At 52.3% G+C, this 57,671-nt stretch carries 52 protein-coding genes, 1 tRNA gene and 1 rRNA gene (1 of these 54 running past the window's edge); 35 read left to right on the forward strand and 19 right to left on the reverse strand.

Annotation, left to right across the window (positions count from 1 at the left end; genetic code table 11):
- From rrf to D6M16_RS21495, 5 genes are all read left to right on the forward strand, one after another.
- Positions 1-111, forward strand: a 5S ribosomal RNA gene (gene rrf / locus D6M16_RS21475); the annotation flags it as partial.
- Between the two features lie 41 nt (positions 112-152).
- Positions 153-229: transfer RNA gene (locus tag D6M16_RS21480), tRNA-Asp, on the forward strand.
- Between the two features lie 220 nt (positions 230-449).
- Positions 450-767 carry a hypothetical protein gene (locus D6M16_RS21485; RefSeq protein ID WP_120513897.1) on the forward strand — a complete coding sequence of 106 codons (318 nt, stop codon included), beginning with the start codon at positions 450-452 and terminating at the stop codon, positions 765-767.
- 140 nt (positions 768-907) lie between these two features.
- Positions 908-2,104: a multidrug effflux MFS transporter gene (locus D6M16_RS21490; protein WP_120513898.1), complete on the forward strand. Its 1,197-nt coding sequence runs from the start codon at positions 908-910 to the stop codon at positions 2,102-2,104.
- 96 nt (positions 2,105-2,200) lie between these two features.
- Positions 2,201-2,527: a DUF2799 domain-containing protein gene (locus D6M16_RS21495; RefSeq protein WP_120513899.1), complete on the forward strand. Its 327-nt coding sequence runs from the start codon at positions 2,201-2,203 to the stop codon at positions 2,525-2,527.
- 60 nt (positions 2,528-2,587) lie between these two features.
- Here D6M16_RS21495 and dapD read toward each other — a convergent pair whose 3' ends face one another.
- Together dapD and D6M16_RS21505 are read right to left on the reverse strand one after the other, a co-directional pair.
- Positions 2,588-3,619, reverse strand: coding sequence for a 2,3,4,5-tetrahydropyridine-2,6-dicarboxylate N-succinyltransferase (gene dapD / locus D6M16_RS21500; protein ID WP_120513900.1), 1,032 nt, complete (start codon positions 3,617-3,619; stop codon positions 2,588-2,590).
- Positions 3,620-3,876: 257 nt separating this feature from the next.
- Positions 3,877-4,179, reverse strand: coding sequence for a YebG family protein (locus D6M16_RS21505; protein ID WP_120513901.1), 303 nt, complete (start codon positions 4,177-4,179; stop codon positions 3,877-3,879).
- Between the two features lie 96 nt (positions 4,180-4,275).
- Between D6M16_RS21505 and D6M16_RS21510 the strand changes: the two genes are divergently transcribed.
- On the forward strand, positions 4,276-4,959 hold the full coding sequence (locus tag D6M16_RS21510) for a DNA-3-methyladenine glycosylase I (RefSeq protein WP_120513902.1): 684 nt from the start codon (positions 4,276-4,278) through the stop codon (positions 4,957-4,959).
- Here D6M16_RS21510 and D6M16_RS21515 read toward each other — a convergent pair.
- Positions 4,906-5,844 (reverse strand): LysR substrate-binding domain-containing protein, encoded by a 939-nt coding sequence (locus D6M16_RS21515; RefSeq protein ID WP_120513903.1) that lies wholly within the window; start codon positions 5,842-5,844, stop codon positions 4,906-4,908. The genes D6M16_RS21510 and D6M16_RS21515 overlap by 54 nt on opposite strands.
- 137 nt (positions 5,845-5,981) lie before the next feature.
- Here D6M16_RS21515 and D6M16_RS21520 point away from each other — a divergent pair, with 137 nt between their 5' ends.
- The 4 genes from D6M16_RS21520 to recD all read left to right on the forward strand — a co-directional run bounded on the left by D6M16_RS21520 (position 5,982) and on the right by recD (position 16,620).
- Positions 5,982-6,953, forward strand: a complete 972-nt coding sequence (locus D6M16_RS21520; protein WP_120513904.1) for a TDT family transporter — start codon at positions 5,982-5,984, stop codon at positions 6,951-6,953.
- 104 nt (positions 6,954-7,057) lie between these two features.
- Complete coding sequence (recC, locus tag D6M16_RS21525) at positions 7,058-10,501, forward strand: exodeoxyribonuclease V subunit gamma (RefSeq protein WP_120513905.1); 3,444 nt, start codon at positions 7,058-7,060, stop codon at positions 10,499-10,501.
- A gap of 336 nt (positions 10,502-10,837) precedes the next feature.
- Positions 10,838-14,482: an exodeoxyribonuclease V subunit beta gene (gene recB / locus D6M16_RS21530; protein WP_205576954.1), complete on the forward strand. Its 3,645-nt coding sequence runs from the start codon at positions 10,838-10,840 to the stop codon at positions 14,480-14,482.
- A complete protein-coding gene (recD, locus tag D6M16_RS21535; RefSeq protein WP_240435677.1) occupies positions 14,482-16,620 on the forward strand; it encodes an exodeoxyribonuclease V subunit alpha in 2,139 nt (712 codons plus the stop codon). Before recB ends, recD begins: the two co-directional genes overlap by 1 nt.
- A gap of 39 nt (positions 16,621-16,659) precedes the next feature.
- Here the strand turns inward: recD and argA are convergent, their stop codons facing one another.
- Positions 16,660-17,985 (reverse strand): amino-acid N-acetyltransferase, encoded by a 1,326-nt coding sequence (gene argA / locus D6M16_RS21540; RefSeq protein WP_120513906.1) that lies wholly within the window; start codon positions 17,983-17,985, stop codon positions 16,660-16,662.
- Positions 17,986-18,202: 217 nt separating this feature from the next.
- On the opposite strand from argA, the gene D6M16_RS21545 reads away from it, so the two are divergent.
- On the forward strand, positions 18,203-18,586 hold the full coding sequence (locus D6M16_RS21545) for a DUF2850 domain-containing protein (protein ID WP_120513907.1): 384 nt from the start codon (positions 18,203-18,205) through the stop codon (positions 18,584-18,586).
- 23 nt (positions 18,587-18,609) lie between these two features.
- Here the strand turns inward: D6M16_RS21545 and D6M16_RS21550 are convergent, their stop codons facing one another.
- Positions 18,610-18,837 (reverse strand): hypothetical protein, encoded by a 228-nt coding sequence (locus tag D6M16_RS21550; protein ID WP_120513908.1) that lies wholly within the window; start codon positions 18,835-18,837, stop codon positions 18,610-18,612.
- 335 nt (positions 18,838-19,172) lie between these two features.
- Between D6M16_RS21550 and mltA the strand changes: the two genes are divergently transcribed.
- Both mltA and tcdA read left to right on the forward strand, forming a co-directional pair.
- The gene (mltA, locus tag D6M16_RS21555) at positions 19,173-20,369 is read left to right on the forward strand and encodes a murein transglycosylase A (RefSeq protein ID WP_120513961.1); all 1,197 of its coding nucleotides are present in this window, start codon (positions 19,173-19,175) and stop codon (positions 20,367-20,369) included.
- Between the two features lie 54 nt (positions 20,370-20,423).
- Positions 20,424-21,230 (forward strand): tRNA cyclic N6-threonylcarbamoyladenosine(37) synthase TcdA, encoded by an 807-nt coding sequence (gene tcdA / locus D6M16_RS21560; RefSeq protein WP_120513909.1) that lies wholly within the window; start codon positions 20,424-20,426, stop codon positions 21,228-21,230.
- 24 nt (positions 21,231-21,254) lie between these two features.
- Here the strand turns inward: tcdA and csdE are convergent, their stop codons facing one another.
- Both csdE and csdA read right to left on the reverse strand, forming a co-directional pair.
- Entirely contained in the window at positions 21,255-21,695 is a 441-nt protein-coding gene (csdE, locus tag D6M16_RS21565; RefSeq protein ID WP_120513910.1) for a cysteine desulfurase sulfur acceptor subunit CsdE, read from the reverse strand.
- A 15-nt stretch (positions 21,696-21,710) separates the two neighbouring features.
- On the reverse strand, positions 21,711-22,928 hold the full coding sequence (gene csdA, locus D6M16_RS21570) for a cysteine desulfurase CsdA (protein ID WP_120513911.1): 1,218 nt from the start codon (positions 22,926-22,928) through the stop codon (positions 21,711-21,713).
- A gap of 385 nt (positions 22,929-23,313) precedes the next feature.
- On the opposite strand from csdA, the gene D6M16_RS21575 reads away from it, so the two are divergent.
- The 4 genes from D6M16_RS21575 (at position 23,314) to rlmM (ending at position 26,531) form a co-directional block, all read left to right on the forward strand.
- Positions 23,314-24,252 carry a transcriptional regulator GcvA gene (locus D6M16_RS21575; protein WP_120513962.1) on the forward strand — a complete coding sequence of 313 codons (939 nt, stop codon included), beginning with the start codon at positions 23,314-23,316 and terminating at the stop codon, positions 24,250-24,252.
- A gap of 109 nt (positions 24,253-24,361) precedes the next feature.
- Entirely contained in the window at positions 24,362-25,027 is a 666-nt protein-coding gene (locus D6M16_RS21580) for an alpha/beta fold hydrolase (RefSeq protein WP_420812269.1), read from the forward strand.
- Positions 25,028-25,064: 37 nt separating this feature from the next.
- On the forward strand, positions 25,065-25,439 hold the full coding sequence (locus tag D6M16_RS21585) for a DUF423 domain-containing protein (RefSeq protein WP_120513912.1): 375 nt from the start codon (positions 25,065-25,067) through the stop codon (positions 25,437-25,439).
- A gap of 9 nt (positions 25,440-25,448) precedes the next feature.
- Positions 25,449-26,531 carry a 23S rRNA (cytidine(2498)-2'-O)-methyltransferase RlmM gene (gene rlmM, locus D6M16_RS21590; protein WP_120513964.1) on the forward strand — a complete coding sequence of 361 codons (1,083 nt, stop codon included), beginning with the start codon at positions 25,449-25,451 and terminating at the stop codon, positions 26,529-26,531.
- A gap of 23 nt (positions 26,532-26,554) precedes the next feature.
- Here rlmM and xni read toward each other — a convergent pair whose 3' ends face one another.
- From xni to queF, 5 genes are all read right to left on the reverse strand, one after another.
- Positions 26,555-27,328: a flap endonuclease Xni gene (xni, locus tag D6M16_RS21595; protein ID WP_120513913.1), complete on the reverse strand. Its 774-nt coding sequence runs from the start codon at positions 27,326-27,328 to the stop codon at positions 26,555-26,557.
- Between the two features lie 59 nt (positions 27,329-27,387).
- Positions 27,388-28,761 (reverse strand): nucleotide 5'-monophosphate nucleosidase PpnN, encoded by a 1,374-nt coding sequence (gene ppnN / locus D6M16_RS21600; protein WP_120513914.1) that lies wholly within the window; start codon positions 28,759-28,761, stop codon positions 27,388-27,390.
- A gap of 228 nt (positions 28,762-28,989) precedes the next feature.
- Positions 28,990-30,516 carry a GGDEF domain-containing protein gene (locus tag D6M16_RS21605; protein WP_240435678.1) on the reverse strand — a complete coding sequence of 509 codons (1,527 nt, stop codon included), beginning with the start codon at positions 30,514-30,516 and terminating at the stop codon, positions 28,990-28,992.
- Between the two features lie 229 nt (positions 30,517-30,745).
- Positions 30,746-33,010 carry a tetratricopeptide repeat protein gene (locus tag D6M16_RS21610; RefSeq protein WP_120513916.1) on the reverse strand — a complete coding sequence of 755 codons (2,265 nt, stop codon included), beginning with the start codon at positions 33,008-33,010 and terminating at the stop codon, positions 30,746-30,748.
- Between the two features lie 107 nt (positions 33,011-33,117).
- Entirely contained in the window at positions 33,118-33,963 is an 846-nt protein-coding gene (queF, locus tag D6M16_RS21615) for an NADPH-dependent 7-cyano-7-deazaguanine reductase QueF (RefSeq protein WP_120513917.1), read from the reverse strand.
- Between the two features lie 67 nt (positions 33,964-34,030).
- On the opposite strand from queF, the gene syd reads away from it, so the two are divergent.
- Positions 34,031-34,585 (forward strand): SecY-interacting protein, encoded by a 555-nt coding sequence (gene syd, locus D6M16_RS21620; protein ID WP_120513918.1) that lies wholly within the window; start codon positions 34,031-34,033, stop codon positions 34,583-34,585.
- A 3-nt stretch (positions 34,586-34,588) separates the two neighbouring features.
- Positions 34,589-35,359, forward strand: a complete 771-nt coding sequence (locus tag D6M16_RS21625) for a Zn-ribbon-containing protein (protein WP_120513919.1) — start codon at positions 34,589-34,591, stop codon at positions 35,357-35,359.
- Between the two features lie 64 nt (positions 35,360-35,423).
- Here the strand turns inward: D6M16_RS21625 and D6M16_RS21630 are convergent, their stop codons facing one another.
- From D6M16_RS21630 to D6M16_RS21645, 4 genes are all read right to left on the reverse strand, one after another.
- Positions 35,424-35,711 (reverse strand): hypothetical protein, encoded by a 288-nt coding sequence (locus D6M16_RS21630; RefSeq protein ID WP_120513920.1) that lies wholly within the window; start codon positions 35,709-35,711, stop codon positions 35,424-35,426.
- 31 nt (positions 35,712-35,742) lie between these two features.
- A complete protein-coding gene (locus D6M16_RS21635; protein WP_120513921.1) occupies positions 35,743-35,973 on the reverse strand; it encodes a DUF2789 domain-containing protein in 231 nt (76 codons plus the stop codon).
- Between the two features lie 1,372 nt (positions 35,974-37,345).
- The gene (locus tag D6M16_RS21640) at positions 37,346-37,648 is read right to left on the reverse strand and encodes a DUF3301 domain-containing protein (protein WP_120513922.1); all 303 of its coding nucleotides are present in this window, start codon (positions 37,646-37,648) and stop codon (positions 37,346-37,348) included.
- Positions 37,649-37,683: 35 nt separating this feature from the next.
- Positions 37,684-38,730: a DUF3549 family protein gene (locus tag D6M16_RS21645; RefSeq protein ID WP_120513923.1), complete on the reverse strand. Its 1,047-nt coding sequence runs from the start codon at positions 38,728-38,730 to the stop codon at positions 37,684-37,686.
- 142 nt (positions 38,731-38,872) lie between these two features.
- Between D6M16_RS21645 and D6M16_RS21650 the strand changes: the two genes are divergently transcribed.
- The 3 genes from D6M16_RS21650 (at position 38,873) to D6M16_RS21660 (ending at position 40,524) form a co-directional block, all read left to right on the forward strand.
- Entirely contained in the window at positions 38,873-39,199 is a 327-nt protein-coding gene (locus tag D6M16_RS21650; RefSeq protein ID WP_120513924.1) for a YqcC family protein, read from the forward strand.
- Complete coding sequence (truC, locus tag D6M16_RS21655; RefSeq protein ID WP_120513925.1) at positions 39,196-39,948, forward strand: tRNA pseudouridine(65) synthase TruC; 753 nt, start codon at positions 39,196-39,198, stop codon at positions 39,946-39,948. Before D6M16_RS21650 ends, truC begins: the two co-directional genes overlap by 4 nt.
- 120 nt (positions 39,949-40,068) lie before the next feature.
- Positions 40,069-40,524: a flavodoxin gene (locus D6M16_RS21660; RefSeq protein WP_120513965.1), complete on the forward strand. Its 456-nt coding sequence runs from the start codon at positions 40,069-40,071 to the stop codon at positions 40,522-40,524.
- A gap of 71 nt (positions 40,525-40,595) precedes the next feature.
- Here the strand turns inward: D6M16_RS21660 and D6M16_RS21665 are convergent, their stop codons facing one another.
- The 3 genes from D6M16_RS21665 to map all read right to left on the reverse strand — a co-directional run bounded on the left by D6M16_RS21665 (position 40,596) and on the right by map (position 44,785).
- A complete protein-coding gene (locus D6M16_RS21665; protein WP_120513926.1) occupies positions 40,596-40,976 on the reverse strand; it encodes a DUF3461 family protein in 381 nt (126 codons plus the stop codon).
- 204 nt (positions 40,977-41,180) lie between these two features.
- On the reverse strand, positions 41,181-43,811 hold the full coding sequence (gene glnD / locus D6M16_RS21670; protein ID WP_120513927.1) for a bifunctional uridylyltransferase/uridylyl-removing protein GlnD: 2,631 nt from the start codon (positions 43,809-43,811) through the stop codon (positions 41,181-41,183).
- Between the two features lie 176 nt (positions 43,812-43,987).
- The gene (map, locus tag D6M16_RS21675; protein ID WP_120513928.1) at positions 43,988-44,785 is read right to left on the reverse strand and encodes a type I methionyl aminopeptidase; all 798 of its coding nucleotides are present in this window, start codon (positions 44,783-44,785) and stop codon (positions 43,988-43,990) included.
- A gap of 327 nt (positions 44,786-45,112) precedes the next feature.
- Between map and rpsB the strand changes: the two genes are divergently transcribed.
- From rpsB to lpxA, 13 genes are all read left to right on the forward strand, one after another.
- A complete protein-coding gene (gene rpsB, locus D6M16_RS21680) occupies positions 45,113-45,841 on the forward strand; it encodes a 30S ribosomal protein S2 (RefSeq protein ID WP_027251663.1) in 729 nt (242 codons plus the stop codon).
- 114 nt (positions 45,842-45,955) lie between these two features.
- Positions 45,956-46,801 (forward strand): translation elongation factor Ts, encoded by an 846-nt coding sequence (tsf, locus tag D6M16_RS21685; RefSeq protein ID WP_120513929.1) that lies wholly within the window; start codon positions 45,956-45,958, stop codon positions 46,799-46,801.
- Between the two features lie 91 nt (positions 46,802-46,892).
- A complete protein-coding gene (gene pyrH / locus D6M16_RS21690) occupies positions 46,893-47,624 on the forward strand; it encodes a UMP kinase (protein WP_027251665.1) in 732 nt (243 codons plus the stop codon).
- A gap of 67 nt (positions 47,625-47,691) precedes the next feature.
- Positions 47,692-48,249 carry a ribosome recycling factor gene (gene frr, locus D6M16_RS21695; RefSeq protein ID WP_120513930.1) on the forward strand — a complete coding sequence of 186 codons (558 nt, stop codon included), beginning with the start codon at positions 47,692-47,694 and terminating at the stop codon, positions 48,247-48,249.
- 87 nt (positions 48,250-48,336) lie between these two features.
- Positions 48,337-49,104: an isoprenyl transferase gene (locus D6M16_RS21700; protein WP_120513931.1), complete on the forward strand. Its 768-nt coding sequence runs from the start codon at positions 48,337-48,339 to the stop codon at positions 49,102-49,104.
- A gap of 130 nt (positions 49,105-49,234) precedes the next feature.
- On the forward strand, positions 49,235-50,083 hold the full coding sequence (locus tag D6M16_RS21705) for a phosphatidate cytidylyltransferase (protein ID WP_120513932.1): 849 nt from the start codon (positions 49,235-49,237) through the stop codon (positions 50,081-50,083).
- 149 nt (positions 50,084-50,232) lie between these two features.
- On the forward strand, positions 50,233-51,429 hold the full coding sequence (gene ispC, locus D6M16_RS21710; protein WP_120513933.1) for a 1-deoxy-D-xylulose-5-phosphate reductoisomerase: 1,197 nt from the start codon (positions 50,233-50,235) through the stop codon (positions 51,427-51,429).
- The gene (rseP, locus tag D6M16_RS21715; protein WP_120513934.1) at positions 51,426-52,781 is read left to right on the forward strand and encodes a sigma E protease regulator RseP; all 1,356 of its coding nucleotides are present in this window, start codon (positions 51,426-51,428) and stop codon (positions 52,779-52,781) included. Before ispC ends, rseP begins: the two co-directional genes overlap by 4 nt.
- 36 nt (positions 52,782-52,817) lie before the next feature.
- A complete protein-coding gene (gene bamA, locus D6M16_RS21720) occupies positions 52,818-55,235 on the forward strand; it encodes an outer membrane protein assembly factor BamA (protein ID WP_120513935.1) in 2,418 nt (805 codons plus the stop codon).
- A gap of 19 nt (positions 55,236-55,254) precedes the next feature.
- Positions 55,255-55,764, forward strand: a complete 510-nt coding sequence (locus D6M16_RS21725) for an OmpH family outer membrane protein (RefSeq protein WP_046222032.1) — start codon at positions 55,255-55,257, stop codon at positions 55,762-55,764.
- Between the two features lie 209 nt (positions 55,765-55,973).
- Positions 55,974-57,002 carry a UDP-3-O-(3-hydroxymyristoyl)glucosamine N-acyltransferase gene (gene lpxD / locus D6M16_RS21730; protein WP_120513936.1) on the forward strand — a complete coding sequence of 343 codons (1,029 nt, stop codon included), beginning with the start codon at positions 55,974-55,976 and terminating at the stop codon, positions 57,000-57,002.
- A gap of 104 nt (positions 57,003-57,106) precedes the next feature.
- Positions 57,107-57,562: a 3-hydroxyacyl-ACP dehydratase FabZ gene (gene fabZ, locus D6M16_RS21735; protein WP_027251674.1), complete on the forward strand. Its 456-nt coding sequence runs from the start codon at positions 57,107-57,109 to the stop codon at positions 57,560-57,562.
- Positions 57,559-57,671: the start of an acyl-ACP--UDP-N-acetylglucosamine O-acyltransferase gene (gene lpxA / locus D6M16_RS21740; RefSeq protein WP_120513937.1), read on the forward strand. The gene runs 676 nt beyond the window's last position; 113 of the gene's 789 nt are visible here — the first part of the coding sequence; its start codon is at positions 57,559-57,561; its stop codon lies beyond the right edge, outside the window. Before fabZ ends, lpxA begins: the two co-directional genes overlap by 4 nt.

Below are 57,671 nucleotides of genomic sequence, written 5' to 3' on the forward strand. Positions count from 1 at the left end.
CGACCATAGCGTTGCGGACCCACCTGATCCCATGCCGAACTCAGACGTGAAACGCAGCAGCGCCGATGGTAGTGTGGGGTCTCCCCATGTGAGAGTAGGACATCGCCAGGCTCCCTATTCAGAAAGCAGACCCAGTCTGGTTTCGACCGTGTGGAGCGGTAGTTCAGTTGGTTAGAATACCGGCCTGTCACGCCGGGGGTCGCGGGTTCGAGTCCCGTCCGCTCCGCCACTTATCAGAGAAACCCAGTCAGTAATGGCTGGGTTTTTTGCTGTCTGGCGATTGCAGTGTCGCCGGTTTTTCCTTGCTTATTGAAACCCCATGATCTGTCTTTGAACTCGCTATAGCAGGTAGAAACTGGTTACAATTTGGTTGGTTAAGCGCTTGCCTTAGGTATAAGGCTGTGAGAGGGTTAGAGCAATTTTTCTGGGATGATAAAAGACAATTCGCCATGAGTTTATTCTATGAGCGGCAAGAAACCGCTGATTCTGTCACTATTACATTGAAACCGCATTCCCTGTACCTGATGCTGGTTATGCTCGCGGTCTGGTTAGGTAATGATTTCTTATTAAAATCAGCGTCCATGGCGCAAATCATCATGCCGATATTTATTGTGTTTATGGTGATACGTTTCTTTTCGTTAGTCAGAATACAGCGCGAAGTGCTGGTTGCAATGAAGCAGGGGCGGGTTACCACTCAGGGCAGCAAGTTCTCCTTCACTAATCCGTTTCGTTATGTGATTCAAAAAGCACAGAGTTCCGACTCCTAAACCTTTCATTTCATTGAATAGCCGTAAAACAGTGCGGCTATTCTTTCCTGTCAGGACATAGCTCCTGTTGCCAATGATGGCTTATTCCAGGCCAGTATGCAGGCATAATATCTTGTGTTGTTATCGATATAGAGAAAGGTATGCCAGCATTCAATTGGAAACCCCTGTTATTTGCCTGCTTAATCGTCAGTATTGGTCAACTGAGTCTTGGGCTGGTGTTTCCCTTATTGCCCTGGATTGGGCATGATCTGGCGATTTCATCTGATCAGACGCAGTTGCTGGTTGCTATTTATCTACTTGGGTTTGGCCCCTCTCAACTTGTCTATGGCCCCCTCTCCGACGTCTTTGGCCGCAGGCCGGTCTTGCTGACTGGTGTATTAATTGCGCTCCTTGGGGTTAGCGTTGTCCTTTTTCTGTCTGACTCTTTTTCCGGGTTACTGATTGGCCGTTTTATTCAGGGCTGTGGTGCGGGCAGTGTTTCCGTGCTGGCCAGAGCGACCATTCGTGACAGCTACCAAAAACAAAATCTGGCGAAGGCGATGACCTGGTTGGCGATTGTAGCCGCTTTCACCCCGATTATGGCCCCTGTGATCGGCGGGATGATCAATCATTATCTGGGCTGGCTATCGGCTTTCATCGGACTGGTTGTTTATATCGCACTGATTTGGCTGCTGCTTGTGTTCAGTTTTCGGGAAACCCTGACCAAATCTGTTCAGGCGCCATCGGTGAAAACACTCGCTGGAAACTATCTGTCTTTATTTCGTGAACGTCATTTCATGACCTTTGCAGGGATTGGCTGGATTAACTTTGCCATGGTGATTCTGGCTATTTCTCTGATGCCCTACATTATGCAGGTTCAGATTGGACTGAGTTCGGATCAGTATGCACTCTGGGCAATGGTGCCCGCATGTGGCCTGCTTTTTGGCGGCTTATTGTGTCAGCGGCTCAGGCCTAAACTCGGGACGGCAAGAATGCTGCAACTGGCCCCGTGCATGCAGTTGATATCGGCGGCTTTATACGTACTGGCGCCGGTTGATCCAGTCTGGATGTCGGCCGCGCATTTTATGCTGGCTGTCACCAACGGCATTGCTTTTCCTTGCGCACAGTCGATGTTGCTGATCCCATACAGTGAAAAAGCCGGTACTGTTTCAGCGTTGTCCGGTGCCTGCCAGATGGTTGTCGCATCAGTGATCAGCCATTTTCTGCTGCAATTGGGAATTGATCAGCCCTGGCAACTGGGTGCTGTTTTATTGGGGGCTTCTGTTTTGGGTATGGTGCTCGTTAATCTTGGGGTTCGGAGCGAGTCTGGCCGCCAGGCTGCTCTGGAGCTGAGCTAGATGCCCGGACGTAAAATCCCTTGAATGAGAAACTCTCTCAGGAATCAGAGAATCTTCCATACTTAAGACACAGATTAAGTTGGCTGAGGAGGTCGTATGCGTCAGCTATTCTGTTTAACGGCTGTTCTGATGATCACAGCCTGTGTCAGTCAGTATGAAACGCAGCTATCCCGGCAAGGGGAATGGCAGGAGCTGGGGGCTTATCACGGAGAATATGGTTATCAGGAGTGGGAAAAAAAACGCCTGGACCGGCTGGGTGTGATGTCTGAATCTGATTATGAAAAATACCGGGCAGGCTATTTGCAGGGGCGATATGAGTACTGCACGGGCAAGAAAACAGTGACGACGGCCCTTAACCCTGGTTACCCGGATGAATGCAGGCAAGATGCCAGTCAGTTCGGACTGGCGGAAAGAGGCTACTGATACAGATAAGAAAGGCTGCCGATGGCAGCCTTTTGGGATTTTTTACTCAGCGATTGAGGATCAGTTGTTGCTGTGCAGTTCGCTGTTCAACTCAACCGCTGTTTTATTGGTCAGACACTCGATTGCGCCACTGACTGAATTACGGCGGAACAGCAGATCAGATTTGCCCGCCAGGTCGCGTGCTTTGACGGTTTCAACGACATTGCCATCTGCATCGAGCATAGTCACTTTGGTGCCTGCGGTGACATACAAGCCAGACTCAATGGTACAACGATCGCCAAGCGGGAAACCAAGGCCGGCATTGGCACCCAGCAGGCTGTTTTCACCAATCGAAATCACCACTTTACCGCCGCCACTCAGGGTACCCATGATAGAAGCCCCGCCGCCGATATCGGAACCGTCACCGACCACAACACCGGCAGAAATACGGCCTTCAACCATGCTCACACCTGTGGTACCGGCATTGAAGTTGATAAAGCCTTCGTGCATAACTGTGGTGCCTTCACCGACGTGAGCACCGAGGCGAACACGGGAGGTATCGGCAATACGCACGCCAGCCGGCACAATGTAGTCGACCATTTTCGGGAATTTATCAACACAGTCTACAGTCAGCACTTCGCCCTTCAGGCGAGCTTCAATCTGGCGCTCTGCCAGTTCAGGCAGATCAATCGGGCCCTGATTGGTCCAGGCAATGTTGTGCAGCAAACCGAAGATACCGTCCAGTACCAGGCCATGAGGCTTCACCAGTCGCTGAGAGATCAATTGCAGTTTCAGGAAGCCTTCAGCCACAGAGGCCGGGGCCGTATCAGCAGCCAGAATGACCACTACTAGCGGCTGGCTGGATTGAGCGGCTTTTTCAGCAAAACCTGCACTGGCTTGCTCACCATTAGCGGCAAAAGCGCCGGCGAGTTCAGTCGCCTGAACCGGGGTAATCTCAATCGCTTGATTGCCTTCCTGATAATCAACGACTTTTGCGATGGCATCAACCAGAGGCTGAGCCGGGTTGAGCAGCGGAGTCGGGAAGAAAGCTTCAATGATTTTGCCGTCGCGGTTTTTGGTCGCGGTACCCAGGGCTAGAGAAAATGTCGCCATGATGAAATGGTCTCCATGTCAAAAGGGATATCGACTGCATGTTTGGGCAGTCTGTCTGATATTGAAAAAGTTAGATGTGCCCATCATAAAGAGACTGAGCAGGATATTGAAGGGGAAATCTGCCATTCATGGCAAAATGACTGAGAAATGACGAAAATCCGCACTTAACCACATATAAAGTCAGTCTTTGTGAATAAACCCGGAAATAAAAAAAACCTCCCAGCGGAGGTTTATGATTTATCGTAAAGGGGGCTGACTCAGGCGGCTTCGCTGTCAGTATCGTCTTGCACGGCTTCGGGTTTTACCGCTTTCTTTTTCGCGGCCGGTTTGGCTTTTTTAGCCCCCAGAGCGACAAGGACTTTTTCACGCTCTTGTGCCAGGAATAGTGCTAATTCTTCCTGTTTGGCTTCGTCTTCAAGCAGTTTGCTTTCACTCAGAACAGCAAACAGCTCATCAGCCATATCCAACATTTTATCGTAGGCATCAGCTTCAGATTTAGAGGTAAAAGTCATCTTCTCTTCTCCGTTGCGCTCTACTACATATTTGACGATAACAGCCATGGTCACCCTCTCCAGATATTGATTAACTGGTTTTTTATACAGTAGGATAAGCGCATAGTCCAGTGCTGAGTTCTGAGAGAAGGTGTTCTTGTGAGCATGAGAGAAAAATTTGAACAAATTTATACCCGGGCCGCTGATCGTAAAGGAGGAGAAGTGGCGTTGGAAAGCTTGTTGTCGACCCCGCTGAGCAAAGAGGTCTTGACCAGCATTACCGATGATCGCTGGCTGGCCGCCTTTACGCAGAAAGTGTTCCAGTCAGGTATGAGCTGGAAAGTGGTCAGGCAAAAGTGGGACGGCTTTGAGTCAGTCTTTTTTGGTTTTGATATTGAAAAGTTGCTGCTGGTGCCGAACGAAATGTGGGAGCGCAAAGCAACAGATCCAGCCATTATCCGTCATCTCGGCAAAGTCATGACGATTCCGGACAATGCGTACATGATCCACAGAGCCGCGAAAGAGCACGGCTCGTTTGCCGCTATGGTCGCAGCGTGGCCATCGGATGACATTATTGGCTTATGGCGCTATCTGAAAAGCAAAGGTAAGCGTTTGGGTGGAAATACCGGCCCCTATACGTTACGGGTGATGGGTAAAGATACTTTTATCCTCAGCCAGGATGTTGAAGCCTACCTGCGCAGTACCGGAATCATTGATGGCGGTCGGGACACCCAGCGCTCCCTGTCGGCGGCACAGGCCGCGTTTAACGACTGGCAGCAGGAGTCGGGCCGGCCGTTATGTCAGATCAGCCAGATCATTGCCTTCAGTGGTGGCGATAACCGGATCTGACCCCGGTTGCCATTGCTGGCAGAAGGCAATAAACGCGGATAACAGCGGGCTGGTGTATTTATCTTTGTGATACAGCAGCCAGTATTGTCTTTGCTTGCTTAGCGTGATGGGCAATTCTGCCACGCGTTTTTCCTGCACCGCATGATGAACGGCGCGCCGTGATAAGCAGGTCAGGCCCAGCCCGGCGGCGACACTGTTGATGATGGCTTCAGTGGTGTTGAGCTCGAAAGCCAGTTGCCAGTCATTGATATCGGGTGCGAGATGATGCAGGAAATAATCACGGGTGCCGGATCCGGCTTCCCTGAGTACCCATTCCGAGTGTTCAAGATCCGCCACAGACAGCCTGTTTTGCTTCAGCAATGGGTGCAGAGGATGGCAGATAATCACCATTTCATCCTGAAGCCATGGTCGGCTTATCAAGTATTTTTCTGTGACCCGGCCTTCGACCAGGCCGATATCCAGTTCAAAATCACATAATTTTTTCACGATTGCCGCGGTATTGCCGATCAGAAGAGACTGGTCAGTATGGGCTGTCTGTGCTCTGAAATCCCTCAGCAGAAAAGGCGTGAGCTGATTGCCCACAGTATCGCTGGAACCTACGGCCAAGCTGCCGGACAACGCACCGGTTTGTGCGAAGAGTTGCTCAATGCTTTGGGTGCGCTCGAGCAGTTCATCGGCCAAAGGTAACAGGCGTTTACCTTCACTGTTCAGGGTCAGTCGGTTGTTATGGCGATCGAACAGGGGCTGGCTGAGTTGTTTTTCCAGCTCGGCCAGCGCCATGCTGACCGCTGGCTTGGTCAGAAACAGGCGCTCTGCGGCAGCGGTGATGGTTTTTTCCTGTGCCACGGCCACAAAGACTCTCAGTTGTTTCAGCGCAATGTTCATCGTTACTCTTATGTGGTTAAGATTGGTTTAACGCTTGGTTAAATTTATTCAATTATTCTAAACCATGCGAGAGAAGTACACTGCCTCTATCGATAAAAAGAACAAAAAAATGCATCGGATATGATGGAGAGCTAATCATGAATCAAGTCTTGAAAAACCGGTTTGCCTTGATGCCGACGCCAATGGCCGGGCTGGCATTGGCGATTGCCAGTCTGGGCTGGTGCTGGGAAAACGCGGCGCCATTGCACGGTATGGCACAAAGCGGCAGCGCTATGATTGCCGCTGTGATGCTGCTGGGGCTGGCAGTGAAGTTTGTCTTACATCCTCAGTTACTGTGGCAGGATTTGAAGCACCCTGTGGTCGGCAGTGTCGTGCCTACTTTTTCGATGGCACTGATGGTGGTTTCCTCTGCGCTGGCGCGATACCTGCCGCATGCCGGGTGGGTACTATGGCTGGTCGCCGTGGTTTTGCATCTGGTGTTTTTAGCCTGCTTCGTTTTTCATCGTTTGAGCCGGTTTGAGTTGCACCATATGGTGCCTAGCTGGTTTGTGCCGCCTGTGGGGATCATAGTGGCTGATGTTACTTTTCCAGGCGGTGTGCTGGCACCGTTAGCACAGGCTCTGCTGATGTTTGGCCTGAGTGCTTACGCCCTGATGCTGCCTGTGATGTTATACCGCCTGATTTTCTGTCACCAGGTCCCGGATGCCGCTAAGCCAACCATTGCGATTTTGGCGGCGCCAGCCAGTTTGTCACTGGCAGGTTATCTGACAGTGACGGCGCAGCCTTCGGTGCTGATGGTGGCACTGCTGGCGAGTATCGGATTGCTGATGACTCTGGTGATTTATCTGGCCTTCTTCAGACTCCTGCAATTACCTTTCAGTCCGGCTTATGCTGCGTTTACTTTCCCTGTGGTGATTGGGGCGACTGCCTTGTACAAAACGGCCCATTGGATGAGCACTCAGCCACTGCTGGCCGACTACGCGCACCAGGTTCAGGGGCTGGCTCTGGCTGAATTACTGGTCGCTACTGTGGTGGTCAGTTATGTCATAGTGCGCTATCTGGCCCACTATTGCACAGCTGAGATAGGCTATCGCAGAGCGGCGATGTAACGCGTTGAACCGAAAGGACGGCGGTCATCACAGGCACTGCTGTTTACACCCTGCGTGCCTTGGTAGACAATCATTGCATTATTTTCTGCCAGCGAGCCTGATGCGTGTTTACTGTTTACCATTCCAACCAACTGGACCTGCTGAAGTCTTTACTGGTTGAGCTGATCCGCCGGGATCCGCTTTCAGACCCCTTTGTCCCTGAGCAGATTCTGGTGCAGAGTCCGGGCATGTCACAATGGCTCAAACTCGAACTGGCACAGTCGCTGGGCGTGGCCGCAAATATTACTTTTCCGTTGCCAGCGACCTTCATCTGGGACATGTTCACCAAAGTACTGCAGGATGTGCCGGCACGCAGTGCCTTTAATAAAGATGCCATGACCTGGTCGCTGATGCAGGTGCTGCCCGGGTTGCTGGATCAGCCCGAATTTGCACCACTGGCGCGTTACCTGGAAGAGGATGCCCATCAGCAGCGTCGATTTCAGCTGGCCGGAAAAATTGCCGACATCTTTGACCAGTATCTGGTGTACCGGCCGGAGTGGATACAGGAATGGGAGGCGGGGCGCATTGACCCTGAACTGGCGGGCGATCACCCCTGGCAGCCGGTATTATGGCAGGCGCTGTATGACCACATTCTGGCGCAGGGGCAGTCGCCTTATCACCGCGCTAATTTGTATCAACAGTTTATTGAAACACTGACGCAGTACGCGCAGTCCGGGACGGAGCTGCCGGAGGGATTACCCAAGCGTCTGTTTGTTTTTGGTATTTCAGCACTGCCACCACGCTATATGGACGCCCTGGCGGCATTGGGGCAGCACATCGATGTGCATCTGATGTTTACCAATCCTTGCCGCCACTACTGGGGAGATGTCAGAGATCGCAAATATCTGGCCCGGCTGGCAGCGCAGCAGCGTCAGCAGGTGATCTGGCGGGATGAACACAGCGAGCAGGCCGGTGCCGTGGGCATACTCAAAGGCTCGCTGGAAGATAACCTGATTGACGACACGCATCAGGATGCTGCGGTTGGCAATACACTGTTAGCGTCACTGGGTAAGCTGGGGCGGGACAACCTGTATCTGCTGTCGGAATTACAGGCTTTTGAAGTCGACGCTTTTGTTGATATTCAGCCCGACAGTCTGCTGCACTGCATTCAGTCGGACATACTGAATCTGGAAGACAAAGTGAATGACCAGTTGCTGGCCGACAGCCAGCACAAACAGCCGGTTGAACCGCACGACAACTCTCTGTCGGTCCATGTCTGCCATTCCCCGATGCGGGAAGTGGAAGTTCTCTACGATAATTTGCTGGCAATGCTGGATGCCGATCCCGGCCTGTCGCCACGTGATATTGTCGTCATGGTTGCCGATATCAATGCCTACAGCCCTTATATTCAGGCTGTTTTCGGTAATGCGCCGTCTGAGCGCTACCTGCCATTTTCCATTTCTGACCGCAGTGCCGATCAGGAAAACCCCGTATTACTGGCCTGCCTGCGCTTGCTGGATTTACCCAATAGCCGTTGCCATGCCTCTGAGCTGACGGAGTTGCTGGAAGTGCCGGCTATCATGAAGCGGTTTAATCTTGACAGCGATCGCTTCATTCAGGTGAAGGGCTGGATTGAGGAAGCCGGCATTCGCTGGGGACTGGATGCCGGCACAGCGCGCGAATTTTCACTGCCGGTGCAGCAGCAAAATACCTGGCTGTTCGGGCTGCAGCGTATGTTGCTTGGTTATGCGATGCCAGCGCAGGCAGGTCTGTATCAGGGGATACTTGCCTATGATGAAGTGCAGGGCATGGATGCCGAGCTGGCAGGTCAGCTCAGTGTCTTTGTGGAGCAGTTAATCCATTACCGCCGGGTACTCAATCAGCCGCATTCGGCGCGTGAGTGGTTCAGTGTGCTGAACCAGTTGCTGGATGATTTTTTCAGCGTGGATACCGAGGGTGAACTGGTACTGCGTCTGATCCGGGAAAAGCTGCAGCAACTGGAGCAACAACTGGATGATGCCGGTTATCAGCAAGCGCTGACGCCAGCGATCATGCGCGATTACCTCAATGACAAACTGAGTGGCGAGCGTGTGAGTCAGCGCTTTCTGGCCGGTCAGATAAACTTCTGTACCCTGATGCCAATGCGTTCTATCCCGTTTAAAGTCGTCTGCCTGCTGGGAATGAATGATGGTGTCTATCCCCGAACAATTGCCCCTGAAGGGTTTGATCTTATGGTGGGTCGCCAGCGTGCCGGTGACCGCTCCCGTCGTGACGATGACAGATACCTGTTTCTGGAAGCGCTCTTGTCTGCTCAGCAGCAGTTGTACATCAGTTATGTCGGGCGTTCGATTCAGGATAACAGCGAAAAAATGCCGTCTGTTTTGCTCAGTGAGTTACTGGATTACTGCCAGCAGGGATTCTGTCTGCAAGGGGACAGTACGCTGTCTCCGGAGGATTCGGCGGAACGTCTGACCCAATGGCTGATCCACCACCATCCATTGACGCCATTCAGCCCGCAGGCCTTTTTGGGAAGCTCGCCCAGTTATGCGGCAGAATGGCTGCCCGCGGCACGACGAATCACTGTGGATAAGGTGGATTTCCTGTCGCAATCGCTGTCACCGTTTGTTCTGACGGATCTGGCGGAGTCATCCGCCTCACTGCCTGTGATTGAAATGGCAGAGTTGCAGCGCTTCTGGCGCCTGCCGGTGCAGTACTTTTTTAACCGGCGTCTCAAGGTCTATTTTGACGCCGCCGCAGGGGCGATGGTGGACGAAGAACCCTTTGCACTTGATGGCCTGCAGAGTTATCAACTGCGGGCAGATTTACTGACGACTCTGCTTGAAGCGCAGACCCGGCCCGACGCCATGAGCCGTTTTCAGGCGATGCAGCAGGCCGCTGGTACTTTACCGATAGCGGCATTTGGTGAGCTGACTCTGGAGCAGGAAAAACAGCAGATAGCCCCGCTGGCTGAGCGGGTTGCCGCTTTGCTTGCCTCGCCGCTCGAGGATCCTGAAATTGATCTGCTGATGACGATCCCTTCAGGTCAGTGCCGATTGCAGGGGTGGATCCGCCATTACACCGCATCCGGGGTGATTCACTTCAGGCCCGGCAAAGTGCGGACGCAAGATCTGATTCATGCCTGGCTGGAGCATCTGGCGATGTCGGTACAGGGGATAACCGCCGACACCCATGTGCTGGGCATTGATAAGCATGTCCGCCTCCGGCCGGTAGAAAAAGAGTATGCCGCGGAGCAACTGAGTATGCTGACAGAAGGCTATCTGGCCGGGCAGTCATCCCCATTACCTTATTTCCCGCGCACAGCGCAGGCCGGCCTGGAGGCGCTACGGGACAAAAGCGGCAACTGGCTGACGGATGAAGAGAGTCTGGAAAAAGCCTTTACCAAAATGGCCGGGGTGTTTAACGACAGTTATCTGTTCAGCGGTGAAGGCAGTAATGCCTATATCGCCCGAGTCTGGCCGAACTGGCAGGACGATCTTGCCACTGAGGCAATGGATTGGGCACGGCGAGTGCTGCAGCCTGTGTTGATGCATCTTGAAGAGATAGAGTAGAGAAGGGTGCGAGGTGGCCGCCGGCAAAATCGTTATAAGGTGTAGGGTGTTCACCGGTCGGCCACAAGGTCCAGAGGTAGACCAAATTTCTTGGCAGCGATACTACCGAAAGCCCGACACCGAAAATGTGAAACGTATCCCATAGTGATAGATGAATCAGAATAAAATACGCTGGCTGAGAGCCAATCAGTCAGAGATCACACAGTGCTTTGAAACCAGAGGCAGCTTTCCATCATTTATGCTGCCTGAAACCAAAATTATTGTCGCTGCGGCTTATGGATTGAGTGCATGAGCCGCAGCGAGCCTGACAACAAGAAGCGGTTGACGACCATGACTTTGACCCCATCAACAGAGGTATCTGCCATCTTGCCGCAAACACTGGAGCCTATGGTGTTTCCGCTGCACGGCACGCGACTGATAGAAGCATCAGCAGGGACAGGGAAAACCTTTACCATAGCGACCTTGTACCTGCGTTTGCTGCTGGGACACGGTGATGCCAATACTGGATACCCGCAGCCACTGACGGTGGATAAAATACTGGTGGTGACGTTCACCGAAGCGGCAACCGCTGAACTGCGTGACCGTATCCGTCGCCGCATTCATGACGCCAGGATCGCTTTCAGCCGCGGTACCAGCGATGATCCCGTGCTGGCCGCCCTGCTGCATGATCTGCCGGATCATGGCCGATCGGCCGCCTTGCTGCTGCAGGCAGAAAGACAAATCGATGAAGCGGCGATTTTTACCATTCATGGTTTCTGCCAGCGTATGCTGACGCAAAACGCGTTCGAATCTGGCAGCCTGTTTTCCAATGAATTCATTACCGAAGAAAGCCAACTGCGGGCACAGGTGGCGGCGGATTACTGGCGCCGGTATTTTTATCCTCTGCCTCGCGAACTGGCGAACGAAATCCGCCGCTGCTGGCCAGCGCCGGCAGCGTTGCTCAAAGACATCAATGCGTTTTTGTCCGGCGCACCGGTCGCCCTGAAGTCGCCATCGCTGTCGGGCGATCTGATACAGTTACATCAGCAGAACCTGCAGCGGATTGAGACGGTAAAGCAGGGCTGGCGCGAGCATGCGGCAGATTTTTTAGCGCTGATCAGTGACTCAGGGGTGAATAAGCGCAGCTATACCAAAACCAGTCTGCCCAAAGCCCTCGATGAAGTCGGACTGTGGTCCACCCAGCCAACGCTGGATTACAGCTTGCCCAAGGCGCTGGAAAAATTTGATCAGACGGTGCTGGAGGAGAAAACCGCCAAGGGCGCCGTGCCGCGGCATCCGGTGTTTGCTGCCATTCATGACTTGCTGGCCGCCAGACCCAGCGTCAGAGAGCCGGTTCTGGCCCATGCTATTCAGGCCTGCCGGGAACTGCTGGCCGAGGCCAAGTTACGTAAAGGCTGGTTGTCGTTTGATGATCTGCTGACCCAGTTGGCGGCGGCGTTACTGACAGATAAAGACACGGGTGAAGGCGCACTGGCTGCCCGGATCCGTCATTTGTATCCCGTTGCCATGATCGATGAGTTTCAGGATACCGATCCGCTTCAGTATCAGATCTTCAGCACGGTTTATATGCCCGACGAACAGACCGGACCCGATGATATCGCTAAGGTATCGGGATTGTTTATGATCGGCGATCCCAAACAGGCGATTTATGCTTTTCGCGGTGCAGATATTTTTACTTACATCCGGGCAAGGCGACAGGTCAGCGCTCACTATACGCTGGGCACTAACTGGCGTTCGACTGCCAGCATGGTGGCAGCGGCGAACCGGGTGTTTGAACTGCCCGACAGCCCGTTTATTTATGACAGCGATATCCAGTTTTTGCCCGTTCAGCCCAGCCCGAATGCCCAGAGCAAGCACTGGCAACTCAACGGTGAACGTCAGCCGGCGTTGTGTTTCTGGCAGATGGACGCTGAGGCCCCGGTCAGTAAAGGGGAATATCAACAGGCGATGGCGGAAGCGACGGCCGCGCAGATTCAAGCCATTCTGACCCAGGCTCAGGATAACCAGGCGTTATTGGTGAAAGGCAGCGAGCAGCGGCCGGTGTCAGCCGGCGATATCGCTGTGCTGGTGCGCACCGGATCAGAGGCGGCGCTGGTGCGTCAGGCGATGGCAGCTCAGGGCATACCCAGTGTGTACCTGTCTAACCGCGACAGTGTTTTTGCCAGTCAGGAAGCGGCAGATTTGCTGCGCTTGCTGGTGGCCGTGCTGCATCCGGAACAGGACACCAGCTTGCGGGCCGCCCTGGCCACCAGTTTGTTTGCGCTCAGCGCTTTTCAGCTCGACAGGCTGAATAACGAGGAAGACGAGTGGGAGCGCTGGATTGCGGAGTTTCGTGACTATCGCAGTCTGTGGCTGCGCCGCGGAGTGCTCCCTATGATCCGCCATGTGTTAACACGCCGCCAGATTGCCGAACGTCTGCTGGGTGAAAACGGCGGCGAGCGCAGGCTGACGGATTTACTGCATCTGGGCGAGTTGCTGCAGCAGGCCAGCCAGACGCTGGACAGTGATCAGGCCTTGATCCGCTGGCTGGCTGAACATATGGCCTCGCCAAACGGTAACAGCGACGAACAGCAACTGCGGCTGGAGTCTGACAGCAACCTGGTGCAAATCGTTACTATCCACAAATCCAAAGGCCTGGAATACGAGCTGGTATTTCTGCCGTTTGTCTGCAGCTACCGCAGCACGGAAACCGCCTTGTTTCATGATCCGCACTCTCAACAGGCCGTGCTGGATGTCAGTGGCGAAGAGAGCAGTCTGGCTCTGGCCGAGCAAGAGCGACTGGCTGAAGATCTGCGTCTGATTTATGTGGCGCTGACCCGGGCTGTCTATGGCTGTTATGTCGGTATGGCTCCGCTGCGCAATGGACGAAGCACCAAAGAACCTACCGGACTTCACCTGTCTGCGATGGGGTATCTGATTCAGAACGGCAAAGAAGGCGGGCTTGCCGAACTGGCTGAGGCGCTCAATACGCTGGCGCAAAGTGAAGATATCTGTGTAGAAACACCGCCTTCGCGGCCTGAATCGCTCTGGCAGCCAGCGTTAACCGAGCAGCCAGTGCCGGAGGTAGCCCGTTTTTTACATCCCATTGAGCATAACTGGTGGATCACCAGTTATTCCGCTTTGGTAAAACAGGGGCACTCTGTGCTGGATGCCAGCAGCGAATTGCCCGGCTTTGATACCGATTCATCACAAGACAGCCTGCTGGAGGATCCGGACCATGAGGTGGCCATTGCCGCGCCTGAGCGCTCGGTATTCACCTTTCCGAAGGGCGCCCGGCCGGGCACATTCCTGCACAGCCTGTTCGAGAATATTGAATTTACTGATGCGGCCGATAGCGCAGCCACCACACAAGTGATCACTGATTTATTGCGACAGGAAAATTACGATCCTGAATGGCTGCCGGTACTGCAGCAATTGCTGAACCAGGTACTTAACTGTGCGCTGGATGGCCGGGATTTACGTCTGGGTGCCCTTCAGCCGCCGCAGCGTCTGGTCGAGATGGAATTCATGCTGCCGATTCATCTGCTGTCATCGGCCTTGCTGAACAAAACGCTGGCCCGGCATGATGCTTTGTCGGCAAAAGCGGGGGAACTGGGGTTCTCCACGGTCAGCGGGATGCTGAAAGGGTTTATCGATCTGGTGTTTGAGTATCAGGGGAAATATTACGTGCTGGACTGGAAATCGAACTGGCTGGGTGACACCCATGAGGCTTACCGTGGTGAGGCTCTGGATACGGCGATGAGCGAACACCGTTATGATCTGCAGTATCAGTTATATGCCCTGGCGTTACACCGCTTTCTGAAAAGCAGAAAAGCCGATTACGATTATGAACAACATTTTGGCGGTGTGTATTACCTGTTTTTACGGGGCGTGCGGGCAGAAGATAACAGTGGTATTTTTCATGCCCGGCCAAGCCATGCATTGCTGAGCGAGCTGGAGCAACTGATTGACGGACAGATAAGCCAGGGAGAGCCTGCCTGATGACGATGTTAGACCACGCAAGAGATACCGGGCCTGCTGCTGTCATCGCTCAGCTTGATCGACTGACCCGTCAGGGCATATTACGGCCGCTGGATAGTCAGTTTGCCAAGTTCATTTGTCAGTCGGTTAACGGACAGGATGATGAAGCGTCGCAACAGGTGCTGGCTCTGGCGGCTGCCTGGCTCAGTCAGGAACTGGGGCGCGGCCATGTTTGCCTGCCGCTGGCTGGTGCAAACAGTCTGCCTTTGGGGCTGCCAAGAGAAATGGCCGAATCGCTGTTGGCGGCATTGCCGGCTGCCTGGCGCTTGCCAGCCAGCTGGTCATCGGTACTGAACCAGTCCGCTGCCGTGTCTGATGGCTCTCAGTCCACGCCCCTGGTGTTGATTGACAACCGGCTGTATCTGCATCGTTACTGGCAATATGAACAGACTGTCGCGCAGCGGTTGCTGACATCAGCCGGGCAGGGAAATGTCCGGGGAGCGCGTCAGGCCAGTATGCTGGATACCCTGTTTTCACGCAATTATCGCTATGTTTATGACGCCCTGGCCGACTTACGGCGCAGCGGCAATGACAGCGCGGATCAGCGCCGGATGCTGGTGTGCGATAAGCTGGATGTGGTGGAGCCGGATCCCCTTAACTGGGAGGAGATAGACAGCGTGTTGTGTCAGGCACAGCGCTTTTCCGATTTGGCGCCGCTTGATCGGCTGATCCCAGACGCCGCTTGTCTTAACTGGCAGAAAGTCGCGGCCGCGACCGCCCTCAGCCGGCAGTTTGCCGTGATCTCCGGCGGGCCGGGGACAGGGAAAACCACCACAGTGGCCAAGTTGCTGGCGGCACTGGTGATGCAGGAGCAGCCCGATACAGACACGCTTGATTCAGCCAGTGTACCCCATATTGTTCTGGTGGCGCCGACAGGCAAGGCGGCCGCACGCCTGACCGAGTCGATCGGCAAGGCGGTTCAGTCCTTGCCTGTGCCGCCGGCGGTTCAGTCGGCGATTCCAACCCAGGCCAGCACCCTGCACCGTTTGCTCGGAGCCATTCCGGGCCGGGCCTCTTTCCGGCATCATGCCGCGAATCCACTGCACGCCGATGTGCTGGTGGTGGATGAAGCTTCTATGGTTGATTTGCCTATGATGGCCCGCCTGCTGGAAGCACTGCCTGTTCATTGCAAGCTGATTCTGCTGGGAGACAAAGACCAGCTGGCTTCGGTGGAGGCGGGCGCTGTACTGGGTGATATCTGCGCGTTTTCCAGTCAGGGTTACAGTGCCGGGCAAGCCAGGCAACTCAGTGAAATGACGGGCTTTGTGCTGCCGGCCGGGCCATCAGGCGGGCAAAGTCCGGTCGCTGATTGCCTGTGTGTTCTGCAAAAAAGCTACCGTTTTCATGCATTGTCAGGCATAGGGCAATTGGCGAAAGCCATCAACAGCGGCCAGCCCGACAGACTGGCCACTGTGTGGCAACAGCATTTTGCCGATATACATCAGTACCCGCTCAGTGCCGAGCATTACCAGCGTCTGATCAGGCAGATGGCCGTTTTCTACCGCCGCTATCTTGAGGCGATTGCTGAGGGAAAAGCACCCGGTGAGGTCTTGCTGGCGTTTGCCAGCGTCAGGCTGCTGTGTGCACTCAGGGAAGGGGATTTTGGCGTTAAAGGACTCAATACACGCATTGAACGGCAACTGGCTAAAGAGGGACTGATCGCCCCCGGTGAGGAAACCTGGTATGTCGGACGGCCGGTGATGATCACCCGCAACGATCATGGTCTGGGGTTATACAACGGGGATATAGGTATTGCGATGCCAGACCCTGATGGCCGGACCGACAGCAAAGGCCGCCTGGCACTTCGCGTGTATTTCGACATGCCGGACGGCAGCATTCGCAGCTTCCTGCCCAGCCGCCTGCCGGAGCATGAGCTGGTGTATGCGATGACAATCCATAAGTCACAAGGCTCGGAATTTGCTGATACCCTGATGATACTGCCGCCGGATTTCAGCCCGATCCTGACCCGTGAACTGGTGTATACCGGCGTTACCCGGGCGAAGGAAAGGCTGTATCTGTACGCTCAGCCGGAGGTGCTGCAGCGCAGTATTCAGCGCTGTATTGAGCGAGCCAGCGGGTTGGAAGCCAGCTTAGGCTAATGACAGGTTATCCGCCAGTCAGTGACTGGCGGTAGTGGCTTACAGTGCCAGGGTCAGAATTTTCGAGCGGCGTTGCAGGTTATAAAGTGCCTGTTTCGCCATAGGCAAATCAGACACATCGATTTCGACAAAACCGTGCTCCCTGAACCAGTGCAGGCTGCGGGTGGTCAGCACAAAGAGTTGTTTCAGCCCCTGAGTGCGCGCCTGATGGCGAATGCGGTTGAGCAGTAAGGAGCCGCGGTCACCGTCACGATAGTCAGGATGAACGGCCACACAGGCCATCTCGCCCATTTGCTCTTCCATAAAGGAATACAGAGCCGCACAGCCGATGATCAGGCCGTCACGTTCGATCACAGTAAACTGTTTGATTTCCTGCTCCAGTTGTTCGCGGGAGCGACGAACCAGAATGCCATCCTGCTCCAGCGGGCGGATCAGCGCCAGAATACCGCCGATATCATCTATGTTCGCGCCCCGGACTTTTTCTGCACTGGCCATGACGATTTGCGTGCCTATCCCGTCGAAAGAGAATAGCTCCTGGATCAGTGCACCGTCTTCTTTGTAGCTGATCAGGTGGCTGCGCGGCACACCGGCCCGACAGGCGATCATCGCGCCACGCAGGAAACGCGCGGTACCTGAATCGGCTTTGTTTTGTTCTGTCAGCCGCTGCAGTGCGGCTTCGGCTTCAGCGGGCAGCATTTCCGAAACGATTTGACCATTTTCATCGCGAACGCCCTGATGAGAGCAAAAGCCAATCAGCTTATCGGCTTCCAGCCGGATCGCCACCTGAGTCGCCACTTCTTCCGAGGTCAGATTGAAACACTCACCGGTGACCGAGCTGGCAATCGGGCCAAGCAGAACAATGCTGTTCTGATCCAGCTGGCGCCGGATCCCGTCGACATCGATGCGGCGGATACGGCCGCTGTGGCAATAGTCGATACCGTCATCGATACCTAGTGGCTGGGCGATGACGAAGTTGCCGCTCACCACATTGATCTGCGAGCCCGCCATAGGCGTATTGTTCAGACCCATGGAGAAGCGGGCTGTGATATCTAAATGGAGCTGACCTGCAGCCTGCTTGGCAATTTCCAGCGAACGCTCATCAGTAACCCGGACGCTTTTATGGTACGGGGTGCTGTAGCCGTGCACATCGAGCAGGTGGGAGATCTGCGGACGGGCACCATAAACCAGTACGATCCGCAGTCCGAGACAGTTAAGCAGGGCGATATCATTAACAATATTGCGAAAGTTGTTATCGGCGATGGCTTCACCACCCAGCATAATCACCAGCGTTTTGCCGCGGTGGGCATTTACATATGGCGCTGATTGGCGAAAGCCTTTCACCAGCGCAGTGCTTCTGAGCTTCACTCTGTCTTCCGTTACAAAAATTAATAGGGATCAAGCATGCCTGCATGTTGCCTGTTTCTCTTCTGCTCAGCAAGCATGAAAATCACTCAGGACGTGCAGCACCGGGAGGAAAATATTGAGTCGAGATCCCATTCTGACATTAGGTACTTATTCGGTGAGTCGAAGCGACGCCAGATAAGCGTATAGTTCTAGAACGTGCGGGTAACTGGCAATGTTAATGGCATTTAATAATTACACCCGGTGGCAGGCAGCCACAGTACTGTTTATTTTGGTAAGCGGCCTTGCTTTAAGTGGCTTTATTGCAGTGGGGGCAGCCAAAGGAGATTGGTTTACCCCTGCGCCTGAGCCAAGCATTTATGGCACCTGGATAGAGCAGGACGTGGCGCCATATGCCGCGGATCAGTTCGAACTTCGAGCCAATGGTGTCTATGTGTCAGGCCGTCTGGTCAGTACTACCTATGAATGGGATGGCAGTCAGTTACGCTATCGCATGGGGGATGAGACTTACCGTTATACTTTCGAAGAAGGCCAGTTCATCCGTCAGCAGCCAGCGCATTATGTGTCTTCGTTTGCACGCCAGGGGACAAAACAGGGATCGTAATTCCTCTGTAGTGCACGTCTGATTTATTCTTCTTCCTTAAGCCGGGAAAACAACTGATGAACCGGTAATTTATTCAACGCCACTTTGCGCAGCGTGTCTGCTGTCTGGGCATTACCTCCCAGACAGCGCTGGATTACCGTGTTGATTTGTTGCGGAGAATTACCATCACTGGCCAGATTGCGAATCCACTGATATTCGATGGCGTTTGGATCAAGTAAGGTTTCTTTGCCAACTTTAAACTGATTGTTCATGCCAGTCCTTCCTGAAATGTCATGTTCTGGGGCTTTAAACCCGTAAAGGTGCTCGCATTGCTGTTTGTCGTTTTGTTGCCCATCTGACAGTGTCTGCCAGCTGGGCAATGATGTCGTTTGTGTGACGTTTTTATTAAACCGTTATATTGTGACACTTATATGACAACTAATGCGTATTATTAATCTTTCGTGACAATCAAAACAAGACTTTGACATTGGTTATGATAAAACAGCCTAACATTGTGGCTTTATATAGACATGGTATGTCTGATGAGACCTGCCATACGTTAACCTGTCGATATTACTAAGGCATTTCTGTGTTCCAACAATTTTCCCTGCTAAGAAAACTGACCATTGTTTCCTGTGTGTTCGGACTGGCGGCGTGTGCCAGGCCGGTTGACCGCGGACAGCAATACCTTGATGGCGAGTTTGATCATCTGCTGAACCCGGTCACCAATGTGGTATCGGATAAACCCCGCGATTACAGCCGCTTCGAAGCACAAGCAGAGCAAGTGCTCACCCGCTCTCCGTCTATGATGCTGCGTTATCAGAATTTGTATCAGCAGGTGAAAGACTGGGCGGCGAACAGCGGCGACCCGACATCTTTCTCTCAGTACGGTTTGACGACTGAGCAGATGGGCGGCGGTGACGGTTACGGCAATGTGATGTTCACCGGCTATTTCTCGCCGGTGATCGAATTGCGTCACCAACAGGACGACAGGTTCAGATACCCGGTATACGCGATGCCAGAATGTAACGGAAAATGTCCGACCCGTGCTGAGATTTACAACGGTGCACTGGAAGGACAGGGCTTGGAGCTGGGGTATTCCGCCTCCAAGCTGGATGTGTTCATGATGGAAGTGCAGGGCAGTGGTTTTGTCCATTTCGAGGACAATGATGAGCTGCAGTACTTTGCTTATGGCGGTAAGAACGGCCATCCTTATGTCAGTATCGGTAAAGTGCTGATTGAGCGCGGTGAGGTGCCAAGGGAGAAAATGTCTCTCAAAGCGATCGCGGAGTGGGTCAGCCAGCATGATGATGCCACTGTGCGTGAACTGCTGGAGCAGAATCCTTCTTATGTCTTCTTCCGCCCGCGTGACGAACTGGATGTTCTGGGCACTGCGGGTATTCCGCTGTTACCTATGGCGTCGGTGGCGGCTGACCGGGAGTTTTTACCTATGGGCAGTGTGCTGCTGGCGGAAGTCCCCCAGCTGGATGCGGACGGCAACTGGAATGGCCAGCATGTGTTAACTTTGCTGATGGCGCTCGATACCGGTGGTGCAGTCAAGCGAAATCATCTTGATCTCTATCATGGTATGGGCGCTCAGGCCGGAGTCGATGCCGGGCATTACAAGCATTTTGGCCGGGTATGGAAGCTGGGGCTGACGCCAGACACCGACGCTGAGCTGACGGAACAGAGAATAGAAGCCAGTCAGAAAGCGGTTGTCTCGCCGGTGGATACCACGCTGACGTTCAATGAAGAAGCTGTTGTGGCTCAGCCGGCTCAACCGTCGCAGGGACTGGACAACTGACAACAGAGCGCGTATAAAAACGCGCTCATTCTCAACACACTCTGACAGGCCGTTATGCAGTACTCCGACACTCCAGCATCAGACAATTATAACCAGCGTTTTGGTGGCACCCGCAGACTGTACGGGCATCAGGAAGTTGAGATACTGAGAGCGGCGCATGTGTGCGTAATCGGTATTGGCGGAGTGGGTTCCTGGGCAGCCGAAGCGCTGGCGCGCTCTGGTATCGGTCAGCTGACGCTGATTGACATGGATGATGTGTGTGTCACGAATATTAACCGTCAGATTCATGCCATGTCGGGGACGGTAGGCCGCAGTAAAATTGAGGTGATGGCAGAGCGGATTGCGTTAATCAATCCGGACTGCAAAGTGAACCTGATTGACGATTTTATTACCCCGGAAAATATCCCGGAGTACATAGGCAGTCAGTTTGATTACGTGCTGGATGCGATTGACAGTGTGAAGCCCAAAGCGGCTTTGCTGGCGTTCTGCAAGCGAAATAAAATCAAGGTGATTACCACAGGCGGTGCGGGCGGCCAGATTGACCCGACCCAGATCCAGATCGCGGATCTGGCCAAAACCATTCAGGATCCGCTGGCGGCGAAAATCCGCAATATGCTGCGCCGATTTTATAATTTTAGCAAAAATCCGGCGCGCAAATTTGGTATAGACTGTGTGTTCTCAACCGAACAGCTTAAATATCCTCAGGCGGACGGCAGTGTCTGCGAGGCCAAATCGACCGCGGAAGGCCCGAAACGTATGGATTGTGCGACCGGGTTTGGCGCGGCAACTATGGTCACCGCGACCTTTGGCTTTGTGGCGGTTTCCCGCATTGTGCAAAAACTGATCGAAAAACACCGCTGACAAAAGCGCAGCGTGAGCCGTGTCTCAGCGGCTCACGTTAGTGATAATGGCATCGACTATGGCTTTCAGGCCGTTACTGCGAGATGGGCTCAGGTGCGCCAGTAATCCCAGCTGTTCGAAATACCCATCGATGTCAAACGCCAGAATGTGCTCGGCGGTTTTTCCCTCATAGGCGGCCAGCACCAGGCAAATCAGCCCTTTGACAATTCTGGCATCGGAATCGGCGGCGAAATGGTAATGACCGTTTTCAACGCGCTGAACCAGCCACACCCGGCTTTCACAGCCACTGATTTTCACGTCCTCGCTTTTCAGTGTTTCCGGCAGCGCGGGTAGTTGCTTGCCAAACTGAATTACATGGCGGTATCTGTCTTCCCAGCCACTGCTCGCCTGCATCTTGGCCAGAATGTCGTCAGGGGTAATGATGGTGCCGAACGGATGGCTCGGTAAATCGGTGAATACTGTCATGGACACTCTCTCTGGTTACAGCATGTCACAGGCTTTATGCAAAGCTGCGACAAAGCAGGCGACGTCTTCTTCGGTATTATAGAGGGCAAAAGAGACACGCAAAGTCCCCGTCAATCCCAGTGCATCCAGCATAGGGTGCGCACAGTGGTTGCCGGCACGCAGCGTCACCCCTTGCTGGTCGAGCAGGGTGGCAATATCCTGATGGTGAATACCGTCAACAACAAATGAAAACAGACTGGTGTCGGGCTGGAGGCCGATAATCCGCAGGCCTTCAATGTCTTTAATGCCCCTGATGGCCAGCTGGCACAGGTGCCGGATATGCGCTTCCGCGCCCTGTCGGTCAATACTGCTCAGCCAGTGCAGGGTGGCTGCGAAGGCGATGACCCCGGAAATATTGGGGGTGCCGGCTTCAAATTTACCCGGCAGACCGGTGAATTGTGTGCCGTCGAACGACACCTTCTCCACCATTTTTCCTCCCCCATGCCAGGGCGGCATGGCTTCAAGCAGTGCCTGTTTGCCGTACAGCACGCCAAGACCCGAAGGGCCGAACAGTTTGTGGCCTGAGAAAACGTAGAAATCGGCATCCATCGCCTGAACGTCTACCTCCTCATGCACTATGCCCTGCGCACCGTCGACCACCACGATGGCGCCTTTCGCGTGGGCCGCTTTGATTATGGTTTCTACCGGGTTTCGCGTGCCGGACACATTGGTGACATGAGCGACTGCCACGATCCGGGTTCTGGCCGTCAGGCGCTGATGAAAGGCCGCCATATCCAATGTGCAGTCAGGCAGCATAGGCAGTTTGACGACTTTTGCTCCTGTCTGCTGAGCGACAATTTGCCAGGGCACTATGTTGGCATGGTGTTCAAGTTCGCTGACCAGTATCTCATCGCCCGGTTGCAGTGTACTGCGTGCGAAGGTCTGCGCGATCAGGTTTAGGGCTTCCGTTGCCCCGCGCGTCCAGATGATTTCTTTCGGGCTGCTGGCGTGGATGAACTGGCGCACCGTTTCTCGCGCTTGTTCAAAACGTTGTGTCAGGCTGGCGGTCAGCTGGTGGCTGCCACGATGAACATTCGCGTTCTGGTAGCGGTAGTAATTATCCAGTGTCTGGATCATCTCCAGCGGTTTCTGCGCGGTTGCCGCACTGTCCAGATAGACAATGGGATGGTCTGAATCCTGCTGAACGGCAGGAAACTGGGCGCGGATAGTCTGAATGTCAAATGGCGCAGTCATGCTTAAACTCATTGGTAGCCGATAAAGCGGATCATCCTCATTATTGGCCACTGAGGCAAGGGAAGCTGAACCGATCGCATAAAAAAATGGCACCGCGTTGGGGCGCAGTGCCATAAAGAAGTTTTGACAGACAGGTCAAAAAAACAGGAAGTAAATCGGTAGCACTCCGGCTACCCGCCCAGAAGAGACCGGGCAATATGCAAACACAACATTGCAATCTGAGGGGTAACAGAATCTGATAAACAATTCTGCGATTAAGCAAAATTACAGCGTTTTACCCTTGAGATTGCGGCGCCAATCTTAGGGTTTCTGTGGTACTTGAACAATCGACAATTTATAATGACCTGGATAAAAAAAACTAATGCAACCAGTATGGCAGGACATTATGTCAAGACGACTCCCACCACTTAATTCGCTGAAAGTATTTGAGGCTGCCGCCCGGCACCTGAGTTTTACCCGGGCGGCGGAGGAGCTGTTTGTTACTCAGGCCGCAGTCAGTCACCAGATTAAAGCATTGGAGGAATTTCTTGGCCTGAAGCTGTTTCGTCGGCGTAACCGTTCCTTACTGCTGACCGAAGAGGGGCAAGGGTATTTTCTAGATCTGAAAGATATCTTCAGTGCCATTTCCGATGCCACTGACAAAGTGTTGGAACGGGGTTCAAAAGGGGCGCTGACCATTAGTTTATCTCCCAGTTTTGCCATCCAGTGGCTGGTGCCCAGGCTGAGTGACTTTAATCAGCAGCATCCTGATGTCGATGTCAGAATCAAAGCGGTGGATCTGGATGAAGGCTCGCTGACCGATGATGTGGATGTGGCCATTTATTATGGCCGCGGAAACTGGCCCGGGCTGCGTTGCGACAGGCTGTATCAGGAATTTCTGGTGCCCGTCTGCTCCCCTATGCTGCTCAGTGGCCCAAAACCACTGGACTCTCTGGCTGATCTGCAAAAACACACCTTGTTACATGACGGTTCACGCAAGGAATGGAAAAACTACATGCGTGAGTTCGATATTCCGGGCGCCAATGTTAATCAGGGGCCGATTTTCAGTCACTCGACTATGGTGTTGCAGGCTGCGATTCACAGCCAGGGCATTGCACTGGCCAATAATGTGCTGGCGCAGCCGGAACTGGAAGCCGGCCGCTTGGTCTGCCCGTTTGATGAGGCGTTGCTGAGTAAAAATGCTTTCTATCTGGTGTGTCAGGAAAAGCAGGCCGAGACCGGCCGGATTCAGATCTTCCGTGATTGGGTGCTGGAGAAAGCCCGCAAAGAGCAGGAAGAGGGGCCGCTTCCACAACCAGAAACGCCTGTTGTAGCTATGGCATGATCGTCTGTATTTGTTTGTTTTGCCGGTTTTGTACCGGTCATGAGTAATTAAAATCAGGGTGGGCCAGTAATACTGCCTCAGCCTGGAAATAGAGTATGAGAGGAAATCAGTGGAGTATCTGATCACTACACCGGAAAACGGCCAGTTTGCTGCCACCTTCCTGTTTGCCCACGGCGCTGGCGCCGGGATGGATCATGCGTTTATGACGACGATTGCCCAGGGATTGGCCGCTAAAGGGGTTCGCGTGGTGCGTTTTGATTTTCCATATATGGTGAAACGGCGAGATGACGGTAAAAAGCGCCCACCGGACCGACAGCCGAAGCTGCTGGCGGATTTTCAGCGTCATATTGACCATTTTAGCCAGGAGGGGCCGCTGGTGATCGGCGGTAAATCAATGGGCGGCCGTATGGCCAGCCTGATGGTGACAGAGGTAGCCGAAGCGACACCGGATGTGGACAACTGTCAGGACAAAGTCTGCGGCGTTGCTTGTCTGGGATTTCCGTTTCATCCGCCGGGTAAACCGGAGAATTTTCGCGGCGATCATCTGAAAACAATCGCTGTCCCGACCCTGATCCTGCAGGGCGAGCGCGATACCTTTGGTACCCGCCCTGAGGTGGAAGGCTGGGCCTATGCCGACACAGTGACGCTGTCTTTTCTGACAGACGGTGACCACAGTTTCAAACCACGCAAAGCCTCGGGCTTTAGTGAGGCTGACAATCTGGCGCAGGCTGTCGATGTACTGGCCCGTTTTATTCGTCAGTGTGCGCTTGGTTGAGATCATTTCATTAGTAATATTAAAAAGGACAGAGTAGATGCACAGCCGAAGTATGATTGTTTTCGCCGCAATTAGCGGTGCGATTGGAGTGGTTCTGGGTGCCTTTGCTGCCCATGGATTGAAAGGGCACCTGAGTCCGAATTTGCTAGATGTTTTCAGGACGGGCGTGGATTACCAGCTCTGGCACAGTCTGGCTTTATTTGGCTGTGGTATTTGGGCACGCAATTTTTCTGCAAAAGCGCTATCATACGCGGCCCTGTTATTTGCAGTGGGGATCTGTCTGTTCAGTGGCAGCCTTTATCTGCTGGCATTGACGGGGATGAAGTGGCTTGGTCCCGTAACACCACTGGGGGGACTGTGTTTTATTCTAGCCTGGTTGTCACTTGCTGTGGCGGCCTGGCGTTCTGCGTGAGGACTCGTGGTGAATCAGGTTCTGTTGTACTGCCGTCAGGGATTTGAAAACGAATGTGCCGGAGAGGTACAGGATAAAGCCAATAAACTCGAATTGTTTGGCTTTCCGCGTGCGAAGAAAAATACCGGTTATGTATTGTTTGAATTTTATCAGGCAGGGGATGCTGATAAGTTCGTACAACTACAACCGTTTTCTGAGCTGATTTTTGCCCGTCAGATGCTGGTAGTGACAGCACGTCTGGAAGATTTACCCACAGATGATCGTATCAGCCCTATTCTGGCTGAGGCGGAAGCCTTACCGCGTTGTGGCGATCTGCGGGTAGAAACCCCGGACACCAACGAAGCTAAAGAACTGCTGAAGTTCTGCCGCAAGTTTACTGTGCCATTGCGTCAGGCATTTCGTAAGCAAGGGGCTTTGTACGCGAAAGATAACCCGAAAAAGCCGGTGTTGCACTTGTGCTTTACTGAGCCAGGCTGTTGTTTTATCGGCTATTCCTACACCAATAACAACTCGCCGTTTTTCATGGGGATCCCACGGCTGAAATTCCCGGCGGATGCACCTAGCCGTTCTACCCTCAAGCTGGAAGAGGCATTTCATGTCTTTATTCCGCGCGAAGAGTGGGATGAGCGACTGGCATCTGGTATGTGGGGGGTGGATCTCGGGGCGTGCCCGGGTGGCTGGACCTATCAGCTGGTTAAACGTTCCATGTTTGTTCATGCTATCGATAACGGACAGATGGCCCAGAGTCTGATGGATACGGGGCAGGTGAAGCATCATATGGTGGATGGCTTTAAGTTTGAGCCACCACGTAAGAATGTGACCTGGCTGGTGTGTGACATGGTTGAAAAACCAGCCCGTGTTGCGCACTTGATGGGACAGTGGCTGATTAAGGGCTGGGCCAAAGAAACCATCTTTAACCTGAAACTGCCCATGAAAGGTCGATATGAAGAAGTGTTGCAGGATATTGAAAACCTGAAAATATTTCTGATTCAGAATGGCTTGAAATTCCGCCTGCAGGCCAAGCATTTGTATCATGACCGTGAAGAAATCACTGTTCATATCCAGAGCCTGGATAACCGTAGTCCTCACTAGCCGATCATGTAGCGGCGGGCAGTTCAGCCCGCCGTCTGAAATCGGATATCCTGCAAATTAAAGCCAAGCTCTAAATCGGTTTTCAGCCTGGCTACCGCTTTACTGGCTCTGGCGCTGTCTTTGTTGGGTTCAATTTTCTTGCGCCATTTCTCCGGGAGATTGTCGGCGGACAAAATACTGTCGAGATCCGGGTACTGCTGCAACAATTCACACGCCGCCTTGGGGCCGATTCCCGGTACACCCGGAATTTTGCTAGAGCTGATCCCCGCCAGTCCCCAGTAATCGGGCAGTTGCTCGGGACGAACCCCGAATTCTTTTGCGATGAAGGGGCTGTCCAGCCAGCGCTGCTGGAAGTAATCACGGATCATCACAGTGGGGCGCAGTAGCTGGCAGTAGCCTTTGTCGGTTGACACTATGGTGACCTGACCGCCATGGTCTGCCACTTTGAGCGCCAGGGTGGCAATCAGATCATCGGCTTCATCACCATCAGACAACAGTGAATCGACGCCCAGCGCCATGAAATCATCCTGTATCTGATCCATCCCTGCCTGCAGTTCCGACGGCATAGGTTTGCGCCCTTCTTTGTAATTGGGCAGCAGTTCAGCCCGCCAGCCTCTGTCATCGCCATGGTGGTCAAACACCGCCACGATATGGGTTGGCTGGCTGATGGCAATAATTTTACTCAGCGCCTGACAGCACACTTTACTGGTGCTGGCGATATCGGGCTCGCCCGGCTGGGCGGCATGCACACGGCGGATCAGGTTGAGGGCATCAATGACGACTAAGTGTATGGACATATATATCAACAATAGTAAAACAGGGCCTGCAGGCCCTGTATTCTACGTGGCATGGCAAATTATTTCACCATGTCGGGGTGAGTGAGGATCCGGTAGCAGGGAATATATTCACTGCCCGGCAGTTTCATGCGTTGCTGAGCGACGAAATTTTTGAGCAGCTTATCCATGCGCTTCATCAGGGATGGATCGCCGTTGATCAGGAAGGGGCCCCGGCGTTCAATTTCTTTGATCCCTTCTTCTTTGACGTTGCCTGCGACAATACCGGAAAAAGCACGGCGTAAATTCGCGGCAAGATGTTCCGGCCGCTGGTTGAAGTGCAGATCCAGACTGCTCATGGCATCATGGTTAGGTTCAAAGGGCAGCTGAAATTCCGGTGGGATTTTCAACGACCAGTTGTAACAATACGCATCCCCGGTTTCCTGACGGTATTCTTTGATTTGCGGCATGGCCGCTTTCATGATGCGGGCCACTTTCGCCGGGTCATCAATGACTATCTGATAATGTTTGGTTGCTTCTTCACCTAAGGTATCGCGCACAAAGCTGTCCAGAGTACGGAAATACGGCTCGCTGCTTTTCGGACCGGTGAGCACCACAGGCAAAGGTTGATCCTGATTTTCCGGGTGCATCAGAATACCTATGATGTAAAGCAACTCCTCGGCGGTTCCGGCTCCCCCGGGAAAGATAATGATACCGTGTCCAACACGGACAAAGGCTTCCAGACGTTTTTCAATGTCTGGCATGATCACCAGTTCATTGACGATAGGGTTAGGTGGTTCGGCGGCAATGATGGACGGTTCGGTCAGGCCGATAAATCGACTTTTTCCGTATCTTTGCTGGGCATGGCCGATGGCGGCCCCTTTCATTGGCCCTTCCATGGCACCGGGCCCGCAGCCGGTGCAGATATTCATCTCACGCAGCCCTAACTGGTGGCCGACATCCCGGGTGTATTGATACTCTTCCGGGTTAATGGAGTGGCCTCCCCAGCAGACCACAATATTGGGGTCTTCCCGTGAGCGGACGGTCTGAGCGTTACGCAGAATACTGAAGATGAAATTGGTGATGTGCGGTGCACTGGTCAGGTTTAAATCGTTGCGCTGGTTAACGTGTACGTTGACGTAAATGATGTCCCTCAGCACGGCAAACAGGTGCTCCTGGATACCGCGAATGATTTTACCGTCGACAAAAGCGTGCTCGGGTGGATCTTTGAGTTCGAGTTTTATCCCGCGTTCTCTTCTGAGAACATTGATATCAAATGACTTATTGAGTTCCAGCAGTGCGTTTGAATCGTCACTGTTACTGCCTGAATTAAGCACAGCCAGTGAGCAGTTGCGGTACAGGCGATACAGGTCGCTGGCCGCTGTGGCCTTCAGACTGTCAACTTCGAGCTGCGACAGCAGTGTCATCGCACCAACCGGGCTGATGTGTGTAATCATGCTTACCTCCCTGGAGACGAATACAGACGCTGATGCTTCTGTATGTAAGCGATTTTCCTGGCGGATATAAGATCGACCGCGGATGGAAATACCGGGCATGTTTCCTGACCCGTATTATTGAACATACACAGGCTTATCAGGTTTGCCTAGGGTTGGGCGAAAAAAAAGAGGTTGTGTAGCAGTGAGTTAGAGCTTGGGATAGCAGGTGACTGAGTGAGTAATCAGTAATTAAGCGATCCAGATCAGGTGGTTGCGGCCAGCGTGTTTGGCGCTGGACAGGGCCTTTTGCCCCCGTTCGATGACTCTGGCCGGCGTGTCTGTGTCATCGAACAGCGTCGCGCCGATAGAGGCCGAAATAGTGACGTTCTTTTCCCTGAACCGGAAAGGGAGTTGCACAATGGCTTCACGTATACCGGACAAACGGCGATGACGTTCATCTTCGGCAATATCAGGCAGGATCAGCATGAACTCGTCATTGCTGACCCGGGCGATAAAATCAGTCTCTCTGAGATGCTGGTGCAGGGTACGGGCGATAATCTTCAGGACTTTGTCGCCAGCCTGGAACCCATAGTTGTCATTGAGATCCCCGAAGTGATCAAGATTGATAATGGCCAGGCACAGCGGGTGCTGATAGCGAATCCAGCGGCGGTATTCGTGTTCCAGCCGGTCATGAAAAGCGGCCCGGTTGTAAACGCGGGTCAGCGGGTCAAGGAATATCCGGCGTTGCAGATCTTCAATCTGACGATGCTGGTTCTGCGTTTGCTGATACAGGTGCTCTGCTCGGTTCTGGTGATAATGCAGTTGCTCCAGCAGCGCCTGTTCGCGGTTTTCCAGCGAGCGCTGGCGCTCGACCAGTTGTCTGAGTGAGGTATCGAGGGTGTGTGCGGCGCCGCGCCAGCTTTCCAGGTTAGTGTATTGGGTCAGAGCATGGTGGAAGCGGTCGGACAGTTGCCCCAGCTCGGCAGTCAGTTCAGCGCGGTGCTTGTGCAGGGCTTGTCCCTGATCGGCAGTCTGGCGCGTCGTTTGTTCCAGTGCGGCCAGATCGCCGCTGATGACATCAAGAAATTTTTGCGAATGGCGACGTTCGTGAATAAAGCTGTCCAGCGCCAATCGCAACACATCCAGGCACAGCTCGACCAGTGAAATAGGCTCGACACCGGCGAGTAACTGGTGCCGTATGGCCAGTAACTGTTCGCCGGATTCACCCTCAGCATCCAGCTCTGTGATGATTTGCTGCAGCTCGTTGCACAGCTTATGCTGTAAATCGTTGTCTTTTGAGCGCGATTCGCGCTCGATGCTGACGGGCACTGTCAGTAGTTTCAGGGCGCGATCATACAGACCGAACAGTTGGGTGATTTGCTGGTGGCTGTGATGCAGTGAATCAGGTGCCTGGGACAGAAGATCGTGGATGTCGCGTTTGAGCTGAACCGGTAGGGCAGGGATGCGTTTCAGGCTTTCAGAACTTTGCCGGATAAGATCAGACAGACGTTCCATGGTCGAATGTGTTGAGGTTTGCCGGAGCAACAACCGTTCAACCTGGGCCAGATGCGGCACAATCTTACTGATATCTTTGTTTTGCTCAAGATCGGTACGCAGGGTATCAAGCCGTTTGTCCAGCTCGTTATCCAGGCCTTTACAGGCGACGGACATACGGGCAATCAGGCGTTTTAAGATAACGATCTCACGACGCGATTTTAATGATACATCGCGGTAAGACAATTGAGCCTGATCCAAACGCAGCTTCAATTCACTCACATCAGAAGCTGCATTATATTTCGCAGTCACGTCGACTAATGATTACCTTATCTAAACATCCGTTACACCCAGCGCCAGGCGCTGTGCAAGCTCGGATGTTAGCAAAAATGTTCTGATGAGTTGAACATTATTAACGGCTTGTTTTCCCAGACACAAACGCTCGCGTGCTTTTTATGCGATTTCGTGATCTTTGTACCTCTAAACAGCGGAAATACTGAGTGTTTTTTCCTCAGAGGTGCCGGTGCCAGTCATATTCCTGCCGCGATGAGGTCTGGACCCTGACCAAACCTTTGTCCATCGCCAGTATGCATGCCCGGCGAATATTATCGCCGGCGAAACTGGCGGCCGGGGCTGCTTCAATGGCGCTCAGGTGTACCCATTGGCTGCCGGTTTCGGTTTTGCTTATCTGACGGGCGGCATGCGTGGCCATCAGCAGAATGTCGATCAGTTCCTGATCATTGATGGCAGTACAGGCTCGTGGCAGGAAAGGGTACTCGGCCATTCCTATGCGTACCCGGCTGTCGAGCTGCCTGTCACTCATGAAATTGTCCACCAGTTGTTTGATGGAATCTGCCAGGTGCTGAGGTGCACTTTCAAGGCGTGAGTTCGGCTCTATGTACAGGAACATGGCATCGGAAAAATGGTACAGACGGGCCGGCTCGCAAATCTGGGCTTTGAGGTAATCGCCGAACTGGCGTTCCAGCTCCAGGCCCTGCTTGTAGCCATGTTCCAGATAGACATGTTTGAGTAGCGGGACTTCGAACAGGGCAAAGCGTAACCTGTCGCTCAGGGGCTCGTTGATGATCTCGCCCAGGTGCCACTGCTCGAAATGCGCGCTGCTTTGCTGCAGTGAGCTGGAAAGTCTGGCATTGAGCATTCTCAGGTTGCGCAGGCCGCTGCGGGGGTGGGTGTAGAATTCATCCCGCAGCAGTGTCAGGCGATCCCGCCAGCGGCGTGCTGAGCGGTGACGGTACCAGAGCACCAGCAAGGCCAGCAGCAAGACGATTAACAGTACTGTGGTGATGTTCTTTTGCTGATAAAGGGCTTTTTCCTGCGTGAATTGCTGTCGTTCAAGTTCTTCTAACTGCAGCGCCCGCGCCATCATACGTTGCTGCTGGCGGAACACTTCGGCATTACTTTTCACCTGGTTTTCCTGCAAAGAGGCATGCAGCTGTTCATAGCGGCGCTGACTCAGCAGGGCGTTGTAGTAGTCTTTTTGCTTCTCAAACGCAGCCGACAGGCTGATCTCTCCCTGCATTTGCAGAGCGGGCTGTGCTTTGGGCAATCGGCTGGCCGCCAGCAGTGCTGCCTGTAAGGTTGAGATTGCCTGCTCGGTTTTTTCTTCTGCCAGCTCAAGCTGCCCCTGAAGCAGCTGCGATTTGATCAGTGTGATTTCATCATCGCTTTCCTGTGCCAGCTGGCGGGCATGGTGCAGGTATTGTTCGGTTTTCGGGTAGTTATAGAGTTTGAGATAAACGCGGGCGATACTCAGACGCAGCTTGGAGGAACGAGTGGGTAAGCGCAGCTGGTTTTCCTGATCTAAAGCATTGAAGTAATGCACCAGTGCAAGGTTGTAGCGACCCTGTTGTTCGTAAATATTGGCTATCAGTGCCAGGGTGCGGGCCAGCGGGATGGTGCGATTGAAGTGCTCGAAAAACTCTCCCGCCTGCGTTGCGTGCTCCAGTGCTTTGTCAAACACTTTGCGCTCTTCATAGAGCGTGGCCAGTTCCAGATTGGCGATCGCCATTTTGCCGTGATCGTCTTTTTCCTGCGCCAGCCAGTAGCCGCTGAGCAAACGATCCAGGGCCAGATCATAGTGCTGGTGCCGCAAATAATGGATCCCGTGGCTGAGCAGGAAGTTGACTTCCTCTTTGGCATCCTCAAGTTCAGACAGATCTCGCTTGGCACGGATATACATTTTCTCTGCCTGTCTTTCATCGCCCAGGGTGGATTCCATATCGGCACGCAGCATCAGCAACTGATACTGCAGTGTTTTAATTTGTTCACTGCGCTGCAGTTTCTCATCACCGGCGATGACCTGATCGATTTTATCCAGTCGAGCTGCCGCAGAGGGGGCATCGCCCATCCCGTGCCAGAGAATATCGGCATGAATGAGCTGGGTTTCGAGCAGTGTATAGCTAAAAGCGTTTTCAACCGCCAGCGCTTCGGCTTGGTTGATGGTGTGAAGGGCGTCGCTTTGCGCATTTAACAAAGACTGTGCTCTGGCTTTTATTTGCAGAGCATTGATGGTGCTCAGCGGGGTGCGGACAGAATGGTCAGTTTCTTCATTAACATGGACGCGAGAGCTGTCGGAAGGCACACTGAGCCGACGTTGGTTCAGGTAGCGTTCGGTGATCTCCAGCGCTTTTTCCGGGCTGGTTTCCAACAGGAGATCGGCATCGGCCAGAATAGGGGTGGCATAAATCTTCGCCTGAGCCGGCAGGGCTGTGAGAAACAAAAGCAGGATGCTGAAGAGCCAGTAACGACAGTTCATAGCGCACTTATCCATCAGGAAACACGGCCCTCATATTACTGCCTCATGACGTCAAGTCCAGCAAAGTAAAGTGATTTGCCGGACTTGACTGCTAAGCAGGCGAGCCTTTACTGACGTGCCATGCGATCGTTATTGCTTGGCGTCTTGCCCTGATTGGTACGGTAAGGGTTAATATCCAGACCGCCACGGCGGGTGTAACGGGCGTAAACAGTCAGTCGCTCCGGCTGACACAAACGCATGAGATCTGTGAAGATGCGCTCGACACATTGTTCGTGAAATTCATTGTGATTGCGGAAAGAGACCAGGTAGCGCAGCAGCTTTTCACGATCGATCCGCTTGCCTTTATAGGCAATCCGCACGCTGCCCCAGTCTGGCTGGCTGGTGATCAGGCAATTCGATTTCAACAGGTGGCTGTGCAGCACTTCCTCAACCACCTCGCCACTGGCGGCATTGTTGAGCAGCTCAGGAGCAAAGTCGAAACTGGTAATCTCAATATCCTGATCATCGATACATTCACCGGCAAAATCCACGATAGGCTGATCGGTAAAATCACTCAGCGGCTGGATAGTCACGTCCACGTCCATCCCGGCGCAGGCTGATAAATCTTTCTGCAGAATATCTGCTACTTCCTGCCAGCTGCCGAAACGGGTATTGTTCAGGCTGTTCAGGAAGAGTTTGAAAGACTTGGATTCAATCAGGTTCGGGCTGCTGGCGGGCAGGCGTACTTCACCGATAGCCACCTGCGGCAGTCCTTTGCTGTTGAGCCAGGACAGCTCGTACAGTGTCCAGATGTCATACCCGGTGAATGGCAGGTCGTCGCTTAGCGACAGATCATCACGATTTAGCTTACGCGGCACGGCCTGCAGCAGAGTGGGATCGTATTGATCTTTGTATTCGCTTTTTTGGCCAAGAGTTAAACCGGCTAGTTCTTTCGCGTCTTTGTATTTGCTCATATTGTCCTGGACACACACACTTGGATTAGAATAGGCAAAGTTTACTGAATCTTGCTTGAGGTTGCGAATGAATCATCCTGTAACGGCCGCATTGGCTGAATTTTCTTCCCGTTTTATTAACGTGTGGCACGATGAGCGCGCCTGTCTGCCCTGCAGCAGCGATCTGATTGGCCTCACATCTCCTTGTGTTGAAACGGATAATGGCGATACCGTGAGCTGGAAGCCGGTAGCGCGTGAGCCTGCTGGTCGTTTTGATGCCGTTGAAACGGGGATTGAACTGCGCCTGCATCCGGATATTACTGCGTTTTACGGCAGCTTTTTCAGTGGCGATATGGCTGCCCGCTTTAACGATCTGGAATTTGATCTGTTACAGGTGTTTAGTGAATCGGATCATCAACGTTTGCAGGAGAATATTCTGGGTCACCTGGTAACTCAGCGCCGGCTGAAACTCAAGCCGACTGTCTTTATTGGGGTGATGGAGGCAGAAGATCAGGTGATCGCTATCTGTAATCTGACCGGCAACGTCATTCTCGAGACGCTGGGCAAACCAGACCGGGAGGTGCTGGCGTACGATGTCGAGACCTTTATCCGCCAGCTCGAGCCTGTTGTGAAGGTGAGTTAAGCCATGTATGTCGTTGAACTACAGTTTGAATGCTTTGACAACACCACAGTTGCTGCGGTGGAGCAGGCGATCAATGGCCTGATGGATGCGCTGCGTTATAACGGCCAGGTGCTGGGGCGGGAGTTCCCTGTCGTGATGGATGAGGCTGTGTTTAAAGTGCGGGCTGTCTGTCCGGAGAAAACCAGCCTGCATAGTCAGTATCACAGCCCGCAGGTAAAAGCGGGGATCAACCGGCTGACACAGGCCAGTTTGCTGGCCCCGAAAATTAAAGTGTTGGGGCGTGATATCAATTCGGAAGCCACTGCCGAAGAAGCTCCGGCATGGCAGGTGCTGTATACCACGTATGTGCACACCTGTTCGCCGCTGCGCAGCGGTGACAGCTTATTGCCGATCCCTTTGTACCGGATACCGGCGACGTTTAACGGCGATCATAAAGCCTTGGTCAAATGGCAGACCGAATGGCAAGCCTGTGATGAAATTCAGATGGCCGGAGGCTGTAAGGCCGAACACGCTGCTTTGCACGAAATCCGTGACGCCGACAGCGATTTATTCCGCCGAGGCTGGGATTTACGCGGCAGAATTGAATACCTGACCAAAGTGCCTACCTATTATTATCAGTACCGGGTGGGGGGGATCAGTCTGGAGACGGAGGCAAATCGCTCTTGTCCTAAATGCGGACAAGCCTGGCGAGTGGATGAGCCGATCCACGGTATCTTCCACTTCAAATGCGATCCATGCCGGCTGGTGTCCAACCTTTCCTGGGATTATCAGTAGGTCGCGGCTTGTCACCGCCCGTCGCTGGCAGGCAACGGGCGGTGAGTGCGCGTAAAATGACGGGTTATGTGTCTTGCAGCGTTTGCTCCAGAGCGGACAGGCGTGCTGTCAGGCTGGCGACTTGCTGCTCCAGCGCGGCAATGCGCTCGCTGTCGCTGAGCTGTGCTGCATCGCGGGTTTTTATCTCTGGCACTTTGGCATGCTGTTTCCAGCTTTTAAGGGCCTGAATGATCACAGGCATAGGCAAAGGCTCACTCAGGCGGGCTTTGACCAGCGCGACACTGGGCTCTTTTCCTTCCGCGATGAGCGTTGAGATGGCGCGTTCCAGCGCATCGGTAATTGCAGATGACATATTTCTTCCTGAAAGAGTGGCTCGGGTTCATTTATTTTCGTAGCAAAGTGTCCAATTGATCAATCACTTCGCACCAATCGGCATCTGCAGCCATCGATTCTTTGAGAAAACGGCGCTGGGCGGGTTGCCAGAAATCAGCCTGGGCGATGGTTTCGCCCTGCTTGAGGTTATGGTCGCGAATGAAGCCCTCTATTGATTCCTTGGATGAATTCATTCCTAACTGATTGAATAAACTGTGTAAGTCATGGCTGAATGTTTCCATCTTGCTATCCCCCTACTGGTGTTTGCAATAAGTATAGTGGGGAATAGCCGTCAATTCGTCTCTGTAATTTGTGAGAGATCGCTTACAAGCCTGTAAGACATACTGAAATCTTGCTATGGCGGTTAGCCTAAATGAAAGTTAATTTGCATTTATTATCAATCACTTAGTTCTGGTTTGTGCATGGGGTGTAATCCGGGGTGCTAACGGGTGTTTCCAGTGTGCTTGTTCGAGCCGGGATATAGCGTAATCTTAACCCTGTCGGAAGGAGCTGACACGGAACAGGAACATGAGCCACGGAGTTGGCAGTCTCAGGAAGAGACACAGTCTTCAGGATGAGGGCTGACATGGAGAGTTCGGAAACTGCAGGATGCAGTCAGTGCAAGCAGGATGTTTGCCGTCAGGATGACACAAGGATGATGCTTCAGGAAGAAGCCAGGGACACCGCCAGGATGGCTGTTGAGAGTTAACCCGGGATGGGTAACGGGTCAGGAGACCAGGACACTTCAGGATGAAGTTCAACAAGGGAAGCGCTGAAGGATACAGCATACAAAGGAATGATGCAGGGAGCACCGTTGTAGTAGGAAGCTACAGGTAAGACCTAAGGGCGCAACGCAAGTTGCGCCCATTCTTTTATATCTGGCATGTCGCACAGCACTCGCTCCAACAGCCCGCCCACTTCTGCTTTATTGTCTCATACCCTGTATTGGCGGTACTGAACTGCGACGGCTTTTTACGCCTTATACCATTTCATATTTTGCCTGCAATCTTGTAAGCGATCTCTCACAAAATCGTGAGAAATATGCGTTTCCTGTTATCTATCCCAACGCACAAATATATAAATTTAACTTTAAATTCATTGTCTTATGTTTTTGTTTGTTCGTGAGCCGATCTTTGGGCAATGAGCAAGTTAAAGACAGTACTGTGCCCGGCGCGTAATTATCGTAGTCTTAGAGGTGTCGAAGGAATTGACACACGGAACAGGAAAACGGCCAGGGAGCAGGGTCGGTTACGGATGATAGTGAAGGCGAGGACAGCTTTCACGCTAGGGATGGTTCAGGACATGGCGGGATGCCGGCTGCAGTATTCAGGATGATACTGCTCAGGACGAGACAGGGATACTTTCAGAACGAAAGCAGGGACACCGCCAGGAAGGTCGAAGAGAGTTATTTCAGGATGAAGTAACGGATCAGGAGATCAATGGACACGTTCAGGATGAGCGTTTAAAGGAAAATCGCCGACGGATTCCGGCGCATCAAAGGAATGAGGCAGGGAGCCTATGTGTAGCCGGATTGCTGCAAGTAAGACCTAAGGGCGCAACGAAAGTTGCGCCCGTTTTATTTTGACTGGCAGGAAAATTGGCGCGGGAAACCGCTCAGCCAGGCATATGATGCGGCGGCACATAAAACTGTACCGGACGCAGCCCCTGAAAGGTGGCACATCCCTGATAGGCATCAGCACCGTCAGCTGAAAATTCAAATAAGTACAGGGTTTGCCAGCACCAGTTGCCTGCGTCATCTTTCAGGCGGTGCGATCCTCTGGCCACACTGAGCACCTGCAACCCTAGCTGCTGGCAGCGTTGAGTAATAAATTGCTGGGCCAGCTCGCTCTGCCGCCTTTGCTGCCAGAACAGGTAGCCCAGTATGGCCAGTGCCAGTATGCCAAGTAAATTATCCATCCGTGGGATGTCCTTTTTAGTTCCGTTTCATTGTTTTATTGGCCGCGAGTGGCTTGTTGCAGCCGGGTAATGGCCTCAGTCAGCTCGGCATTGGCAGTGCTGTGCAGCACCTGCAACATAGTACCGCGTAGTGCTGGCAGCATGACGAGATCGGCAAACAGCTGATTGAATAAATTCTGATCCTGAGTCTGGGCCAGGCGCAGCAAAAACTGGCTGGCTGAATCTATGTCAGCTAACCCCTTCCAGCATCGGCCGGCAATGGCAACCAGCATTTCAGGATGGCAAAGTCCAGGCTTTGCCAGTATGCCCTGAAGCTCCCGGTTCAGCATAGCCGTCTCGGCACCTGACATGGCACGCAGCAACGCAGACAACAGGAAAATGTCGGTTTCTTGTGCAGCGAGCTCGTGTTGAATACGTTCAGCCAGACGCTCAGACAGCGCCACAGGCAGCTCACAGTGTTCCAGACAGCCCAGCAACGCGTACAGCGGCGTCATAGGGAGATTCTGCAGCGCCTTGCGCAGGGCGGTCGCGTTATTTTCCTGCTTCATACGGGCGCAGATATCTGCCAGTCCCTGTAAGCCGACGCCCTGCCATTGTGCCCAATCCAGTTTACCGCTGAGATAGACCTGAGCATGTTCGTAATACTGGCTGGCTGGCAACGCCAGTTGCTGACGCAAATGGGCGTGGAAGATCGCCATTTTGTCGTCTTTTGGCTTGAAGGTGTACGGGTTGGCCGCCAGCTTTTCCTGCTCTTCTTCTGTCGGCACTGCATTGAGAGTGGCGCCCATGGCTTCGATGACATACTTAATGAAATCACCGACTGCAGCCTGTTTGAGTAAGCCCCGCTCATCCAGCGGCAGCCTGAGGAACCAGATCCACGGAGGATTGCCCGGCTGCCAGAATGAAATCGACAGGTGAGCATGCTGCTGTAACGGCCATGGATAAGGCTGGCGGTTATCTTCAACTGCTTTGAAGGTGTCTCGCTCGATTTCACAGACCCGGCGGCCCAGATCGAAAATCTTATACTGGCATCCGGCATTGTCCAACAGTTGGGTCAGGGTGTGAAATTTATCCATGGGCATGCTACTGGGCTCCTAGAGTTTGACGGCTTATGGTGGCGCATTATAGGGAGTTGAGCGTGAAGATGGTATCCTTGCGCGCCAGTTGTCCGGCTGAGCTCACCCTCAGCTATCAAGTGAGTTATGTTGATCCAGGAGTACAGCATTGGATTGTTACGAAAAAACCACCCGTTTACTGGTACGGTTAGAACAGCAGTTACGCAGGCAAGGACTGTGGCAGCACAGCCCGCCCAGTGAGGAAGCGCTGGCCAGCACTGAGCCATTTGCCATTGATACGCTGACATGTGCCGAATGGCTGCAATGGATTTTTCTGCCCCGTATGTATCATTTGGTCGAGGAAAGGCTGATGTTGCCGACTCAGTTCAATATTTACCCTTACGCGGAAGAGTCCGCCAAACTGGAACCTGAACTGGCCGGTGTGTTGCCGCTGATTGCTGAACTGGATCACTGGCTGGGCGGCGCGAACCAATGACAGAGCCAAATACTGAACTTGAGATCCTGTACCAGGATGAATATCTGGTAGCCGTCAACAAACCGGCCGGCATGCTGGTGCACCGTTCCTGGCTTGATCGTCACGAAACCCGTTTTGTGATGCAGACCCTGCGTGATCAGCTCGGTGGACAGCATGTGTTTCCGTTACACCGGCTCGACAAACCGACCTCTGGCGTACTGTTATTTGCACTCTCAAGCGAGATGGCCGCTGAGATGATGCCAAAATTTGCGGGCCGGGAGGTGAATAAAACCTATCATGCTGTGGTACGGGGCTGGGTGAAAGAAGCTGCAGTCCTGGATTATCCGCTCAAAGAAGAGCTGGATAAGATGAGCGACAAGCGGGCCTTGCAGGACAAAGCGCCGCAGGAAGCTGTCACCGCGTATCGTCCGCTCGCCAGAGTGGAAACCCAGATCCCTGTCGGCCGTTATGCGACCAGCCGCTATACCCTGATTGAAATGAAACCGGAAACCGGCCGTAAACACCAGCTGCGCCGGCACATGCATCATCTGAGTCATCATATCATTGGTGATGTGAACCATGGTGATGGCCGGCACAATCGCATGTTCAGGGAAAATTATGACTGTCACCGACTGATGCTGCATGCTTCTGCGCTGCAATTTATTCATCCGGTTACCGGTCTGCCGATAGAGATTCGTGCATCCGTGGATCAAAGCTGGCAGAGTGTGATGCAGGCCTTCCAATGGCCGCTGTCTTATCTGGACGAATAAAATCATCGTTTTTGATTGCAGGATCGCGCATTTGTGTTTCGGCATTTGCATCTGACAGGTACAGCGTTCAGAGTAATCTCAGGTTTTTGAAATTTATACAGGGAGTGAGGTGTGACTGTGATGGCAACGATTGGTGTATTTGTGGGCTCCGTGTTTGGCGGGGCTGAGGAAGTTGCTGAAGAAATCGTCAGCGAGCTGAAAACCCATGGCCACGATGCGGAACTGTTCACAGATCCCAGTCTGGATGATTTTCTTGCTTACCGGGATCAGGTCGCGCTGGTGGTTACTTCCACCACAGGACAGGGGGAGATCCCCGAAAACCTGTTACCGCTGTTTACTGCGCTGAATGATCAGTTCCCGCTGATGCCGTCGCTCAACTATGGCGTGATAGCGATGGGGGATTCCAGTTACGGTGAGGACAGATACTGTGGCGGTGGCCGGCAGTTTGACGCATTACTTCAGGAGCTGCAGGCTAAGCCCGTGACTTCGCGTCTGGATATTGATGCCTGCGTCAATTTTGATCCGGCGGAAGCGGCGCTGCCCTGGCTGCAGGATTTTATGAAAAAAGTGCAGTAATTCAAGTCGCTCACACAGCAGTATTCAAACAGGGCACCACAGCAGGTGCCCTGTTTCTGACTTACGACTTATCACTTCAGTTTGGCCAGATCGGATTCGATCTCGGCAATTTTATGGCTGACCACCTGTTCCAGATGGCGTAAATCGTCCAGAATCTTTTTCTTGATGTCGACATCGGTGTGGCGTTTTTTGGTGATTTTATCTAGCTCGTCGGTCACAAAAGTCAGCTTGCGGTTGATCTCCGAGACTTCCTTGGCTTCACGGTTGCCGCTGTTTACGATGACAGACTTAGACTGGCGTTGAAATTTGAACTTCATGCTTTTGGCAAAAAGCTCTCCTTTTGCTTTGGCGAAGTAGATTTTCAGAATGTCATTCGCAGCTTCCTGGCGCAGACTATAACTTTCAATGCGTTCAGGGTGTTCGATGCCCAGGCTGGTAAGGTTGGGGTACATGGCGGCCTCGTGTTGTTTCAGTCAATAAACCGTCTGCGCTCAGTACAACAAATGCGAACCCAAGTGGCATTTCACTGGCGTTGATAGAGGCAGTTTGTTGCTACTCTAGCAATTTATGCGGGTTAAATCTTGCATGCGGCGCAGAATCTGCGTCAAGGATTCGCAACAGCCCGTCATGTTTCGATGACGGGCTGACTGCTTCGGCTATGTCGCGTCGTCAATACGTTCAATCAATGCCGCCTTGAGCGCCGACTCCTGCTCTGTGGTCAGTTGCTGACCTTCCTCATTGACCAGAATAAAAAAGTCTTCTGCTCGTTCCCCTATGGTGGTGATCTTGGCGGCCTGCAGACTGACATTCAAGTCTGCAAACACTGAGCCTATCCGGGCAAGCAGTCCCGGCATGTCCAGCGCCACCAGCTCCATCATGGTCTTTTTGCCGGTTTTGGTTGGCAGAAAATCGACCTGGGTTTTGACGTTGAAATGGCGCAGTTTGCGCGGCGGACGCTTATTGCGCCGCACCGACACCATAGTGTCCAGGGCATGGATAAGATCGTCCCGAACTGTGGCGCGGCGGTTGTCCGTCAGGGGATCGCCGTTTGGATCGAGCACCATGAAGGTATCTAAGGTGTAGCCATCTTTACTGGTCATGATTTGTGCATCATGAACGCTGAGGTTTTTCTTATCCAGCTCGGCCACGACAATGGCAAACAGCTTGGCTTTGTCCCGGCTGTATACGAACACTTCGGTACCGCCACGGGTCGGCTTTTTGCTGATCAGGATCAGCGGCTCATCCGGATTCTCATGTTTCAGCAGCGCTTCGGCATGCCAGGCAATCTGCTGGTGGGTGTGACGCAGAAAATAGTCGGCTTTAAAACGTTGCCAGAGCACGTCGACTTCACGCTGGCTGAAGCCCTGGCTGCGCAGCAGGGCAGAGGCCATCTGCTGGTTGTGACGAATACGTTCGCGGACATCGGGCGGGTTTTCAAGGCCGCGGCGCAGCGCTTTCTGGCTGGAGTAATACAGCTCGGCCAGCAAGGTGCGCTTCCAGCTGTTCCACAGCTCCTGATTGGTGGCGCAGATATCTGCCACAGTCAGGCAAATCAGATAATCCAATCGCTCCTCATCGCGCACTGCCTTGGCAAATTCCGTGATCACATCCGGATCATAGATGTCTCTGCGCTGAGCGGTGACAGACATCAGCAGGTGATTTTTGACCAGCCAGGTGACCAGATTGGCTTCCGGACGGGACAGACCATGCTCAAGACAGAAACGGTAGGCGTCGTCTGCCCCGAGCTCGGAATGGTCGCCACCTCGTCCTTTGGCGATGTCGTGGAAAATTGCCGCCAGTATCAGCAATTCTTTTTTCTGAATACGCGGATACACTTCACAGCAGATAGGGTGCAACTCCCGGTTGGTCGGATCGCTGAATTTGTTCATGTGTTTGAGCAGGCGGACACTGTGCTCATCAACGGTATAAACGTGGAACAGATCGAACTGCATTTGCCCGACGATTTGGCTCCACTGTGGCAGATAAGCGGCAAGCACACCGTGGCGGTGCATCAGGCGGAAAGCTTTGTTCAGGGCATTTGGCTGGCGCACCAGTGCCATGAATTTTTCGCGGGCTTCAGGAATATCGACCAAAAAGCGGTTCAGACGCCGGCGAGCAGTGCGTAACTGGCGCAGCGTGGGGGCTGAAATGCCTTCTATCTCTGAATTGCCTGCGATATGCAGGAACATGTCGAGAATGGTTTCCGGACGCGCCTGAAACAGAGCGGGTTTCCTGGCTTCGATCAGGTTGCCGACCAGGCGGAAATCCTCGTCCAGATCGACGATGGCTAACTCGTCACCGTTTTTTAGTATCGCCTGATCAAACAGCTGCAGCAGCATTTTGTTGAGCTCGGCCACACGCCTGAGCGTCCGGTAAAACTCTTTCATCATCATTTCGACCGGCTTGTTGCCTTCCCCTTCGTAGCCCAGCTTTTGTGCGACGGAAGCCTGATGCTCGAAGGTCAGTCGGTTATCGTAACGTTTGAGTTCGCAATGCAGAGCAAAACGGATGCGCCACAGAGAGGCCTGACATTCATACAGCTCACGGTATTCAGCATCGGTCAGGAATCCGAACCGACTCATTTCCAGCAGATTGGTCGCGCCAAAATGGCGGCGGGCGACCCAGCTCAGGGTGTGAATGTCACGCAGACCGCCAGGGCTGGATTTGATATCAGGTTCCAGATTATAGGTGGTGTCGTGATAACGGGCATGGCGGATGCGCTGTTCTTCGACTTTGGCACGGTAGAAGGCTTCGCTTGGCCAGAATTTGCCGGAATTGACCTGATCCTGTAATTGCAGAAAGCTGTCTTCACTGCCGCACAGCAAGCGCGCTTCCTGGAGATTGGTGGCTACGGTCAAATCTTCCAGCCCGATATTGATACACTCTTCAACGGTACGGACGCTGTGACCCACTTCCAGCTTGAGATCCCACAATAAGGTCAGAAACTCACTGATTTGTTTCCCCGTGTGGTTATCAAGCGGGGTGGCACTGAGCAGCAGGATGTCGACGTCAGACAAGGGATGCAGCTCGCCGCGACCGTATCCGCCGACTGCAACCAGCGAGAGATCGTCGCGCTGATTGAGGCCGAACTGAGGCCAGAGATGGCGAAGCAGCCGGTCAATACAGCCCGCTCTGGCTTCAACCAGCTCGGTCACAGGAACATGCTGGGAGAACAGCAACTGCTGCTGCTCGTTGAATTGCTCCAGCTCTTCTTTGAGCATGGTAAGAAGCTGAGCTGTGTCTTCGCAGCTGGCTGGGGTGTGAGGTTCGGATTGAATCTGTGTCATTGCTGTCCATGCCATGTTGAGGTATCAGTGACGGGCAATAAAGCCTTTTCCCAAGCCTTTGCTGGTGACTGGGGAAATTGTCGTCTCTTTACTCTAGCCTGAATTAGGGCAACAAAAAAGCCAGCAATGTGCTGGCTTTGAGTCAATGCTCAGTTGTGGTCTGATTGAGCTGCGGATCAGGCGTTTTTCATCACCCGAGGCAGGCTTTCTTCTTTACGCAGGGTCAGGATTTCACAGCCGGTATCGGTGACCAGCAGTGTGTGTTCCCATTGTGCCGATTTCTTGCCATCGACTGTGTATACCGTCCAGCCGTCCTCATCATCAAGGAGGCAACCGAATTTACCGGCATTGATCATTGGCTCGATGGTAAAACACATACCCGCTTTCAGTACCGTGCGATCGGCGTTTTTGTAATGGACGACCTGCGGCTCTTCATGGAATTCATCGCCGATGCCGTGGCCACAGTAGTCTCTGACAATGGTGAAACGGCTGTTGCCGTTTTTGACAAACTTCTGGATTGTGGTGCCAATTTCGCCCAGCTTGGTGCCTGGCTTCACCTTTTTAATGGCCTGATAAAGGCTTTCCTGCGCGACACGGCACAGGCGCTTGTCTTCCAGAGAGACGTCACCCACTTCGAACATTTTAGAGGTATCGCCGTGGTAACCATCTTTAATGACTGTGATATCAATGTTGATGATATCGCCATCCTTCAATATGTCTTGCTCGCTCGGAATACCGTGACACACCACATGATTGATCGACGTACAGATGGATTTAGGGAAACCGTGATAGTTCAGCGGAGCCGGGATCGCACCCTGAGTTTCGGTGATGTACTCATGACAAATCCGGTTCAGTTCTTCAGTGGATACGCCAGGTTTGACATACGGCTCAATCATTTCCAGTACGTCGGCGGCCAGCTGGCCGGCCACGCGCATTTTTTCAATTTCTTCAGCCGTCTTGATCTTAATGCTCATGCAAACTTCTCTGCTCTGTCAGTCTCTATACTTTATATGGTATCAGCGAGAGCGGAGGATGAAAACTGACTTTGGCCTGCGCAGAAGATTTTGACTGGATTTTTGCGGTCTGAATATGGTATAAAGCGCGCCGTAATTTGGCATATTGTGCTTCGGCGAAAGTCGGTACTGCGGGTCAGATTACGAAAACATTATTTTATTTAATCACTCACACATATCGACACGTGCTCCGGGGTGCCCAAGACTTATGAGTAAGTCGGCCGTAACAAGGTCAAGGGTCGGTAGCATGGGATATGTGGACGCCTAACCCCAATTGAGGAATATTCAATGGCAACTGTATCAATGCGCGACATGCTGAAGGCTGGTGTACACTTTGGTCACCAAACCCGTTACTGGAACCCTAAGATGAAGCCATTCATCTTCGGTGCTCGTAACCGTGTACACATCATCAACCTTGAAAAAACTGTACCAATGTTCAACGAAGCGCTGGCAGAAATCAACAAGATCGCTGCTCGCAAAGGTAAAATCCTGTTCGTTGGTACTAAGCGTGCTGCAAGCGAATCTATCAAAGAAGCAGCAAACAGCTGTGATCAGTACTACGTGAACAACCGTTGGTTGGGCGGTATGCTGACTAACTGGAAAACTGTTCGTCAGTCAATCAAGCGTCTGAAAGATCTGGAGACTCAGTCTACCGATGGTACTTTCGACAAGCTGACTAAGAAAGAAGCGCTGATGCGTACTCGTGAAATGGAAAAACTGGAGAAATCTCTGGGCGGTATCAAGAACATGGGCGGTCTGCCAGACGCAATGTTCGTTATCGATGCTGATCACGAGCACATTGCTATCAAAGAAGCGAACAACCTGGGTATCCCAGTATTCTCTATCGTAGATACTAACTCTAACCCAGACGGCGTAGATTACGTTATCCCAGGTAACGATGACGCAATCCGTGCTATCCAGCTGTACACAGGTGCTGTTGCAACTACTGTTACTGAAGCTCGTAACCAGGACATCGCTGTTCAGGCTGAGCAAGACGGTTTCGTAGAAGCTGAGTAATCAGTCGCTCCTTTGAGCATCTTAAGTTACCTTGTGTAAACTAAGTATGGTTAACAGGGGCCGTTTACAGGCCCCTGATTTTTACACCAAGATTTGAAAACTGAGGATATAACAATGGCAACAGTTACAGCTGCCCTGGTTAAAGAACTGCGTGAGCGTACTGGCGCAGGTATGATGGAATGTAAAAAAGCACTGGTTGAAGCAAATGCTGATATCGAGCTGGCCATCGAGAACATGCGTAAGAGCGGTGCTGCAAAAGCGGCTAAGAAAGCAGGTAACATCGCTGCTGAAGGTTCTATCATCATCAAGAACAACGACAATCTGGCTGCTCTGGTAGAAGTGAACTGCCAGACTGACTTCGTTGCTAAAGACGGTAACTTCCTGACTTTCGCCAACGAAGTCGCTGATGCTGCACTGGCTAGCAAAGCTGACATCGCTGAACTGCAAGCTCAGTTCGAAGAGAAGCGTGTTGCACTGGTTGCAAAAATTGGTGAGAACATCTCTATCCGTCGTGTTGCTTACATCGAAGGTGAGAAAGTGGCTTCTTACCGTCACGGCGACCGTATCGGTGTTGTTGTTGCGGGTAACGGCGAAGACGAAACCCTGAAGCACATTGCAATGCACGTTGCAGCTTCACGCCCAGAGTACGTGAACCCAGAAGACGTACCTGCTGACGTGGTTGCAAAAGAGCGTGAAGTTCAGGTTGAAATCGCCATGAACGAAGGCAAGCCTCAAGAAATCGCTGAGAAGATGGTTGAAGGCCGCATGAAGAAGTTCACTGGTGAAGTCTCTCTGACTGGCCAGCCTTTCATCATGGAACCAAAGAAATCTGTAGGTGATTTCCTGAAAGAAAGCGGTGCTTCTGTTTCTACCTTTATCCGCCTGGAAGTAGGTGAAGGTATTGAGAAAGCAGAAGGCCTGAGCTTCGCTGAAGAAGTGGCTCTGGCGCAGAAAGGTTAATCTTTCGCAAATTGCTTATAGAAGACCGTGGCCAAGGCTGCGGTCTTTTTACAACTCCATATCTCTATAGTAAGCCTGGAAGGTACAATAAATGACCACGAATCCTAAACCGACTTATCAACGGATCCTGCTGAAACTGAGTGGCGAAGCGCTGCAGGGCGACGAAGGTTTTGGTATTGATGCACATGTGCTTGACCGCATGGCTCAGGAAATCAAAGAACTGGTAGAACTGGGCGTACAAGTTGGTCTGGTTATCGGTGGTGGTAACCTGTTCCGTGGTGCAGGTCTGGCTGCTGCGGGTATGAACCGAGTTGTGGGCGATCACATGGGTATGCTGGCGACAGTGATGAATGGCCTTGCCATGCGTGACGCGCTGCACCGTGCCTATGTGAACGCGAAAGTAATGTCAGCCATTCCGCTGAATGGTGTCTGTGACAGCTATAACTGGGCAGAAGCTATCAGCCAGCTTCGCCAGGGCAGGGTGGTTATTTTCTCTGCAGGTACAGGTAATCCTTTCTTTACAACAGATTCAGCGGCATGTCTGCGCGGTATTGAAATTGAAGCTGATGTTGTGCTGAAAGCCACAAAAGTGGACGGTGTTTACAGCGACGATCCAGTTAAAAACCCAGAAGCTGTTCTTTATGATAAGCTAGGTTATCAGGACGTTCTGGAACAAGAGCTGAAAGTCATGGATCTCGCCGCCTTCACATTGGCTCGTGACCACGGTATGCCGATTCGTGTGTTCAACATGAATAAACCAGGCGCACTGCGTAAAGTTGTGATGGGTGAGCCGGAAGGTACCTTGATCGCTCACAGCGAGTAAGGGCGTAACATATTGATAGGGTAGGAAAACAGCTTCCTGCTAAGACCGACTATTCAAGGGTACAAACGTGATTAACGATATTAAAACTGATGCGCAAACGCGCATGGACAAAAGTGTTGAAGCACTGAAAACTCAGCTGGCAAAAGTGCGTACTGGTCGTGCACATCCAAGTTTGCTAGATGGTATTCAGGTTGACTACTACGGATCTAACACGCCGCTGCGTCAAGTAGCTAACGTCATCGCTGAAGATGCCCGTACCCTGGCCATTACGGTATTCGACAAAGAACTGACGCCTAAAATTGAAAAGGCGATCATGATGTCGGATCTGGGCCTTAACCCTTCATCTGCGGGTACGGTTATCCGGGTTCCACTGCCACCATTGACGGAAGAGCGTCGTAAAGATCTGGTTAAAGTTGTTCGCGCTGAAGCAGAACAAGGCCGTGTCGCTATTCGTAATATCCGTCGTGATGCCAACGCAGAAGTGAAGGCGCTACTGAAAGACAAAGAGATTTCAGAAGACGATGATCGTCGTGCTCAGGATGACATTCAGAAGCTGACTGATGCCGCTGTGAAGAAAATTGATACCATTTTGGAAGCGAAAGAAAAAGAGTTGATGGAAGTTTAAGGTTCTCCTTACTTATTATTGACTCTGGCTTGATAAGCTCTAAAGCGCTGTGCGTGCAGCACGGCGCTTTTTTGTTGAGGGAAAAGTATGACAGAGCATACAAGCAGCACTGAATGGTACACCCAGAACCTGCCCAAGCACGTGGCTATCATTATGGATGGTAACGGGCGCTGGGCTAAGGCAAAGGGTAAAGCGCGGGTGTTTGGCCATAAAGCCGGTGTAGAAGCCGTACGTAAAACTGTCTCTGCTGCGAGCCGTCTTGGTATCCAGGTAGTGACTCTGTTTGCATTCAGCAGTGAGAACTGGCGCCGCCCGGAAGATGAAGTGTCTTTATTGATGGAACTCTTTCTGACTGTTCTTGGCCGGGAAGTGAAGCGTCTGCACAAAAATAACATCCGTCTTAAAATTATTGGCGACACCAGCCGCTTCAGTCAGCGTCTTCAAGACAAAATCCTGGCAGCCGAAACCTTAACCGCTGCCAACACCGGCATGGTGCTGAACGTGGCGGCAAATTATGGCGGGCAATGGGATATTCTTCAGGCCACTCAGGCTCTTGCCAGAGACGTGGCCGAGCAGGGGCTGACCCCGGACGATATCACTGAAGACATGCTGGCTGCTCGCTTATCCACCAGTGGTTTGCCTGATGTCGATCTTCTTATTCGTACCAGTGGTGAATGCCGGATCAGCAACTTTATGCTGTGGCAGACCGCCTATGCCGAGTTGTATTTCACACCGCAACTCTGGCCTGATTTTGATGAAAATACCTTAGCCGATGCTATTGCCTGGTTCATGGATCGGGAGCGTCGTTTTGGTTGTACGGGTGAACAAATAAAAAAGTTACTGAAAGCTCAGTAACACCAAGATGGTAGCGTGGAAAATGGAACCCCGCTGCCATTCTGAAAACAAGCTCGTGGCTTGTTGGATTGCTGCCAAGCAAGATATTGCTGAGAAGCGACAACGATAAATAATAACGAGAGGAACAAGCTTGCTTAAGCAACGAATTTTGACTGCATTGGTTCTGGCGCCATTAGTGATAGCCGGAATCTTCCTGCTACCTTTTTCGGGTTTTATGTTGGCTATCGCAGGTATCACCCTGGCTGGCTTCTGGGAATGGACCCAGTTTGTAAATGCCCGTTCACGCCTGCTGGCAATGGTACCCCCTGTCTTAGTCTTACTGGCGTCGTTACTGGCCCTCCCTGCTGATGCCATCGAATTGGGTAATTTGCAATTTCCACATCACATCATGTTAGCGGCAGGTGGCGCCTGGTGGTTGTTTGCCTGTTTACTGGTCGTGACCTATCCGAACCAATCTGGCTTCTGGGTTCGTTCAACCACACTTCGCTACCTTTTTGGCTTACTCACCCTGATTCCCTTTTTCTGGGGCGTCGTCATGCTACGTGCTGTTAATTATGCCGAATCCCCCTATCTGGGCGCCAAACTGGTTCTGTTGGTGTGTTTACTGGTCTGGGCGGCTGACAGCGGGGCTTATTTCGCGGGTAAGCGATTTGGCCGCCACAAAATGGCTCCCAGAGTCAGCCCGAATAAAACCCTTGAAGGGCTTGCCGGTGGTGTAGTGCTGGCAGTGGTCGTCGCGTGGGCAACCGCAGAACTGTTTGGTATAACCTTTAATAATAGCGGTGCACTGTTAGTGACAGTGGTGTTGACTGTGATTGCCTCTGTATTTGGTGATCTGGCAGAAAGTATGCTCAAGCGAGTTTCCGGAATTAAAGACAGTGGACAGATATTACCTGGGCACGGTGGTATTCTGGATCGGATAGACAGCCTGACGGCAGCATTGCCTGTCTTTGCATTGCTCTATCTCTGGCTTATCTGAGACCTGATTCGGGGGGAAGCGGGTAACCACTTCCCCCATTTTGATTTTGATACCCTTGATAGTGTGTTGACCCCTTGTTCACACACTGACTGAAAATGAAGGTTAGGATGATGGCTGAGAACAGCCAGAATTCGTAAAGTAGTGAAGGTATGCGTAAGTTAACGATTCTTGGAGCAACGGGATCAATTGGCACCAGTACACTGGCCGTAGTGGCAAACAATCCTGACCATTTTGAAGTGGTCGCGCTGGCCGCGGGTACAGACAGCCGTAAAATGTTTGAACTTTGCTGTCAGTGGCAGCCCAAGTTTGCTGCTATGGCCTGTGAGCAGGCCGCACGTGAACTGTCCGGGCAGTTGAAAGCTCACGGTGTCGCCACTCAGGTACTGGCAGGTGTCGCTGGCATGTGCGAGATTGCCGCGCTGGATGAAGTGGATACCGTAATGGCCGCCATAGTGGGGGCGGCCGGACTGATGCCGACTATGTCTGCGGTCAAAGCCGGAAAACGTGTTCTGCTGGCCAATAAGGAAGCCCTGGTGATGTCTGGCCAGATGTTTATTGATGCCGTTGCGAAGTATGACGCAGAATTATTACCGGTGGACAGTGAACATAATGCTATCTATCAGTGTCTACCTTTAGGTGTTCAACAGCAGACCGGGCGTTGTGATCTGTCTGCGGCAGGGATCAGCAAGATCTTGCTGACCGGCTCTGGCGGCCCATTTCGCTATACCGACCCTCGGGATCTGGAGACTGTGACCCCGGAAATGGCCATTGCGCATCCAAACTGGTCGATGGGACCAAAGATCTCCGTCGACTCGGCCACTATGATGAATAAAGGGCTGGAGTACATAGAAGCCCGATGGTTGTTTAATGCGTCTAGAGAGCAAATGGAGGTGCTGATTCATCCCCAGTCAGTCATCCACTCTATGGTACAGTACAAAGATGGCTCAGTGGTTGCGCAGATGGGATTGCCGGATATGCAGACGCCAATCGCCTTTGCCATGGCCTATCCTGAAAGGGTGGATGCCGGTGTGAAACCGCTTGATTTTACCCAAGCGGGAGAACTGACTTTTATGGCGCCGGATATGTCGCGTTATCCGTGTCTGCAGCTTGCGATAGATGCGTGCTACAGTGGGCAGGCAGCAACCACGTCGCTCAATGCTGCCAATGAGGTGGCAGTGGCAGAGTTTCTGGCCGGTGGTATACGTTTTACCGATATCGCGCGAGTGAACCAGCAGGTGCTGGATCAGGTTAACCTGACAGAGCCGCGGAGTCTGGAGTGTGTGATGGCGTTAGATGCTGATGCACGACAGTTGGCGCAGCAAGTGATTCAGAAGGTAGCTAAATGATGGGAATTTTGTGGAATCTGGGTGCCTTTCTCGTTGCGCTGGGCATTTTAATCGCGGTGCATGAATTCGGACACTTCTGGGTTGCACGCCGTTGCGGCGTGTATGTGGAGCGTTTTTCCATTGGTTTTGGTAAACCTCTCTGGCGTCGTGTCGACAAGCAAGGCACCGAGTACATACTGGCAATGATCCCACTCGGCGGCTATGTCAAAATGCTCGATGAGCGGGTTGACACCGTACCGGCTGAACGCCGCCACCAGGCTTTCAATAACAAATCATTGTGGCAAAGAAGTGCCATTGTGGCGGCAGGTCCTATTGCTAACTTCGTTTTTGCCATCTTTGCCTATTGGGTTGTGTACCTGATTGGTGTCCCTGCGGTTAAGCCGGTTATCGGAGAGGTTGCACCGCAATCAATAGCCGCCCAGGCCGGTATCGAAAACGGCATGGAACTTAAGTCAGTTTCTGGTATCCAAACTCCGGATTGGGAATCCGTCAATATGGCCATGATAAGCCATATTGGTGATGATACGATGACGCTGACAGCCGTGCCATCGGAAGAATCTTACGAAAAAACATTTAATCTGGATTTGCGCAACTGGTCATTTGATCCGGAAAGTGAGCGTATACTGACTACTCTGGGTATCACGCCGTTTTCCCCGCCGATCACGCTCGAAATTGGTCAGCTGGTGGATAACGGAGCGGCCAAAAAAGCCGGCTTCGAAATAGGGGATACGATTGTCGCTATCGACAAGCAGCCGATTACTCAATGGCAGCAGGTGGTTGATGCGGTTCGCTCCAGCCCGGATCAGGCACTGACTGTTGAGCTGCGCCGTGGTAACGAGCTGGTGGAAGCTTCTCTGACGCCCATTACTAAAGAGTTGCCAAGTGGTGAGTGGGTTGGATACGCTGGTTTCGCACCTGTTATGTCAGAGTGGCCAGCAGATCAGCGTTTTGTTCGTCAGTATGGTCCTCTGGAAGCGATTGGCGAAGCCACCGAAAAAACCTGGCAACTGGTGACACTGACCTTTGATATGGTGACCAAGCTGGTGACCGGGGATGTGGCGCTGAAGAATTTAAGCGGCCCGATTTCTATCGCCAAAGGTGCGGGAACAACGGCTGACTATGGCATAGTGTACTTTTTGGGTTTTCTGGCTTTAATTAGCGTTAACCTGGGTATAGTGAACCTCTTGCCGCTGCCTGTGCTGGATGGTGGGCATTTACTCTTTTTTGCAATTGAAGCTGTGACACGACGTCCTGTTTCGGAGCGTATACAAGATCTTGGTTACCGTCTTGGATCTGTGATTTTAGTCGTTTTGATGGCTGTAGCGCTCATAAATGATTTTACCCGCCTTTAATAAGTGCGTTTTTAGCAAGGAATAATCAGAACAGTAATGGCGATGAAGAAACTGTTAGTCGCATCCCTCTTGCTTGGCAGCAGTGTGGTACATGCGGAACAATTTGTGGTGGATGATATCCGCTTTGAGGGATTACAGCGTGTAGCCTTAGGTGCTGCATTGCTGAAGACGCCTGTCAGAATTGGTGATTCGGTCGATGAGCGTGACGTCGCGGATATGATTCAGGCCTTGTTTGCTTCAGGTAACTTTGAAGATATTCAGGTTTTCCGTGAGGGTAATGCTTTAGTGGTGAAAGTCATTGAACGCCCGACCATAGCCAGTATCACGTTTTCTGGCAACAAGGCCATCAAAGACGAACAGCTCCAGGAAAATCTGAACGCCTCAAAGATCACGGTGGGTGAAGCACTGGATCGTACGACGCTGAGTAAGATTGAGAAAGGTCTGGAAGATTTCTACTACAGCGTGGGTAAATACAATGCCAGCGTTAAGGCTGTTGTGACCCCATTGCCACGAAATCGTGCTGATCTGAAATTTGTCTTTACCGAAGGGGTATCGGCGAAAATTCAGCAAATCAATTTCATTGGAAACAAGGTGTTTACCGATGAAGATCTGCGCGACAAATTCAATCTGCAGGCTGATGTGCCCTGGTGGAACTTCCTGGCCGATGAAAAGTATCAGAAACAGGTACTGGCTGGTGATCTGGAAACCCTGCGTTCTCAGTACCTTAACAACGGTTATCTGAAGTATAAGCTTGAATCGACCCATGTCTCTATCTCCCCTGATAAGAAAGGGGTGTACATCACCCTGAATATCAATGAAGGGCAGCAGTATACGGTCAAAGGCGTCAAATTCCGCGGTAACCTGGTTGGTGCGCAGGGCGAACTGGCCGGGCTGGTCACCTTTAAAGAGGGTGATATTTACAACGGTGCAAAAGTCACAGGGTTGGAAGAGTCGATAAAACGCCGGCTTGGCGAATTGGGCTATGCCTACCCGCAGGTGAATACGATTCCAGAGTTTGACGATACCAATCAGCAGGTGTCCCTGTTGGTTAACGTTGAGCCGGGCAAACGTATTTACGTGCGTAATATTGCTTTTTCTGGCAATACCTCAACCCAGGATGAAGTGTTGCGTCGCGAAATGCGCCAGATGGAAGGCAGCTGGCTCAACTCCAAGTCGATTGAACGTGGTAAAGAGCGTCTGAACCGTACCGGTTTCTTTGAATCGGTTGATGTACAGACAGTGCGTGTTCCGGGCACCGAAGATCAGGTTGATGTTCAGTACAAGGTGAAAGAAGCAAACGCCGGCAACATCAACTTTGGTGTGGGTTATGGTACTGAATCCGGTGTCTCTTTTCAGGCCGGTATTCAGCAGGATAACTTCCTGGGAACCGGTAACCGTTTCGGCATCAGTGCCATGATGAATGATTACCAGAAAAACGTCAGTGTCGAGTACCGCGACCCGTATTTCACGCTGGATGGCATCAGTCTGGGCGGTAAAGTTTACTACAACGAGTTTGAAGCCTCTGACGCTAACATTTCTGACTATACCAACCAGAGCTACGGCGCCAGTCTGACCTGGGGTTTCCCGTATGATGAACTGAATTTCTTTGAATTTGGTCTGGGCTATGACCATAACAAGATCTCGAATACGGAAGAGTATTATCAGATCGAAAAATTCAAACAAATTCATGACTTTGATCAAGCCAACACTTCTATAGAGCTGGACGACTTTGACTGGTCGGTTTCCTGGACACGCAATAACCTGAACCGTGGCTTTTTCCCGACAGCAGGTAACCATCAGCGTGCCACCTTCCGCATGACAGTACCGGGTTCAGATGCCCAGTATTTCAAAGCGCAGTATGATGTCCGCCAGTACTTCCCGTTAACTCAGGAACAGGACTTTACCCTGTTGCTTCGCGGCCGGCTGGGCTATGGTAATGGTTACGGTACAACGGATAATGGCAGTGATCAGCTGTTGCCGTTTTATGAAAACTTCTACGCGGGTGGCTTCTCTACCCTGCGGGGGTTCCGTTCCAACACTGTGGGTCCGAAAGCCGTCTACGTTGGCGGCTGTGATAGCGGTGGCAGCATAGGCGGTAATAACAGCTGTGCGACAGGTTCTGATGATGCGGCGGGCGGTAATGCTGTCGCACTGGCCAGTGTTGAGCTGATCGTCCCGACGCCGTTTGCTTCTGAAGAAGCGAGGAATCAGATCCGTACCAGCCTGTTTATTGATGCCGGTAACGTGTGGGACACAGAATACGATTTGAGCGGACAGGATGGCGATTTTCTGTATGACTATTCAGATCCTTTCCTGATCCGTGCTTCATATGGTGCGGCTCTGCAGTGGATGTCACCAATGGGACCTCTGGTCTTTTCGGTAGCGAGGCCACTTAAGAAATACGATGGCGATGACGAAGAATTCTTCACATTTACTATCGGACGTACATTCTAACCCTTTAAGGAGAGAGCCTTTGAAACAGTGGATTAAAGCAGCCGGTCTTAGTCTGGTCGTTCTTTCATCATCTATGTATACCCAGGCAGCGGCAGCGGCTGAGAAGGTAGGTTATGTGGCTACGACTCAAGCTATGGCGCAACTGGCGCAGCGTTACAACTTGCAGGATAAGCTGCGAAACGAGTTCCAGGGACGGGTAACAGAATTGCGCTCGCTGGAAACCAATATCAAATCCAAGCTGGAAAAGCTCAAGCGTGATGGTCAGCTGATGAGCGCCAGCGACAAGACTAAACTGCAAAATGAGCTGCAGACCCTGGACAGTCAGTTCAAGCAGAAAGCGCGTGCCCTGCAGGAAGATCAGGCGCGTCGTGCGTCAGAAGAGCAGCAAAAGCTGGCCATGAAACTGCGTACAGCGATTCAGGATGTAGCCAAACGTGAAGGCTACGATATGGTTGTTGATGGTCAGGCAATTTTGTTTGCCAATCCTAAAGATGATCTGTCTGCGAAAGTGATGTCAGCGGTGAAATAAGGATATCTTGTTTCACTGAGTGCCGGCGAGTGAGTACACCGGGAAGGGAATCAAGGCCCGTCTGGTGTATTCGCTCGTAGTATCCAAAATGACATTATTATGTGAACATTGTTCAAATTGTGGGCGTTTCTGCGTTATCCCTTTGCATTGTCTCTTACTCCGCAGATAATAAGGCGCAGTACGTACAAAACGAAATTTTAAGGTAAATAATGGCTGCATTGACGCTTGCTGCATTAGCAGAAAAATTAGGTGCGGAGCTGCGTGGTGACGCAGCGGCCGAAGTCACAGCAATCGCAGGGTTGGGTCAGGCAGGCTCTGGCCAGATCACTTTCCTTTCCAGCAGTAAATACCGCCAGCATCTGCAAGCGTGCAAGGCAACAGCGGTGATGTTGACACCCGCTGATGCTGAATATTTCGACGGTAATGCACTGATAGTTAAAGATCCTTACCTGGCCTACGCCAAAGTGGCTCAGTGGCTGGATTCCACACCAGCCAGCGCGGTAGACATTGCGCCATCCGCCTATATTGCCCCTGACGCCGTACTGGGTGAGGGTGTTGCCGTTGGTCATAATGCCGTGATCGAATCCGGTGTGGTGCTTGGCGATCATGTTCAGGTGGGTCCCGGTTGCTTTATCGGTAAAGGTGCGCGCCTTGGCAGTCGCACTAAGCTATGGGCCAATGTCAGTATTTATCACAATGTTGTGCTGGGTGACGACTGCCTGGTTCAGTCGGGGACTGTGATTGGCTCTGATGGCTTTGGCTATGCGAACGATAAAGGCCAGTGGCAAAAAATTCCTCAGCTGGGCACAGTGCGTATTGGTAACAGGGTAGAGATCGGAGCTTGTACCACTATTGATCGTGGTGCGCTTGAGGATACCCTGATCGCTGATGGTGTTATCATTGATAACCAGTGCCAGATTGCCCATAACGTTTCCATTGGAGAAAGTACTGCTGTTGCAGGTGCCACGGTTATGGCAGGCAGCCTGAAAGTAGGTAAACATTGTTTTATTGGCGGAGCCAGTGTGTTCAATGGCCATATGGAAATTACCGATGGCGTGACTGTGACTGGTATGGCAATGGTCATGCGACCTATTACTGAGCCTGGCGTGTATTCATCCGGTATCCCACTACAGACTAACCGGGAATGGCGTAAAACGGCGGCACGTGTTCTGAAAATTGAAGAAATGAATAAGCGATTGAAATCTGTAGAGAAAAAACTCGAAAAAGATAATCAGTAGTTTTTCGTTCTCATTTTGCCGCTTCAGGGCCTGCGTCACTTATTACGTAGGCTGTTTACGTTTTTGTCCGGCGCTTTATTAACTTTTTAGACAGGAATGCAGTTTTGACTAGCGAAAACAAAACGCTGAATATCACCGAGATCCAAGCACTTCTTCCGCACCGTTATCCTTTTCTGATGGTTGATCGTGTTGTTAACTACGAAGAAGGCAAAACACTGACAGCGATAAAAAACGTTTCCGTCAATGAGCCGCAATTTACCGGCCACTTCCCGAAAATGCCTGTTTTTCCTGGTGTGCTGATTCTTGAAGCCATGGCACAGGCCACTGGCTTGCTGGCGTTTAAAACCTTTGGTGCGCCGGCAGAAAATGAACTGTATTACTTTGCCAGCATTGATAATGCGAAATTCCGTAAACCCGTTGGCCCAGGCGACCAGCTGGTGATTGAAGTGGAATTCCTGAAAGAGCGCCGCGGTATTGCCATGTTTAATGGTATTGCGAAAGTGGACGGCGATGTTGTGTGTTCTGCTGAGTTGAAATGCGCGAGACGAGAGTTTTCATGATTCACGAAACAGCACAAATTCACCCATCAGCGGTGATTGAAGACGGTGTGATAATCGGCGCCAATGTTACTGTTGGCCCTTTTACTTACATTGGCAAAGATGTCGAAAT

It is taken from the genome of Photobacterium salinisoli (assembly GCF_003614885.1).
Lineage (GTDB): Bacteria > Pseudomonadota > Gammaproteobacteria > Enterobacterales > Vibrionaceae > Photobacterium > Photobacterium salinisoli.

Excerpts from the sequence above, each read along its gene's own strand:
- glnD (WP_120513927.1), bottom strand. The coding sequence starts at position 43,811 with ATGACACAGATTCAATCCGAACCTCACACCCCAGCCAGCTGCGAAGAC.
- xni (WP_120513913.1), bottom strand. The coding sequence starts at position 27,328 with ATGTCCATACACTTAGTCGTCATTGATGCCCTCAACCTGATCCGCCGT.
- D6M16_RS21520 (WP_120513904.1), top strand. The coding sequence starts at position 5,982 with ATGAATCAAGTCTTGAAAAACCGGTTTGCCTTGATGCCGACGCCAATG.
- rseP (WP_120513934.1), top strand. The coding sequence starts at position 51,426 with ATGATGGGAATTTTGTGGAATCTGGGTGCCTTTCTCGTTGCGCTGGGC.
- D6M16_RS21625 (WP_120513919.1), top strand. The coding sequence starts at position 34,589 with ATGTATGTCGTTGAACTACAGTTTGAATGCTTTGACAACACCACAGTT.
- D6M16_RS21515 (WP_120513903.1), bottom strand. The coding sequence starts at position 5,844 with ATGAACATTGCGCTGAAACAACTGAGAGTCTTTGTGGCCGTGGCACAG.
- D6M16_RS21630 (WP_120513920.1), bottom strand. The coding sequence starts at position 35,711 with ATGTCATCTGCAATTACCGATGCGCTGGAACGCGCCATCTCAACGCTC.
- csdE (WP_120513910.1), bottom strand. The coding sequence starts at position 21,695 with ATGACAGTATTCACCGATTTACCGAGCCATCCGTTCGGCACCATCATT.
- D6M16_RS21510 (WP_120513902.1), top strand. The coding sequence starts at position 4,276 with ATGAGAGAAAAATTTGAACAAATTTATACCCGGGCCGCTGATCGTAAA.
- ispC (WP_120513933.1), top strand. The coding sequence starts at position 50,233 with ATGCGTAAGTTAACGATTCTTGGAGCAACGGGATCAATTGGCACCAGT.
- lpxD (WP_120513936.1), top strand. The coding sequence starts at position 55,974 with ATGGCTGCATTGACGCTTGCTGCATTAGCAGAAAAATTAGGTGCGGAG.
- pyrH (WP_027251665.1), top strand. The coding sequence starts at position 46,893 with ATGACCACGAATCCTAAACCGACTTATCAACGGATCCTGCTGAAACTG.
- D6M16_RS21660 (WP_120513965.1), top strand. The coding sequence starts at position 40,069 with ATGGCAACGATTGGTGTATTTGTGGGCTCCGTGTTTGGCGGGGCTGAG.
- D6M16_RS21645 (WP_120513923.1), bottom strand. The coding sequence starts at position 38,730 with ATGCCCATGGATAAATTTCACACCCTGACCCAACTGTTGGACAATGCC.
- map (WP_120513928.1), bottom strand. The coding sequence starts at position 44,785 with ATGAGCATTAAGATCAAGACGGCTGAAGAAATTGAAAAAATGCGCGTG.
- D6M16_RS21610 (WP_120513916.1), bottom strand. The coding sequence starts at position 33,010 with ATGAACTGTCGTTACTGGCTCTTCAGCATCCTGCTTTTGTTTCTCACA.
- D6M16_RS21495 (WP_120513899.1), top strand. The coding sequence starts at position 2,201 with ATGCGTCAGCTATTCTGTTTAACGGCTGTTCTGATGATCACAGCCTGT.
- D6M16_RS21485 (WP_120513897.1), top strand. The coding sequence starts at position 450 with ATGAGTTTATTCTATGAGCGGCAAGAAACCGCTGATTCTGTCACTATT.
- queF (WP_120513917.1), bottom strand. The coding sequence starts at position 33,963 with ATGAGCAAATACAAAGACGCGAAAGAACTAGCCGGTTTAACTCTTGGC.
- D6M16_RS21585 (WP_120513912.1), top strand. The coding sequence starts at position 25,065 with ATGCACAGCCGAAGTATGATTGTTTTCGCCGCAATTAGCGGTGCGATT.
- D6M16_RS21635 (WP_120513921.1), bottom strand. The coding sequence starts at position 35,973 with ATGGAAACATTCAGCCATGACTTACACAGTTTATTCAATCAGTTAGGA.
- D6M16_RS21575 (WP_120513962.1), top strand. The coding sequence starts at position 23,314 with ATGTCAAGACGACTCCCACCACTTAATTCGCTGAAAGTATTTGAGGCT.
- D6M16_RS21490 (WP_120513898.1), top strand. The coding sequence starts at position 908 with ATGCCAGCATTCAATTGGAAACCCCTGTTATTTGCCTGCTTAATCGTC.
- D6M16_RS21640 (WP_120513922.1), bottom strand. The coding sequence starts at position 37,648 with ATGGATAATTTACTTGGCATACTGGCACTGGCCATACTGGGCTACCTG.
- tcdA (WP_120513909.1), top strand. The coding sequence starts at position 20,424 with ATGCAGTACTCCGACACTCCAGCATCAGACAATTATAACCAGCGTTTT.
- D6M16_RS21700 (WP_120513931.1), top strand. The coding sequence starts at position 48,337 with ATGACAGAGCATACAAGCAGCACTGAATGGTACACCCAGAACCTGCCC.
- bamA (WP_120513935.1), top strand. The coding sequence starts at position 52,818 with ATGGCGATGAAGAAACTGTTAGTCGCATCCCTCTTGCTTGGCAGCAGT.
- truC (WP_120513925.1), top strand. The coding sequence starts at position 39,196 with ATGACAGAGCCAAATACTGAACTTGAGATCCTGTACCAGGATGAATAT.
- csdA (WP_120513911.1), bottom strand. The coding sequence starts at position 22,928 with ATGACTGCGCCATTTGACATTCAGACTATCCGCGCCCAGTTTCCTGCC.
- D6M16_RS21545 (WP_120513907.1), top strand. The coding sequence starts at position 18,203 with ATGGCATTTAATAATTACACCCGGTGGCAGGCAGCCACAGTACTGTTT.
- ppnN (WP_120513914.1), bottom strand. The coding sequence starts at position 28,761 with ATGATTACACACATCAGCCCGGTTGGTGCGATGACACTGCTGTCGCAG.
- rpsB (WP_027251663.1), top strand. The coding sequence starts at position 45,113 with ATGGCAACTGTATCAATGCGCGACATGCTGAAGGCTGGTGTACACTTT.
- D6M16_RS21505 (WP_120513901.1), bottom strand. The coding sequence starts at position 4,179 with ATGGCTGTTATCGTCAAATATGTAGTAGAGCGCAACGGAGAAGAGAAG.
- D6M16_RS21665 (WP_120513926.1), bottom strand. The coding sequence starts at position 40,976 with ATGTACCCCAACCTTACCAGCCTGGGCATCGAACACCCTGAACGCATT.
- recD (WP_240435677.1), top strand. The coding sequence starts at position 14,482 with ATGACGATGTTAGACCACGCAAGAGATACCGGGCCTGCTGCTGTCATC.
- D6M16_RS21550 (WP_120513908.1), bottom strand. The coding sequence starts at position 18,837 with ATGAACAATCAGTTTAAAGTTGGCAAAGAAACCTTACTTGATCCAAAC.
- syd (WP_120513918.1), top strand. The coding sequence starts at position 34,031 with ATGAATCATCCTGTAACGGCCGCATTGGCTGAATTTTCTTCCCGTTTT.
- tsf (WP_120513929.1), top strand. The coding sequence starts at position 45,956 with ATGGCAACAGTTACAGCTGCCCTGGTTAAAGAACTGCGTGAGCGTACT.
- dapD (WP_120513900.1), bottom strand. The coding sequence starts at position 3,619 with ATGGCGACATTTTCTCTAGCCCTGGGTACCGCGACCAAAAACCGCGAC.